The 56,889-nt window shown below is 73.5% G+C and carries 50 protein-coding genes and 2 pseudogenes (1 of these 52 only partly in view); 24 read left to right on the top strand and 28 right to left on the bottom strand.

The features are described 5' to 3' along the window. Positions 1–90, bottom strand: partial view of a leucine--tRNA ligase gene (leuS, locus tag ACFOX0_RS19290; RefSeq protein WP_377547816.1) — the 5' end (the start) only. Its footprint begins 2,820 nt before the window's first position; 90 of the gene's 2,910 nt are visible here — the first part of the coding sequence; its start codon is at positions 88–90; its stop codon lies beyond the left edge, outside the window. Between the two features lie 431 nt (positions 91–521). On the opposite strand from leuS, the gene ACFOX0_RS19285 reads away from it, so the two are divergent. The 3 genes from ACFOX0_RS19285 to ACFOX0_RS19275 are packed head-to-tail and all read left to right on the top strand — an operon-like array spanning position 522 to position 5,360. Continuing rightward, positions 522–1,583, top strand: coding sequence for an AAA family ATPase (locus ACFOX0_RS19285; protein ID WP_377547814.1), 1,062 nt, complete (start codon positions 522–524; stop codon positions 1,581–1,583). A 2-nt stretch (positions 1,584–1,585) separates the two neighbouring features. After that, positions 1,586–2,884 (top strand): DUF58 domain-containing protein, encoded by a 1,299-nt coding sequence (locus ACFOX0_RS19280; protein WP_377547811.1) that lies wholly within the window; start codon positions 1,586–1,588, stop codon positions 2,882–2,884. 13 nt (positions 2,885–2,897) lie between these two features. Continuing rightward, entirely contained in the window at positions 2,898–5,360 is a 2,463-nt protein-coding gene (locus ACFOX0_RS19275; protein ID WP_377547809.1) for a DUF3488 and DUF4129 domain-containing transglutaminase family protein, read from the top strand. Between the two features lie 190 nt (positions 5,361–5,550). Here the strand turns inward: ACFOX0_RS19275 and ACFOX0_RS19270 are convergent, their stop codons facing one another. The 7 genes and pseudogenes from ACFOX0_RS19270 to ACFOX0_RS19240 all read right to left on the bottom strand — a co-directional run bounded on the left by ACFOX0_RS19270 (position 5,551) and on the right by ACFOX0_RS19240 (position 14,434). After that, a complete protein-coding gene (locus tag ACFOX0_RS19270) occupies positions 5,551–5,946 on the bottom strand; it encodes a DUF3040 domain-containing protein (protein WP_377547807.1) in 396 nt (131 codons plus the stop codon). An 80-nt stretch (positions 5,947–6,026) separates the two neighbouring features. Then, on the bottom strand, positions 6,027–7,322 hold the full coding sequence (locus ACFOX0_RS19265) for a DNA polymerase IV (protein WP_377547803.1): 1,296 nt from the start codon (positions 7,320–7,322) through the stop codon (positions 6,027–6,029). Positions 7,323–7,406: 84 nt separating this feature from the next. After that, a complete protein-coding gene (locus ACFOX0_RS19260) occupies positions 7,407–8,594 on the bottom strand; it encodes an alkaline phosphatase family protein (RefSeq protein WP_377547800.1) in 1,188 nt (395 codons plus the stop codon). Then, complete coding sequence (locus ACFOX0_RS19255) at positions 8,591–9,337, bottom strand: methyltransferase domain-containing protein (protein ID WP_377547798.1); 747 nt, start codon at positions 9,335–9,337, stop codon at positions 8,591–8,593. Before ACFOX0_RS19255 ends, ACFOX0_RS19260 begins: the two co-directional genes overlap by 4 nt. A 44-nt stretch (positions 9,338–9,381) precedes the next feature. After that, positions 9,382–12,546: pseudogene (locus ACFOX0_RS19250) on the bottom strand (error-prone DNA polymerase); the annotation flags it as partial. A gap of 158 nt (positions 12,547–12,704) precedes the next feature. Then, positions 12,705–13,487, bottom strand: a complete 783-nt coding sequence (locus ACFOX0_RS19245; RefSeq protein ID WP_377547795.1) for an ABC transporter permease — start codon at positions 13,485–13,487, stop codon at positions 12,705–12,707. After that, positions 13,484–14,434, bottom strand: coding sequence for an ATP-binding cassette domain-containing protein (locus tag ACFOX0_RS19240; protein ID WP_377547792.1), 951 nt, complete (start codon positions 14,432–14,434; stop codon positions 13,484–13,486). The genes ACFOX0_RS19245 and ACFOX0_RS19240 overlap by 4 nt, the downstream gene beginning before the upstream one ends. A 75-nt stretch (positions 14,435–14,509) precedes the next feature. Here ACFOX0_RS19240 and ACFOX0_RS19235 point away from each other — a divergent pair, with 75 nt between their 5' ends. Then, positions 14,510–15,256, top strand: a complete 747-nt coding sequence (locus tag ACFOX0_RS19235; RefSeq protein ID WP_377547790.1) for a TetR/AcrR family transcriptional regulator C-terminal domain-containing protein — start codon at positions 14,510–14,512, stop codon at positions 15,254–15,256. Positions 15,257–15,289: 33 nt separating this feature from the next. On the opposite strand, the gene ACFOX0_RS19230 is transcribed toward ACFOX0_RS19235, so the two are convergent. The 3 genes from ACFOX0_RS19230 to ACFOX0_RS19220 form a co-directional block, all read right to left on the bottom strand. Beyond that, entirely contained in the window at positions 15,290–16,972 is a 1,683-nt protein-coding gene (locus tag ACFOX0_RS19230) for a DNA polymerase Y family protein (RefSeq protein ID WP_377547788.1), read from the bottom strand. Next, a complete protein-coding gene (locus tag ACFOX0_RS19225; RefSeq protein ID WP_377547785.1) occupies positions 16,969–17,745 on the bottom strand; it encodes a hypothetical protein in 777 nt (258 codons plus the stop codon). The genes ACFOX0_RS19230 and ACFOX0_RS19225 overlap by 4 nt, the downstream gene beginning before the upstream one ends. A gap of 196 nt (positions 17,746–17,941) precedes the next feature. After that, a complete protein-coding gene (locus ACFOX0_RS19220; RefSeq protein ID WP_377547783.1) occupies positions 17,942–18,394 on the bottom strand; it encodes an SAV_6107 family HEPN domain-containing protein in 453 nt (150 codons plus the stop codon). A 465-nt stretch (positions 18,395–18,859) separates the two neighbouring features. Between ACFOX0_RS19220 and ACFOX0_RS19215 the strand changes: the two genes are divergently transcribed. From ACFOX0_RS19215 to ACFOX0_RS19170, 10 genes and pseudogenes are all read left to right on the top strand, one after another. After that, positions 18,860–20,266, top strand: a complete 1,407-nt coding sequence (locus tag ACFOX0_RS19215; RefSeq protein ID WP_377547781.1) for a ferredoxin reductase family protein — start codon at positions 18,860–18,862, stop codon at positions 20,264–20,266. Between the two features lie 101 nt (positions 20,267–20,367). Further along, positions 20,368–20,871, top strand: a complete 504-nt coding sequence (locus ACFOX0_RS19210; protein ID WP_377547778.1) for an FMN-binding protein — start codon at positions 20,368–20,370, stop codon at positions 20,869–20,871. Positions 20,872–21,026: 155 nt separating this feature from the next. Next, the gene (locus ACFOX0_RS19205) at positions 21,027–21,623 is read left to right on the top strand and encodes a TetR/AcrR family transcriptional regulator (protein WP_377547775.1); all 597 of its coding nucleotides are present in this window, start codon (positions 21,027–21,029) and stop codon (positions 21,621–21,623) included. 13 nt (positions 21,624–21,636) lie between these two features. Then, entirely contained in the window at positions 21,637–22,488 is an 852-nt protein-coding gene (locus tag ACFOX0_RS19200; RefSeq protein WP_377547772.1) for an MBL fold metallo-hydrolase, read from the top strand. Positions 22,489–22,599: 111 nt separating this feature from the next. Then, entirely contained in the window at positions 22,600–23,088 is a 489-nt protein-coding gene (locus tag ACFOX0_RS19195; RefSeq protein WP_377547770.1) for a YbaK/EbsC family protein, read from the top strand. Between the two features lie 74 nt (positions 23,089–23,162). Then, positions 23,163–23,846: pseudogene (locus tag ACFOX0_RS19190) on the top strand (monooxygenase); the annotation flags it as partial. Between the two features lie 104 nt (positions 23,847–23,950). Then, positions 23,951–24,502 (top strand): GNAT family N-acetyltransferase, encoded by a 552-nt coding sequence (locus tag ACFOX0_RS19185; protein WP_377547767.1) that lies wholly within the window; start codon positions 23,951–23,953, stop codon positions 24,500–24,502. Next, positions 24,499–25,380 (top strand): carotenoid biosynthesis protein, encoded by an 882-nt coding sequence (locus ACFOX0_RS19180; RefSeq protein WP_377547764.1) that lies wholly within the window; start codon positions 24,499–24,501, stop codon positions 25,378–25,380. The genes ACFOX0_RS19185 and ACFOX0_RS19180 overlap by 4 nt, the downstream gene beginning before the upstream one ends. 8 nt (positions 25,381–25,388) lie before the next feature. Further along, positions 25,389–26,516: a glycosyltransferase gene (locus ACFOX0_RS19175; protein ID WP_377548031.1), complete on the top strand. Its 1,128-nt coding sequence runs from the start codon at positions 25,389–25,391 to the stop codon at positions 26,514–26,516. 142 nt (positions 26,517–26,658) lie between these two features. Continuing rightward, positions 26,659–28,158 (top strand): phytoene desaturase family protein, encoded by a 1,500-nt coding sequence (locus ACFOX0_RS19170; protein WP_377547762.1) that lies wholly within the window; start codon positions 26,659–26,661, stop codon positions 28,156–28,158. A 64-nt stretch (positions 28,159–28,222) separates the two neighbouring features. On the opposite strand, the gene ACFOX0_RS19165 is transcribed toward ACFOX0_RS19170, so the two are convergent. From ACFOX0_RS19165 to metF, 3 genes are all read right to left on the bottom strand, one after another. Further along, positions 28,223–29,101 (bottom strand): polysaccharide deacetylase family protein, encoded by an 879-nt coding sequence (locus tag ACFOX0_RS19165; protein WP_377547760.1) that lies wholly within the window; start codon positions 29,099–29,101, stop codon positions 28,223–28,225. 139 nt (positions 29,102–29,240) lie between these two features. After that, on the bottom strand, positions 29,241–29,918 hold the full coding sequence (locus tag ACFOX0_RS19160; RefSeq protein ID WP_377547758.1) for a CDP-alcohol phosphatidyltransferase family protein: 678 nt from the start codon (positions 29,916–29,918) through the stop codon (positions 29,241–29,243). A 34-nt stretch (positions 29,919–29,952) separates the two neighbouring features. Beyond that, positions 29,953–30,870 carry a methylenetetrahydrofolate reductase [NAD(P)H] gene (metF, locus tag ACFOX0_RS19155; protein WP_377547755.1) on the bottom strand — a complete coding sequence of 306 codons (918 nt, stop codon included), beginning with the start codon at positions 30,868–30,870 and terminating at the stop codon, positions 29,953–29,955. 404 nt (positions 30,871–31,274) lie between these two features. On the opposite strand from metF, the gene ACFOX0_RS19150 reads away from it, so the two are divergent. Next, a complete protein-coding gene (locus tag ACFOX0_RS19150) occupies positions 31,275–32,258 on the top strand; it encodes a polyprenyl synthetase family protein (RefSeq protein WP_377548029.1) in 984 nt (327 codons plus the stop codon). A 9-nt stretch (positions 32,259–32,267) separates the two neighbouring features. Further along, entirely contained in the window at positions 32,268–34,088 is a 1,821-nt protein-coding gene (mptB, locus tag ACFOX0_RS19145; protein ID WP_377547753.1) for a polyprenol phosphomannose-dependent alpha 1,6 mannosyltransferase MptB, read from the top strand. Between the two features lie 99 nt (positions 34,089–34,187). Here the strand turns inward: mptB and ACFOX0_RS19140 are convergent, their stop codons facing one another. From ACFOX0_RS19140 to ACFOX0_RS19130, 3 genes are read right to left on the bottom strand one after another with little or no spacing between them, the layout of a single operon-like run. After that, the gene (locus tag ACFOX0_RS19140) at positions 34,188–34,595 is read right to left on the bottom strand and encodes a lycopene cyclase domain-containing protein (RefSeq protein WP_377547750.1); all 408 of its coding nucleotides are present in this window, start codon (positions 34,593–34,595) and stop codon (positions 34,188–34,190) included. Beyond that, positions 34,592–34,993 carry a lycopene cyclase domain-containing protein gene (locus tag ACFOX0_RS19135; protein WP_377547748.1) on the bottom strand — a complete coding sequence of 134 codons (402 nt, stop codon included), beginning with the start codon at positions 34,991–34,993 and terminating at the stop codon, positions 34,592–34,594. Before ACFOX0_RS19135 ends, ACFOX0_RS19140 begins: the two co-directional genes overlap by 4 nt. Before the next feature lie 17 nt (positions 34,994–35,010). Beyond that, positions 35,011–35,391, bottom strand: coding sequence for an Rv2175c family DNA-binding protein (locus ACFOX0_RS19130; RefSeq protein ID WP_377547746.1), 381 nt, complete (start codon positions 35,389–35,391; stop codon positions 35,011–35,013). 200 nt (positions 35,392–35,591) lie between these two features. On the opposite strand from ACFOX0_RS19130, the gene pknB reads away from it, so the two are divergent. Together pknB and ACFOX0_RS19120 are read left to right on the top strand one after the other, a co-directional pair. Then, on the top strand, positions 35,592–37,586 hold the full coding sequence (pknB, locus tag ACFOX0_RS19125) for a Stk1 family PASTA domain-containing Ser/Thr kinase (protein ID WP_377547745.1): 1,995 nt from the start codon (positions 35,592–35,594) through the stop codon (positions 37,584–37,586). After that, on the top strand, positions 37,586–38,437 hold the full coding sequence (locus ACFOX0_RS19120) for a deoxyribonuclease IV (RefSeq protein ID WP_377548027.1): 852 nt from the start codon (positions 37,586–37,588) through the stop codon (positions 38,435–38,437). Before pknB ends, ACFOX0_RS19120 begins: the two co-directional genes overlap by 1 nt. Before the next feature lie 92 nt (positions 38,438–38,529). On the opposite strand, the gene ACFOX0_RS19115 is transcribed toward ACFOX0_RS19120, so the two are convergent. The 3 genes from ACFOX0_RS19115 to ACFOX0_RS19105 all read right to left on the bottom strand — a co-directional run bounded on the left by ACFOX0_RS19115 (position 38,530) and on the right by ACFOX0_RS19105 (position 41,663). After that, complete coding sequence (locus ACFOX0_RS19115) at positions 38,530–39,546, bottom strand: threonine aldolase family protein (protein ID WP_377548024.1); 1,017 nt, start codon at positions 39,544–39,546, stop codon at positions 38,530–38,532. A gap of 85 nt (positions 39,547–39,631) precedes the next feature. Beyond that, positions 39,632–41,038 (bottom strand): class II 3-deoxy-7-phosphoheptulonate synthase, encoded by a 1,407-nt coding sequence (locus tag ACFOX0_RS19110; protein WP_377547743.1) that lies wholly within the window; start codon positions 41,036–41,038, stop codon positions 39,632–39,634. Positions 41,039–41,114: 76 nt separating this feature from the next. Beyond that, positions 41,115–41,663, bottom strand: coding sequence for a substrate-binding domain-containing protein (locus ACFOX0_RS19105; protein ID WP_377547741.1), 549 nt, complete (start codon positions 41,661–41,663; stop codon positions 41,115–41,117). A gap of 296 nt (positions 41,664–41,959) precedes the next feature. Here ACFOX0_RS19105 and ACFOX0_RS19100 point away from each other — a divergent pair, with 296 nt between their 5' ends. From ACFOX0_RS19100 to ACFOX0_RS19085, 4 genes are all read left to right on the top strand, one after another. Then, positions 41,960–43,009: a hypothetical protein gene (locus tag ACFOX0_RS19100; RefSeq protein WP_377547739.1), complete on the top strand. Its 1,050-nt coding sequence runs from the start codon at positions 41,960–41,962 to the stop codon at positions 43,007–43,009. A gap of 40 nt (positions 43,010–43,049) precedes the next feature. Further along, on the top strand, positions 43,050–43,574 hold the full coding sequence (locus ACFOX0_RS19095) for a PadR family transcriptional regulator (RefSeq protein ID WP_377547737.1): 525 nt from the start codon (positions 43,050–43,052) through the stop codon (positions 43,572–43,574). Between the two features lie 122 nt (positions 43,575–43,696). Beyond that, positions 43,697–44,365 (top strand): ABC transporter ATP-binding protein, encoded by a 669-nt coding sequence (locus tag ACFOX0_RS19090; protein WP_377548022.1) that lies wholly within the window; start codon positions 43,697–43,699, stop codon positions 44,363–44,365. Then, positions 44,362–46,698, top strand: coding sequence for an FtsX-like permease family protein (locus ACFOX0_RS19085; RefSeq protein WP_377547735.1), 2,337 nt, complete (start codon positions 44,362–44,364; stop codon positions 46,696–46,698). The genes ACFOX0_RS19090 and ACFOX0_RS19085 overlap by 4 nt, the downstream gene beginning before the upstream one ends. Before the next feature lie 49 nt (positions 46,699–46,747). Here the strand turns inward: ACFOX0_RS19085 and tuf are convergent, their stop codons facing one another. Both tuf and ACFOX0_RS19075 read right to left on the bottom strand, forming a co-directional pair. Beyond that, entirely contained in the window at positions 46,748–47,935 is a 1,188-nt protein-coding gene (gene tuf / locus ACFOX0_RS19080; RefSeq protein WP_377547733.1) for an elongation factor Tu, read from the bottom strand. 500 nt (positions 47,936–48,435) lie between these two features. Further along, a complete protein-coding gene (locus ACFOX0_RS19075) occupies positions 48,436–50,061 on the bottom strand; it encodes a glycosyl hydrolase family 18 protein (RefSeq protein WP_377547730.1) in 1,626 nt (541 codons plus the stop codon). A gap of 56 nt (positions 50,062–50,117) precedes the next feature. Between ACFOX0_RS19075 and ACFOX0_RS19070 the strand changes: the two genes are divergently transcribed. Then, the gene (locus ACFOX0_RS19070) at positions 50,118–51,203 is read left to right on the top strand and encodes a helix-turn-helix domain-containing protein (protein WP_377547727.1); all 1,086 of its coding nucleotides are present in this window, start codon (positions 50,118–50,120) and stop codon (positions 51,201–51,203) included. 30 nt (positions 51,204–51,233) lie between these two features. Here the strand turns inward: ACFOX0_RS19070 and ACFOX0_RS19065 are convergent, their stop codons facing one another. From ACFOX0_RS19065 to ACFOX0_RS19050, 4 genes are all read right to left on the bottom strand, one after another. Beyond that, positions 51,234–51,722 (bottom strand): NUDIX domain-containing protein, encoded by a 489-nt coding sequence (locus tag ACFOX0_RS19065; protein WP_377547725.1) that lies wholly within the window; start codon positions 51,720–51,722, stop codon positions 51,234–51,236. Continuing rightward, positions 51,719–52,849: a hypothetical protein gene (locus ACFOX0_RS19060; protein ID WP_377547723.1), complete on the bottom strand. Its 1,131-nt coding sequence runs from the start codon at positions 52,847–52,849 to the stop codon at positions 51,719–51,721. Before ACFOX0_RS19060 ends, ACFOX0_RS19065 begins: the two co-directional genes overlap by 4 nt. A gap of 44 nt (positions 52,850–52,893) precedes the next feature. Continuing rightward, a complete protein-coding gene (locus ACFOX0_RS19055; protein WP_377547721.1) occupies positions 52,894–53,613 on the bottom strand; it encodes a hypothetical protein in 720 nt (239 codons plus the stop codon). Positions 53,614–53,836: 223 nt separating this feature from the next. After that, positions 53,837–54,205, bottom strand: coding sequence for a globin (locus ACFOX0_RS19050; protein WP_377547719.1), 369 nt, complete (start codon positions 54,203–54,205; stop codon positions 53,837–53,839). A 244-nt stretch (positions 54,206–54,449) separates the two neighbouring features. On the opposite strand from ACFOX0_RS19050, the gene ACFOX0_RS19045 reads away from it, so the two are divergent. Next, on the top strand, positions 54,450–55,823 hold the full coding sequence (locus tag ACFOX0_RS19045) for a helix-turn-helix domain-containing protein (RefSeq protein WP_377547717.1): 1,374 nt from the start codon (positions 54,450–54,452) through the stop codon (positions 55,821–55,823). Between the two features lie 32 nt (positions 55,824–55,855). On the opposite strand, the gene ACFOX0_RS19040 is transcribed toward ACFOX0_RS19045, so the two are convergent. Together ACFOX0_RS19040 and ACFOX0_RS19035 are read right to left on the bottom strand one after the other, a co-directional pair. Continuing rightward, positions 55,856–56,596 carry a hypothetical protein gene (locus ACFOX0_RS19040; protein WP_377547714.1) on the bottom strand — a complete coding sequence of 247 codons (741 nt, stop codon included), beginning with the start codon at positions 56,594–56,596 and terminating at the stop codon, positions 55,856–55,858. 40 nt (positions 56,597–56,636) lie between these two features. Continuing rightward, positions 56,637–56,889 (bottom strand): transposase family protein (locus tag ACFOX0_RS19035; RefSeq protein ID WP_377547712.1); only part of this gene is annotated, 253 nt, incomplete at its 5' end.

Genomic DNA, 56,889 nt, shown 5'->3' with positions numbered 1-56,889 from the left:
GTCCTGCCACCGGGTCTCGATCTCGCCGGCCAGGCCGGCGGTGTAACGGAACGGCGGGGTGTCGGCGGTCGGCTCGGCTGCCTCGGTCATCGGCTCCACCTCAAGGGGTCTTATTCGGCCAGGGCCGCGGATTCGGGCCGGGGCCGCGGATCGCAGCGGTTACGGGGTGCACGGAAACAGTCACTCTAGGGGCACAAAAAAGCCCCTCGCTCAGGAGGGGTCAGCCGTGCTGCGCTTGATGATCGCGTCAGCACGGCTCGCTAAGGAGCAGGCAGATTCCGGGCACGTGCGCATCATAGCGCGTACGCCCTGCCCTGTCCTGCCGGTTTTGTCCTGTCCACCGGGCGGTGGGACCGCCAGATCTTGGCAGAGGTGTGGTCGGCGACACGGGCGAATGGCGCTAGCCTGAGGCGTGCGGGTGATCCAAGGCTGAAACCGGACCCTCGGGTTTCCTGTCAACCTTGCGGCGGGTCCCGACTGTTTCACCTTTACCCACCGCAGTGCCGATGAGGAGGAGGCCCGTGAGACACCAGACCTGGGACGAGTTGGGTGGCGCGCTGCCCAACGACGAGTTCCGCGCCGTCACCGACGCCGTGGTGGCCAACATCGAGCGGGTCATCGAGGGCAAGACCGCGACGGTCCGACTCGCGCTCGCCGTCCTGCTGGCCGAGGGCCATCTCCTGATCGAGGACGTACCCGGGGTCGGCAAGACCAAACTGGCCAAGGCGTTGGCGCGATCGATCGACTGCTCGGTCCGCCGGATCCAGTTCACCCCCGACCTGCTGCCCAGCGACGTCACCGGGGTCAGCGTCTTCAACCAGGAGAACCACGACTTCGAGTTCAAGCCGGGTGCGGTCTTCGCCAACCTGGTGGTCGGCGACGAGATCAACCGGGCCTCCCCGAAGACCCAGTCGGCGCTGCTGGAGTGCATGGAGGAGCGGCAGGTCACCGTCGACGGGGTGACGTACGAACTGCAGACCCCGTTCATGGTGATCGCGACACAGAACCCGATCGAGATGGAGGGCACCTATCCCCTCCCCGAGGCGCAGCGGGACCGGTTCACCGCCCGGATCGCGATGGGCTACCCGGACCCGGGCGCCGAGTTGGCCATGCTCGACGTGCACGGTGGCGCCGACCCGATCAACGACCTGCGCCCGGTCTCCGACGCGGCCGCGGTCCGCCGGCTGATCGCCACCGTCCGCGGCGTCCACGTCGCGGACGCGGTCAAGCAGTACGCCGTCGACCTGGTCACCGCCACCCGGGAGGCACCCGACCTGCGGCTGGGCGCCTCACCCCGGGCCACCCTGCAACTGCTGCGCACCGCCCGGGCGGTGGCCGCGCTGGAGGGCCGCGACTACGTGCTGCCGGACGACCTGCAGGCGCTCGCCGTACCCGTGCTGGCCCACCGGCTGGTCCCCAACGCCGACGCGCAACTGGCCCGGCGGACCACCGACGCGGTGGTCTCCGACCTGGTACACCGGCTGGCGTTGCCGCACGACCGCCGCCGTTCCCCGTACGACACCCGGCCGGCCACCGGCGGCGAGGGCAACGGACGATCGCAGTACGAGCGCCGGGGCCGGTAGCCGTGCGTCAGGCGCTGCGTGGCCTCACCACCCGCGGTCGGTCGTTCCTCGCGGCCGCCGTGGCCGCCGCCCTGTCCGCCACGATCCTCGGCGAGAAGGACCTCCTCCGGGTGGCCATCCTGCTGGCCGTGCTGCCGCTGCTGGCCGCCGCCTACGTCGGGCGCAGCCGGTACAAGCTCGCCTGCACCCGCTCGCTGGAGCCGCAGCGGGTGCCGGTGGGTGCCAGTTCCCGGGTGGTGCTGCGGCTGCAGAACCTGTCCCGGTTGCCGACCGGCACCCTGCTGCTGGAGGACCGCCTGCCGTACGCCCTGGGCAGCCGCCCCCGGGTGGTGCTCGAACGGCTGGGCGCCTACCGGGCCAGCTCCGTGGCGTACACGGTGCGGGCCGACGTGCGGGGCCGCTACGAGGTCGGCCCGCTGGTCGTCCGGCTGACCGACCCGTTCGGACTGTGCGAGCTGAGCCGGTCCTTCCCGAGCACGGACCGGCTCACCGTCATCCCCGAGGTGGCGGCCCTGCCGACGATCCGGCTGGCCGGCGAGTACACCGGCACCGGGGAGAGCCGGGCCCGGTCGGTCGCCGTGCACGGCGAGGACGACGCGGCCACCCGGGAGTACCGGTACGGCGACGACCTGCGCCGGGTGCACTGGAAGTCGACCGCCCGGACCGGCGAGTTGATGGTCCGGCGCGAGGAGCAGCCCTGGGAGAGCCGGGCCACGGTGGTGCTCGACACCCGGGCCGGCGCGCACCGGGGCGAGGGCCCCACGGCGAGCTTCGAGTGGGCCGTCTCGGCCGCCGCCAGCGTCGCCGTCCACCTGCGTCAGGCCGGTTACAAGCTCCGCCTGGTCACCGGCTCGGGGGTGGACGCCGAGGCGCTCGAGGCGGGCGCCGACGGGCTGCTGCTCGACCGGCTGGCCGAGGCCCGACCGGAACAGCGCACCGACCTCGCCCGCCTGGTCGACCAGATCCGGCAGCGCTCCGACGGTGGGCTGGTCATCGCCCTGCTCGGCAACCTGAGCACGGCCGAGGCGGAGTTACTGGCCGGGTTGCGCGGCAGCGGCTCGACCTGCGTGGCGTTCCTGCTGGACAGCACGACCTGGCTCACCCTGCCACCCCAGGCGCGGGCCGAGGCGGACCGGCAGCATTCCGCCGCGGCGCTGGCCCTGATGCGGACCGGCTGGCGGGTGATCGGGGTGGAGCACGGAACCAAGCTGGCCGCGTTGTGGCCGCGGGCGGGACGCGGCTCGCAGGGATTCGCCTGGCGGGCCGCCCTGGCCGAGACCGTGGCCGGAGGGATGCGATGAGCGAGGCGGGCAGATGAGAGGGCAGCGTTACCTGGGACTGGTCGCGGCGGCGGCCACGCTGCTCGCCGCCGCGCCGCTGGGCACCATCTTCGACCGCTGGACCTGGTTGTTCCAGGCGTTCATCGTGGTCGGCCTGATCGCCGGCGCGGCGGCGCTGACCCGCTGGCTGCGGGCCCCGGTCTGGGCCCAGGTGCTCGGCATGCTGGCCGGCCTGCTGCTCGCGCTGACCTGGATGTTCCCCGAGGGTGGCGAGGTGCTGGGGATCATCCCCACCCTGGACACCTTCGGCAATTTCGGGCAGCTGCTGACCGGCTCGCTGGCCGACATGCGCCAGTACGGCGTGCCGGTGCCGGACGTGGTGGAGACGCTGCGGTTCATCACCGTCCTCGGGGTCGGCGTGGTCGCCGTCGGGGTGGACCTGCTCACCGTGGGTCTGCGCCGCCCGGCCCTGGCCGGCCTGCCGATGTTGGCCATCTACTCGGTGCCGGTGGCGGTCTACACCGACAGCGTCCCGGCGCTGCCGTTCGTGATCGGCGCGATCGGTTTCCTCTGGCTGCTGGTGGCCGACAACGTGGACCGGGTCCGCCGGTTCGGTCGCCGGTTCACCGGCGACGGGCGTGACGTGAGCGTCTGGGAACCGTCGCCGCTGGCCGCCGCCGGACGCCGGCTGGCGGTGCTCGGCGTCGCCGTGGCGGTGCTGCTGCCGGTGGCGGTGCCGGGGATGACGGGCGGGCTGCTGAACAGCTTCACCGCCGCGGCCGGCGACGGCACCGGCGACGGCCCGGGCGGCGCGCCCGGCCGGGTCAACCTGTTCGCGGCCCTGCGCGGCCAGCTCAACCAGGGCAAGGTCGCCGACATGGTACGGGTCACCACCAACGAGCGGGAGCCGTTCTACCTGCGGTTCGGTGTCGCCGACGACATCCAGGCCGACGGGTTCCGGGTCCGTTCGCCCAAGGGCAGGTCGGTGAACAACGGCCTGCCCGAACCGCGCGCCTCCGACCGGCCCGGGGTGACCCGGCAGCGCTACCGGGCCAGCGTCGAGACGCTGTCGTTCGACATGCCGCTGCTGCCCACGTACACCGAGGTGGCCAAGACCGAGGGGGTCGACGGGAGCTGGTCGTACGACACCGACATGCAGGTGATCTACTCCAACCGCAGCATCGCGCGGAACAAGAAGTACTCGTTCGAGTACGTGCGCACCACGTACTCCCCCGCGGCGCTGGCCGCGATGCCGTCGCCCGGCAGGAACGACCCGATCCGGCAGTTCACCAAGGTCCCCGAGCAGATCCGCGAGGTCACCGAGTTGGTCGCCGCGCTGACCAGGAACGCGAAGTCCGACTACGCGAAGACCCGGGCGATCTACGACTACTTCTCGGAGAAGAACGGCTTCCGGTACAGCCAGAGCGCGCAGGGTGACACCACCAGCGGCAAGGACATCCTCGACTTCATCACCGGCAAGGTGGGCTTCTGCCAGCAGTACGCCGCCTCGATGGCCTGGCTGGCCCGGGTGGCCGGCATCCCGGCGCGGGTGGCGTTCGGTTTCACCAACGGCAGCGACCGCAGCGGCGACAGTTACGTGCTGACCAACCACAACCTGCACGCCTGGACCGAGGTGTACCTCGGTGACGCCGGCTGGGTCCCGTTCGACGCCACCCCGAAGGCCAGCGTGGCCGGCTCGACCAGCACGGAGTGGGCGCCGGACACCAACGCGACCGCGGCGCCGGTGCCGAGCGCGGGTCCGAACGCCGGCGCGAACCCGGACTCCTCGGCCGGACCGGCGGGCAACGGCGCCGATCCGCGGGAGAAGGACGAGCCGGTGGACCAGGGCGTCGTCGGCCCGGGGGCGGCCGACAGCGGGCCGTGGTGGATGGTCCTCGTGGTGCTCCTCGGACTGGCCGTGCTGGCCGTACCGGCGATCCGGCGGCTGCTGCTGCGCCGCCGCCGGGCCGCCCGGACGATCGCCGCGACCCGGGTCGCCGCCGGTGGTGCCGGCCCGCCGGTGCCGGGGGTGCCCGAGGTGATCGCCACGGACACCGAACTCGACCGGGCCCGGGCCGACGCGCACGCCGCCTGGGACGAACTGATCGACACGCTGATCGACTTCCGGGTCGTGGTGGACCCCACCGAGACGCCCCGGCTGACCGCCGCCCGGCTGGTGGCCGGCGGGCTGCCGGAACCGGCCGCGACCGGGGCGCAACGGCTGGGCCGAGCCGAGGAGCGGGCCCGGTACGCCCGGATCCCGGCGCACGACGGCCCGCTGGACGACGCGCTGCGCGCGGTGCGTCGCGGGCTGGCCCGGTCCGCGGGTCGGAAGGTGCGGCTGACGGCCGCAGTCCTGCCGCCCTCGGTGCTGCTGCACTGGCGCCTGTCGATCATGGACGGCTTCGCGGGGCTGGTGGCCGGCTTCGGCCGGGGCCGGGACAGGTTGCTGCGCTGGAGCCCACGGCGGTTGATCGCCGGCCGGGCTGCCCGGTAGACCCGGGCCCGCTCGGCGATCCGGTCGCACCAGGTCGCCTCCGGCGCGAGACCCGGACGTCACGGCGCTCGGCGGGCGCGATCCAGCCACCTCGGCCCCGAACTGGGCCCGGTCGACTCGACCCGGGCGCGGTCCGGTCGCTCGTCACCGACGTGGAGAAAGGTTCCCCACGTCCGGCGGAGAGATCGGGTCAGCGCTGGCCTTCCGGCCGCTGACGCCACCTCTCCTCAAGCCGGTCGATCATCGATAGCCGACGTCCTCGGCCCCGGCCACGGGTGCGGCGGCTGGTGGTGCCGCCCACCACGTGCAGGTCGGGCGACTGCGCCCGGCGGTGCGACTGCATCGCGAACGCCGCCGCGGCGAGCATGACGACGAAGCCCGCCACCCCGAGCGGTGGCAGCTTGCTCACCGTGCCGTAGACGACCAAGGCAAGGCCAGCGATGATCACTCCGGCAGCGACGAGCAGGCGACGCCGCGCGTGGAAACGCGGGTCGCTGGCACGTACAGCCGAGGCGAATTTGGGGTCCTCGGCAAGCGACCGCTCGATCTGCTCGAACAGCCGCTGCTCGTGCTCCGAGAGCGGCACGGCACTCCTCCCCGGTCACGTTGGTCGGGCCCGCACGGGCCGACAGACCGTAACAGCCACCCGGCTGCTTACCCGCAAGTCTACGAGGGGGCTGGCGGGTCGGAAAGCGGGACGACCTTCCGCCGGGTCGGATTTTCGGTCCGACGTGGGTCCTCACCGCCCATCAGACTAGCCGGACGGACGACTGATCGCCCGAATCGGGCGGCCGCGGCGTCCGCGGCCGCCTCGGCGTCCCGCCAGCCGTGCTCGGGCGCGCCGAGCGTCAACTGCCGCGGCGTCGCGTCGGTGGCGGCGAGACCCTCGACCCGTACCCCGATGAGCCGGATGCGGTCACTCGGTCGCAGAGCGTCGAACAGGGCCCAGGCGGTCTCGAACACCTCACGCGCGACGTCGGTGGCCCCGGGCAGGGTGCGGGACCGGCTGAGGGTGCGGAAGTCGGCCAGTCGCACCTTGATGGACACCGTCCGGCCGACCTGCCCGGCCCGGCGCAGCCGCGTGCCGACCTTGTCGGACAGGGCGAGCAGGGCGCGGCGGATCACCCGCGGATCGGCGATGTCGGTGTCGAAGGTGACCTCCGCGCCGATCGACTTGTCCACCTGCTCCGGGCTGACCCGGCGCGGGTCCCGCCCGTGGGCCAGCTCGTGCAGGTGGCCGGCGGCCGCGTCGCCCACGGCGTTGCGCAGCATCCCGATCGGCGCCTCGGCGACGTCCCGGACGGTGGCCAGGCCGAGCCGGCGCAGGCTCTCCGCCGCCCGGTCACCCACCCCCCACAGGGCCTGGACGGGCAGCGGGTGCAGGAATTCGAGAACCCGGGCCGCGGGCACCACCAGCAGTCCGTCCGGCTTGGCCCGGGTGGAGCCGAGCTTGGCCACGAACTTGGTCGACGCCACGCCGACCGAGCAGGTCAGCCCCTCCTGCTCGACGACCCGGGCGCGGATCAGCGCGGCGATCTCCGCCGGTCGGCCCAGCAGCCGGCGGGCGCCGGCCACGTCGAGGAAGGCCTCGTCCAGGGAGAGCGGTTCGACCAGCGGGGTCACCCCGCGGAAGATCTCCATCACCGCCCGGGAGGCCGCCGAGTACTGCCCGAAGTCCGGCGGCAGGAACACCGCGTGCGGGCAGAGCGCCCGGGCCCGCATGGTCGGCATCGCGCTGCGTACGCCGTACTCCCGGGCCTCGTAGCTGGCCGAGGTCACCACGCCGCGCGGGCCGACCCCGCCGACCACCACCGGCTGGCCGGCCAGCTCCGGCCGGCGACGCACCTCGACCGAGGCGAAGAAGGCATCCATGTCGACGTGCAGCACGGTGCAGCCGGTGTCGTCCGCGCCCGCGCCGAACCGCGGATCGGTGCCCCGCGGAACGGACTGGCTGCGACCCATTCCAGCAGGCTATCCCCCGGGTGCGACGCTTCCGCGCGGGCCGGGGCCGGCCACGGTGGAAGCCCGCGGGGCGACCGGCCGGGGTCAGCCGCGGGCGGTCAGCAGTGGGATGGTCATCTCGGTCGCCGTGCAGGACCCGTGGTAGGCGACCAGGCGGGCCTCCAGCGGGTTCTCCGACGCCGAGGCGACCACCGCGGTCGTTCCGTGGCAGATCACCACGACGTCACCGATCCGGTCCAGGTGTTCCGCCGGCACCGGGCCGAACCAGCCGGCCGCCACCGCCTCGGCCCGGGTGCCCACCCAGGCGGACTCGCCGAGCACCGCCGACCAGGCGGCCACCACGTCGGGCGTCGCGCCGGGCCGGGTGTGCAGGTAGCGCACCCGCGGCTCACCCGCCACCACCCGTACCCCGGCGCGCAGCCGGGGATCGGCGTCCAGGTCGACCTTCCGGTCGGCGGGGACGTTGAGCTGCCCGTGATCGGCCGTGACCAGCAAGGCGGCGTCCGCCGGCAGCCGCTCCACCAGCCGGTCCAGCAGGCCGTCCAGGTCGGCGGCGGCGGCCCGCCAGGAGGCGGAGTCGACGCCGCTGAGGTGGCCGTGCTTGTCCAGGTCCGGGTGGTAGCCGTAGACCAGGGTCGGTCCGTCGCCGGCGGTCAGCGCGGCCAGCATCTCGGCGGCCAGCGCGTCCGGGTCGGCCGCCCCGCGGTAGTCCCCGCCCGCGTTGGCCGCCGCGGTGAGCCCGCTGCGGGCGAACTCCGGCCGGCTCGCCACGGTCACCGCCACGCCGGCCGCCGCCGCCTGCTCGAACCGGGTGGGCAACGGCTGCCAGCGGCGCGGGTCCGGATCGTCGTCGGCCGCGCCCCCGCCGGGCCAGTTGATGTGGGTGAGCACCCGCTCCGTGCCGGGCACGTTGACCCGGAACCCGAGGACGCCGTGCGCGCCGGGCAGGGCCCCGGTGCCCAGGCCGACCAGGCTGGTCGGGGTGGTGGACGGGAAGCCGCAGGTCAGTGGGCGTCCGTCGCGGGCCGCGAGATCGGCCAGCGTCGGGGCGTACGGGGCCGCGGTGGGGATCTGGTACCAGCCGAGCCCGTCCACGAGCAGGACGGCGAGCCGGCGTACTCCGGCGAGCCGGTCGGCCAGCCCGAGCGGGTCGGCGACGCCGGGCACCCCGAGCGCGGCCAACGCGCCGGGCAGCACGTCGGAGAGGCTGGCGTCGTCGTACCGCGGGTGGATCGGCTCGAACGGGTCGGCCGGCACGTCCGGTCCGGTCATGACGCGCGGCGGGCGAAAAGGTGCAGTTGGGCGGCGATGTCCCGGTACGGCGGGCGAGCCGCGACGGCCAACTCCAGGTCCACCAGTGCCTGCGGGTCACCGTCGGCCACCGCGGCGGGCAGCAGGTCGGCCAGCACCCGTACCCCGTGGATCTGCTCCACCCGGAGGTCCGCGGCGCCGAGCAGCGCGGCGGCGCCGTCGGCGTCGAAGCGCCGTCGCAGGTTGTCCCGCGGCCCGGCCCGGCCGTCCGGGTCGGCGAGCAGCGCGCCGGCCTGGTCGAGGTGTCCGTTCATCGCCCGGCCCAGCACGGCGGCGGCCCGCCCGGCGACCAAGACGCTGGCCGCGCCGCCAGGCCGCAGGGCCGTGGCCAGCGCGGCCACCACCCCGGCCGGGTCCTCGACCACCTCCAGCACCGCGTGGCAGAGCACCAGATCGGCCTCGCCCGGCTCGGTGAGCCCGGCGAGCGCGTCCCCATCGCCCTGCACGGCCCGGACCCGCGCGGCGACCCCGGCGTCGGCGGCCCGCCGGGTCAGCGCGGCCAGCGCGTCCGGGCTGGCGTCGATGACGGTGACCTCGTGACCCGCCTCGGCGAGCGGAACCGCGAACCCGCCGGTGCCACCGCCGATGTCCAGCACGGTGAGCGACCGGCCGGCCTGCCGGTCGAGTTCCTGGCGCAGCAGGGTCCAGACCACCGCGGTCCGCGCGCCGGCGGTCGGGCCCGCCCGGTTCCGTGAACGCTCCACCCGGCCGAGCCTAGGCCACCGGGGGAACACCGCACCGGTGGGCGTCAGCGGAAGTCACGGGACGGCGGGCTGACCGGCGGGGTGAGCTGGTCGAGCCGGTCGGCGGTCAGGTTGGTGACCCCCTCGTGCCGCTCCAGCCGACCCCGGACCACCAGCGCCACGCTGGTCCGGGCCACCTTCCGGTAGCGCAGCCACAGCCCCGGCGAGCAGGTCACGTTGAGCATCCCGGTCTCGTCCTCCAGGTTGAGGAAGGTCACCCCGCCCGCGGTGCCCGGCCGCTGCCGGTGGGTCACGATGCCACCGACCCGGACCCGCCGACCCGGCTCGACCCGGCCCAGTTGGGCGATCGGCACCGCGCCGAGGGCGTCCAGCTGCGGCCGGACGAACCGGGCCGGGTGGCTCTCCGGCGACAGGCCGGTGGCCCACACGTCGGCGACCAGCTTGTCCACCTCGGTCATCCCGGGCAGCGCCGGTGCGGTCGCCCCGGCCACGGTGCCGGGTAGCCGGTCCGGCCGGTCCTGCGCGGCTGCGCCGGCCGCCCAGAGCGCCTCCCGCCGGGTCAGCCCGAAGCAGTCGAACGCGTCCGCGGTGGCCAGCGCCTCCAGCTGCGCGGCGGTGAGTCCCACCCGGCGGGCCAGGTCCGGCATGTCCCGGTACGGCCCGGCGGCGATCCGTTCCGCCTCGATCCGCCCGGCCAGTTCCTCACCGACGGTACGGACACCGGACAGCCCCAGCCGCACCGCCGGACCGCCCAGCCCCCACCGGTGCGGCGGTTCACCGGGCAGGCTGCCCCACCGGGTGTCCGGGGTGGACTCCAGGACCGCCTTGGCGCCGCTGGCGTTGATGTCCGGCCGGCGTACCTCGACGCCGTGCCGGCGGGCGTCGTCGACCAGGGTCTGCGGCGAGTAGAAGCCCATCGGCTGGGCGTTGAGCAGCGCGGCCAGGAACGGCCCGGGATGGTAGCGCTTGAGCCAGGAGCTGGCGTAGACCAGGTACGCGAAGCTCATCGCGTGGCTCTCCGGGAAGCCGTAGTTGGCGAACGAGGAGAGCTTCAGGTGCACGTCGTCGGCGAGCGCCCCGGTGATCCCCCGCTCGGCCATCCCGGCGTAGAGCCGGTCGGAGATCCGCGCCATCCGCTCGGCCGACCGTTTCGCGCCCATCGCCCGGCGCAACTGGTCGGCGCCGCCGGCGTCGAACCCGGCCAGGTCGATGGCCAGCTGCATCAGCTGCTCCTGGAACAGCGGGACACCCAGCGTCTTCTCCAGGGCGTTGCGCATCAGCGGGTGGGCGAACTCGACCGGTTCCAGGCCGTTCTTGCGCCGGATGTACGGGTGCACCGAACCGCCCTGGATCGGGCCCGGCCGGATCAGCGCCACCTCGACCACCAGGTCGTAGAACTCCCGTGGCCGGAGCCGGGGCAGGGTGGCCATCTGGGCCCGGCTCTCCACCTGGAACACGCCCACCGAGTCGGCCCGGCACAGCATGTCGTACACCTCGGGGTCGTCCAGCGACATCGCGCTCAGGTCCAGGGTGGACCCGATCATGTCGTACGCGTAGTGCAGCGCGGAGAGCATGCCCAGGCCGAGCAGGTCGAACTTGACCAGCCCGGCGGCCGCGCAGTCGTCCTTGTCCCACTGCAGGACGGTGCGCCCGGGCATCCGCCCCCACTCGACCGGGCACACCTCGATCACCGGCCGGTCGCAGATCACCATGCCGCCGGAGTGGATGCCCAGGTGCCGGGGAAACGTCTGGAGTTCGTTGGCGTACGCGACGACCTGCTCGGGGATCCCCTCCACGTCGACCGCCGCCACCGAGCCCCACCGGTCGATCTGCTTGCTCCAGGCGTCCTGCTGGCCCGGCGAGAAGCCGAACGCCTTGGCCACGTCCCGGACCGCCGACCGGGGCCGGTAGGAGATGACGTTGGCGACCTGCGCGGTGTGCTCCCGGCCGTACCGCCGGTAGACGTACTGGATGACCTCCTCCCGACGGTCGGACTCGATGTCCACGTCGATGTCCGGCGGGCCGTCCCGCTCGGGGGCGAGGAACCGTTCGAAGAGCAGGTTGTGCCGGACCGCGTCGACGTTGGTGACCCGCAGCGCGTAGCAGACCGCGGAGTTGGCCGCCGAACCCCGGCCCTGGCAGTAGATGTCGTTGCGCCGGCAGAACGTCACCAGGTCGTGGACCACCAGGAAGTAGCCGGGGAAACCCAACTCCTCGATCATCCTCAGCTCGTGGTCGAGCTGCCGGTACGCCTGCGGATGGGCCTCGCGGGGGCCGTACCGTTCCAGCGCGCCGCGCATGGTCAGCTCACGCAGCCAGCTCATCTCGGTGTGCCCGGGCGGCACCTCGTGGGCGGGCAGTTCGGGGGCCACCAGCTGCAGGTCGAAGGCGAGGTCGGCGCCGAACTCCGCAGCCCGGGCGACCGCGCCCGGGTGGGCCGCGAACCGGGCCGCCAGCTCCGCGCCGCCGCGCAGGTGGGCGGTGGCCGCGGCGGGCAGCCAGCCGTCGATCTCGTCCAGCCCGCGCCGGGCCCGGACCGCCGCCAGCACGGTGGCCAGCCGGCGCCGGGACGGGGTGGCGTAGTGCGCGTTGGTGGTCGCCACGGTGGGCAGGCCGGCGGCGGCCGCCAGCTCGGCGAGCGCGTCGTTGCGGTCGCCGTCGGCCGGGTCGCCGTGGTCGGTGAGTTCCACCGCCACGGCGTCCGCGCCGAACAGCGCCGTCAGCCGGTCCAGCTCGCGGGCCGCCGCGGCCACCCCGCCGGTACGCAGCGCCGCCGGTACGGCACCCTTGCGGCACCCGGTCAGCACCAGGACGTGGTCGCGCAGCTCGGCGGCCACCTCGTCCAGTTCCCCGTAGACCGGTCGACCCTTCTGCCCGCCGCGCAGGTGGGCCCGGGCGATGGTGCGGGCCAGCCGGGCGTAGCCGGCCCCGCCGCGCGCCAGCACCAACAGGTGGGTGCCGCGCGGATCCGGCTCGCCGTTCTGCGGGCCGGGCAGGCCGAGCGACAGTTCGGCGCCGAACACGGTGGGCAGGTCCACCGCCCGGGCGGCCTCGGCGAACCGCACCACGCCGTAGAACCCGTCGTGGTCGGTGAGGGCGAGCGCGGTCAGCCCGAGCCGGGCCGCCTCCTCGGCCAGTTCCTCCGGGTGGCTGGCGCCGTCGAGGAAGCTGAAGTTGCTGTGCGCGTGCAGCTCCGCGTACGGCACCGCCGGACCGTGCACACCCATCGCCGCGCCCCCGCCAGTCGAACGTGAGTTCTAATCGCGTCCGACCCTACCGGTCCCCGACCCTCGACGGGCCACCCACCCGGCACTGTTTCCGCAGCCCACGGCGCCTGCCGGCGGACCGGACAGGCGCCGCGGACCGGTCACCCGCGCAGTTTCCGGTACGCCCGGGCGGACAGCGGCAGGAACACCGCCACGAGCAGCACCGGCCAGCCGAGGGCCAGCCAGACCGCGCCGTCGGCCAGCGGCCCGTCGGTGATCCCGGTCGGGTTGCCGAAGAGTTGCCGGGCGGCGGTCGCCGTGGCGGACAGCGGGTTCCACGCGGCGATCGCGCCGAGCCAGCCGGGCATCGTCTCGGCCGACACGATCGCGGTGGAGAGGAAGCCGATCGGCCACACCAGCACCTGCACCGCCATGGTCGCCCCGTCGCCCCGGAACGACAGCCCCACGAAGATGCCGATCCACAGCACGGCGAACCGCAGGAACAGCAGCAGGAACACGGCCAGCAGCACGGAGCCGGGGCCGGCCGAGATCCGCCAGCCGATCGCCAGCCCGCCGACCAGCAGGACGAGCAGTTCCACGGCCGAGGTGGCCAGGTCGGCGCCCACCCGGCCCAGGGACACCGACGCGCTGCCGATCGGCAGCGAACGGAACCGGTCGGTGATCCCCCGGCGGGCGTCGTTCGCCATCGCCGTGGCCGTGCTCTCGACGCCGAACATCATGCTCAGCGCCAGCATGCCGGGCAGCAGGAAGGCGATGTAGTCACCGCCGCCCGGCACCGTGATGGCCCCGCCGAAGAGGAAGCCGAAGACCAGCAACAACATGATCGTGAACAGCAGTCCGAAGATCGGGGTCCACGGCTGCCGTACCCAGTGGGCCAACTCCCGCTGGGTGATCACCCAGCCGGCGCGCAGGGTGGTGGTCATCGGACTGGCTCCTTGTCGGTCAGGGTGAGGAACACCTCGTCGAGGGTGGGGCGGCGCAGGACCAGGTCCTCCGGGTCGATCCCCAGGGCGTCCAGGGCCCGGACCACGTCGGCCAGGGCCACCACCCCGGCGCCGACCTCGAAGGTGACGGCGTGCGCCTCGGCGTCCGGGACGGCCGGCGCGCCCACGGCGGCGGCCAGCCGCTCGGCCAGCGGTGCGAGCGGTTCGCGTCGGGGCAGGGTCACGGTCACCCGGTCCCCGCCGACCTGGCGCTTGAGCGCGTCCGGGGTGCCCTCGGCGACGACCCGGCCGTGGTCCAGGACCGAGATCCGCCCCGCCAACTGGTCGGCCTCGTCCAGGTACTGCGTCGTGAGCAGCACCGTGGTGCCGCGCCCGGCGATGTCCCGGACGCTCTCCCAGACCTCGTTACGGGCCCGCGGGTCCAGCCCGGTGGTCGGCTCGTCCAGGAACAGCACCGCCGGGGTCAGGATCAGACCGGCGGCGATGTCGAGCCGGCGGCGCATGCCCCCCGAGTACGTGCCGACGGCCCGCTCGGCCACCGCGGTGAGCCCGAAGGTGTCCAGCAGTTCGGCGGCGCGGCTCCGGGCGTCGGTCTTGTTCAGGCCGTACAGGCGGCCGAACATCACCAGGTTCTGCCGGCCGCCCAGGATCTCGTCGACGGCCGGGTGCTGGCCGACCAGGCCGATCCGCCGGCGCACCTCCCCCGGCCGGGTACGGACGTCGAAGCCGTCGATCCGGGCCACCCCGGCGTCGAGGTCGATCAGGGTGGCGAGCGCCTTGACCGCGGTGCTCTTGCCCGCCCCGTTCGGGCCGAGCAGCCCGTGGATGGTGCCCGCCCCGACCTGGAGGTCGAAGCCGTCGAGGGCCGGTGATCCGGCGTACCTCTTGCGTAGTCCGTCGGCGGTGATGGCGTGGTCGGATCCCACCGGTTCTCCTAACTCCGTAAGGCGTACGGAAATCGAGTCCGATACACCGTACACCCCACGGGGTAATCTGCCCAGATGAGAGATCAGGACGTCGACCGGACCCTCACCCTGCTGTGGCGCCGGACGTTGGGCACCCCGCAGGGCTCCCGTGGACCGCGGCAGCGGGTCTCCGTGGACGAGGTGGTCCGCGCGGCCGTCGCGGTGGCCGACGAGGAGGGCCTACCGGCGTTCTCGATGCGCAAGGTCGCCGACCGGCTCGGGCTGAAGCTGATGTCGATCTACACCTACGTGCCCGGCCGGGACGAGCTGATCGGCCTCATGGTCGACGAGGTCACCGGCGAGCAGGAGCTGCCCCCGCACACCGGCACCATGCGGGAGCGGCTGACCGGCGTGGCGCGGCAACTCTGGGACGAGTACCACCGGCATCCCTGGCTGCTGCAGGTCGAGAGCAGTCGCCCCTGGATCGGTCCGAACTGCTCCGACCGCTACGAGTGGCAACTCGCGGCGATCGAGGGCGCCGGCTTCACCGACGTCGAGATGGACCTGGTGGTCACCCTGATCAGCGGCTTCACGGCCGGCGCGGCGCGGGCCTCGATCACCGCCCGCCGGACGGTCGAGGAGTCCGGGATGTCGGACGCCCAGTGGTGGGAGATCAACGCACCGGTGCTCGAACGCGTCATGCCGGCCGAGGCGTACCCGATCTCGGACCGGGTCGGCACGGCGGCGAGCCTGGAGTACAAGGCCGTCAGCGACCCGGACCGATCCTTCCGGTTCGGCCTGGACCGCATCCTGGACGGCCTGGAACGCCTGCTCGACCGCTGACCCGGCCGGGCGGACCGCCGTCCGTTCCCGGCGTCAGTCGTAGATCGCCTCCACCGACCAGTGGCCGCCGGTCAGGGCGAGCAGCAGCGCCGTACCGTCGGCGAGGCAGACCTGGAAACGGGCCCGGCGGCGGGCCTCGGCCGGCGCCCACCAGCGTTCGTCGACCGGCCACGGGCCGGCCCAGCCGACGATCTCGACCGGGGCGGCGGAGCCCACGGTGAGCCGGGCCGGCGCGCCGCTGACCGCCAACCGGGCCGTCACGCCCACCGGCCGGCCGGTGGCGTCGTGCACCTGCGCCGGCAGCGGGGCGGGCAGCACCACGGCGGGTGCCGGCGGCGGCAGGCGCCCCGGCCAGGGCCCGTCCGGGCGGGCGGGGACCCGCTCGTCGCCCCACGGCACCAGCCGGGCCTGGTCGGCCGGCGACCGGCCACCGCCGAGCACCGCCGTGACCACCGACTCGGGACCGAGGATGCCCTGCACCCGGCTCAGCGCCCGATGTGCCCGGTCGCGTTCCGCGCCGCCGTCCCCCCACAGCCCGGCCTGGAGGCCGGCCCGGGCCAGCACGCCCTCGGGAACCAGCCGCAACCGGATGATGCCGGCGGTCGGCCGGGGCGGGGTGACCGGGCCGGCACCGCCCGGCCGCCGGTTGGTGCCGGACAGCCACCCGTCGAGTTGCCAGCGCACCCGGTCCGCGATCGCCGCGGCGGTCAGCAGGCCGTCGTGCCGCCAGACCCGGTGCAGTTCCTGTCCGTGCCCGGTCACCGCCTCGATGCCCAGCCGGGTGCAGGCCAGGCCGTGCCCGGCGAGGATGTCGCCCAGCCGCTCGGCGAGCGCCCGGGCGGCGAACGCGGCGGCGTCGACCCGGTCCAGCGGGTCGTCGTAGGTCTCGGTCACGGCCAGGTCCGGCGGCGGGCGACGGACCGCCAGCGGCCGGTGGTCGCGGCCGGCGGCCAGCCGGTGCGCCAGCGCCGCGTCGAACCCGAACCGGGCCAACACGTCCCCGGCGGGCAACGCGGCGAAGTCACCGAGGGTACGCACGCCCAGCCGGCGCAGCAGGTCGGTCAGGCTCGGCCGGCCCAGCGCCGCCACCGGCAGGTCGGCCAGGAAGGCCGGTGTGTCACCGGGCGGGACGACCCGACCGGTACGGGCGGCCAGCCCGGCGGCGAACACCCCGTCGGCCAGCCCGATCTGGCTCTCCACCCCACAGCTCTCCGCAATCCGTTCGACGATCAGTTCGGCGACCGCCTCCTCGCCGCCGGACCCGGCACCGCCGGCATCCCCGTCGCCGTGCCCCTCGCCGTCGGACTCCGCGCCGGGCCGTCCGTCGAGCCGTCCGCCGGGCCTCTTGCCGCCGAAGTAGCGGGCCGGCCCCCGGGCGGCCAGCGCGCAGGCGCCCGGGCGGACCACCTCGACCCCGGCGGCCAGTTCCTCCACCGTGGCGACGACCGGCTCGAAGGCCCGCGCGTCCCGGCCGGGATCATGGTCGACCACGGTCAGCTCCGGACAGCGGCTCTGCGCCTCCCGCTTGCGCAGCCCTCGGCGGACACCCTCGGCGCGGGCCGTCTCCGAGCAGGCGATCACCCGGTTGGCGTGCAGCACCGCCACCGGTCCGGCGGCGGACACCCCGTCGACGATGTCGGCGGCGACCACCGGCCAGTCCGGGCACCACACGAACAGCGTCCGGACCGGCCCCGCCTCGTCGGGCCGGGGAGTCATGATGCCGCGTCGACCAAGGTGAGCGCGGGCCGGCCCGGCGCGGTGCCCGGACGCGGGGTGGCCGCCGGCGCGGCGGTGTCGCCGGCCGGCCCGACGGTGGTCCGGAGGCCGGTTGCCCGGCGTGACCCGTCGCCGGGCAACCAGACCCGGATCTCCTTGGGCCGGGCGGCGGCGCCCCGGCCACGGGCGGAGATGGTCACCTCCCGCCGACGCAGCCGGCCCCGCCCCTGACCGAGCCCTTCCCAACTGCCCCGCAGCACCCGCAGGTCGACGTCGGCGCCGTCCCACCGGCCGTACGGGACCAGGACGCTGCCGCGTTGCCGGGCCCGGGCGGTCAACCGACTGGCCAGCGAGCCGCTCACCGGGCCGGGAACGGCGGTGACCACGACGTCCACCCCGTCGATCAGGGCGGCCACCACCGTCGCCCACTCCGGTCCGGGGTGCGGGACCAGGGCGAGCCGGTCCAGCGCGATGCCGAGTTCGGCGGCGGCGACCGCGCCGAAGGTGGGTACGCCGACCACCGCACACCAGGAGCCGGTCCGGGACGCCTCGGCGAGCAGCGCGAACACCAGGGAGGTGGTGCCGCTGCCGCCGGTCGGTCGACCGGTGGCGATCGACACCGTGCTGCCCCGTCGCAGTCCCCGACCGGGCAGCACCCCGGTCAGCTCGGGCAGTACCGGCAGCACCCGATGGGCGCCTTCCGGTGTCGCCTCGCTCGCCGGTCGTACCAGTCCGGCCAGTGCGGCGGAACCGACCACCATTCGGCCCGCCATCGGTCCGCTCCCCGTTGTCGTCGCTGATGTCTCTCCGGCCCGCCGGCACGTGTCGGCGACCCGGTTCTCCGGAACCGGTATTTCCCTTCGCCGCTGCCGTCCGGCGCCGGGCGTCTCCGAAGCGCCGCACTGCCGACCAGTGCCGCTGGTCGGCGTTGGTGTCTCCCGACGCCGCCGGCCGAGGCGCCGCCCGCGCTCAGGCGGCGGCGAGCCCGTCGAGGGCGGGTTGGTGTGCGACGCCAAGGACGCCCTCGACCACCGCCACGAACTGCTCCGCCGCGCGCAGCAGGTCGTCGGCCTCCCGGGCGGTCACCACCCGGGGGATGCCCGCCTCGGCCGCGGCCCGCTTGGACGCGCCGTTGGCGAAGAAGGTCGCCCACTCGCCCAACTCGGGGGCGACCACCACCAGCAGCGCCCACACGCTGGTGACCCGGTGGCGACGGGTCGGCTCGGGGCGGGCCCGGGCGGCGAGCAGGGCCGCGGCGGCGCGCAGGGCGGCCAGGTGCGCGGCCGCGTAGCGCAGGCCGTCGGGGCCGGTCTGGGCCGCCTCGACCAGTCCGCGCCGGGCGATCACGAGCAACTGAGCGGGAGTGCGGTGCGGCAGCATGTGCGCCGGCACCGTGGGAGCCTGAGCCGGACTGGTCGGCATGGGACCTCTCCTCAGTGTCGCCAACGTCACCGGGTGTGTCGGTCGGCCGGATGTGGACGCTTCCCCACAACCACACCCGGCCGACCGGACTCGGCGGGTCCGTCGCCCGCCGCCCGGGGGTCGAGGGCGGCGGGCGACGGTCCTGCCTGGGTGATCCGGACTCGCGACTGTCCGGATCCGGCGCGGTCCGCGAAACCGCGCCACCGGGATCGGCGCCGCGAAACGCCTCGCCCGGAGATCGTTGGAACGAGCGTACGACTCAATCGAACACTCGTTCTAACTACCGAAGACAGTACACCCCGGTTCCGACAAAAACGCAACGCTCGCGCGGATCCCGTCGGTCACGCCGTCCGTACCGTCGGTCGTCGGCTTTCACAGCCGGCACACAGGCGCGGCCAAGATTGCCCCAACCACCGGCGCGCACCGTTGTGCCATGAGTCAGTCGACGCCGCCGGGAGCGCGGTCGTGAGCACCGCGAACGCCGCCCGCACCCGCCCGCCGGTCGCCCGCCGGCTGCCGGTCACCCCCCGCTGGTGGGGCGACCTGGTCGGCAGCGCCGCACTGCTGAGCCTGGTCGTCGTGACGGCCCTGTGGATCGGCAACCGGGGGCTGCAGGAGTTGTCCGCCGGGCCCGGACCCGGGCTCACCTCGATCGGCCGGCTGGCCGGGTTGGTCTCCGCCGACCTGATGCTGATCCAGGTGGTCCTGATGGCCCGGGTGCCCTGGATCGAACGCAGCTACGGCCAGGACCGGATCGCCCGCTGGCACCGGCTGGCCGGGTTCACCTCGTTCAACCTGCTGCTCGGGCACGTGCTGCTGACCACCCTCGGCTACTCCGCCACCGCCGAGGGCGGACCGCTCGGGCAGTTCTGGCTGCTGGTCACCACGTACCCGGGGATGTTGTTGGCCACGGCGGCGCTGGCGCTGCTGGTCATGGTCGTGGTCACGTCCCTGCGGGCGGCCCGGCGCCGGTTGCGCTACGAGTCCTGGCACCTGCTGCACCTGTACGCCTACCTGGGCACCGGCCTGGCCCTGCCGCACCAGCTCTGGACCGGCGCCGACTTCATCTCCTCGCCGGGCGCCCGGGCGTACTGGTGGGGGTTGTACGGGGTCGCCGCCGGCAGCGTGCTGGTGTTCCGGCTCGCCGTGCCCGCCTGGCGCAGCGCCCGGCACCGGCTCGAGGTGACCGCGGTGGTCCCGGAGGCACCCGGGGTGACCTCGGTCCACCTGCGCGGACGGCACCTGCACCGACTGCCGGTACGGGCCGGCCAGTTCTTCCTCTGGCGGTTCCTGGACGGTCCGGGCTGGTCCCGGGCGCACCCGTTCTCACTGTCCGCCCCGCCGTACGGCGACCAGTTGCGGATCACCGTCAAGGACCTCGGCGACGGCAGCGCCCGGGTGGCCCGGCTGCGTCCCGGCACCAAGGCGCTGATCGAGGGCCCGTACGGGCGGCTGACCGGCGAGAGCTTCACCGGTGGCGGGGTCACCATGCTGGCCTGCGGGGTGGGTGTCACGCCGCTGCTGGCCCTGCTCTGGGAACTGCCCTACGCCCCCGGCCGGGCGGTGCTGGTCTACCGGGCCCGCAGCGTGGCGGAACTGGCGTTCCGGCACGAGCTCGACCGGCTCGCCGCCCAGCGCGGGGTGCGGGTGCACTACCTGCTCGGCCCGCGGGCCGGGCGGGCCTCCTCCTGGGTGTCCCGCGACACGGCGCACCTGTCCGACGTCGAGGTGCTGCGCTGGTACGCCCCCGACGTCGCCGGCCACGACGTCTACGTGTGCGGCCCGGACGCCTGGGCCGACGCGGCCCGTACCGCCGTGCTGCGCGCGGGGGTCCCGGCCGAGCGGGTGCACCTCGAACGGTTCGCCTGGTGAACGGCGGCGGGCACCGCCCGGTTCCCGGCCCGGCACCGACCGGCGGTCTCCCCGCCGACCGGAACGCCCCGGCCGGGCCGGACACGACGAAGGAGAACGGGATGCGACGGATCACTCTCTGGCTGGTGTCGACGGTTGCCGCGTTGATCCTGCTGTTCAGCTACCGGACCAGCACGATGGGCGCCGGCGGGTCCGGAACGTCGGCCGCGGTCGAACCGGGCACGAACGGCGGCGCGGTCGCCGGGGCCGCCCCCGACGACGACACCGGTTCCGGGAACTCCGGCTCGGGCACCGACTCCGGCTCGGGCACCGGTTCGAGTGCCGGTTCCGGCACCTTCGACGGGTCGGTGGCGCAGACCCGGTGGGGTCCGGTCCAGGTCCGGATCACGGTGTCCGGCGGGAAGATCACCAAGGTGGACGCCGTCCAGGTGCCGAACGGCAACTTCCGGGATCAGCGGATCAACGACTATGCCGTACCGATCCTGGCGCAGGAGGCGGTCCAGGCGCAGAGCGCGCAGATCGACTCGGTCTCCGGCGCCACCGTGACCAGCGACGGCTACCGCGAGTCGTTGCAGGCCGCGATCGACGCGGCGCACCTGCGATGAGCGCCCGCACGGCCGGTGGGCGCCGACCGGCGGCCGGGACGCCGCGGTACACCACACCGGAGCGGGGCGGCGCCGGACCGGGGCGGAACGCATCGCCGTCGGCCGGCGGCCCGCCGCCGGTAGCTTTTCACTAGACCGGTCTGTATATTCCTGGCATGACCAAAGGCCAGGACACCCGGCAACGGGTGGTGCGCACGGCTGCGGAGCTCTTCCAACGGCAGGGCTACCACGCCACCGGCGTCAACCAGATCCTCAGCACCGGCCGGGCGCCGAAGGGATCGCTCTACTTCCACTTTCCCGGCGGCAAGGAGCAGGTGGCCGTCGAGGCGGTGACCGCCTCCGGTGCCGCCCTGGGCGACCGCCTGCGGGCCGCGCTCGACGCGGCCGACCCGGCGGACGGGCTGACCCGGCTCGTCGACCTGCTGGCCGCCGCGCTGGCCGGATCGGACTACGAACAGGGTTGCCCGGTCGCCGGAATCGCCATCGACACGGCGAGCACCAGCGAACCGATCCGGGCGGCCTGCGCCGACGCGTACGGCCGGTGGCTGGAGATCATCGAGACCGCGCTGACCGACTGGGGCGTACCCGTCGACCAGGCCGCGGCGCTGGCGGTGACGCTGTTCTCCGCGCTGGAGGGCGCGCTGCTGCTGGCCCGGGTGCGCCGCGACACCGGGCCGCTGCGCGCCGTCGTCGCGCCGCTCGCCACGCTCATCACCGCCACCGCCACCGCCACCGCCACCGCCACCGACTGACGGGAGACTTCCGATGCGGGTGCACCACCTCAACTGCGCCACCCTGCGTCCGCCCCTGCGGCGGCTGGTCAACGGCACCGGCAAGCTGTTCGAGGCCGGCACGATGGTCTGCCACTGCCTGCTGGTCGAGACCGACGAAGGGCTTGTCCTGGTCGACTCCGGGCTGGGCACGGCCGACGTCCGGGATCCGGTCGGCTCGCTGGGCGGTCGGTTCGTCCGGCTGACCCGGCCGCGGGCGGACCTGCGGGAAACCGCCCGCCACCAGGTCACCGAGCTGGGCTACCGGCCCGAGGACGTCCGGCACATCGTGCTGACCCACCTCGACCTCGACCACGCCGGTGGGATCGTCGACTTCCCCTGGGCGCGGGTGCACGTACACGCCCGGGAACTCGCCGCGGCGACCCGGCCCAGCACCGGGAAGGAGAAGACGGGCCGCTACCGGCCGAACCACTGGGCGCACGGGCCGGACTGGGTGACCTATCCGGACACCAGCGGCGACACCTGGTTCGACCTGCCGGCCGTCCGCCAGCTCGACGGTCTGCCGCCGGAGATCCTGCTGGTGCCGTTGCCCGGACACACCCGGGGGCACACCGGCGTGGCGGTGGACACCGGGCCGACCTGGCTGCTGCACGCCGGTGACGCGTACTTCTTCCACGGCGAGAGCGACCCGGTGCGGCCGCACTCGACGGCGGCCATGTGGGCCTTCCAGCGGTTGATGCAGGTCGACGGGACGGCCCGGCGGGACAGCGCGGCGATGCTGCGGCGACTGCGCGGGGCGCACGGCGACCGGGTCGAGGTGTTCTCCGCGCACGACGCCGTCGAGCTGGCCCGCTACGACCGGTCCGCGCCGACCGCCGCCCGATAAGGGTTTCCTCCGCTCCCGACCCGGCACCCCGGTTACTCGGTCACCAGGGTGCCGGACCGCACTGAGGCACCCGCTCGCCGCGCCCGGGTCCGACCGGCCAAGATAGGTGGCATGCAGTCACACCCGAACGTGCGGGCGGTGCAGGACGCGCTGGACAAGACGGCGGCCCGGGACGGTTCCGGGGCGCCCAGCCAGGTCCGCCTGCTGCCGGACGCCGTGCACACCGCCCAGGCCGCGGCCGACGCGCTCGGCATCGCGGTCGGTCAGATCGCCAACTCGCTGATCTTCAACGCGGACGGCGGTCCGCTGCTGGTGCTCACCTCCGGCGCGCACCGGGTAAACACCGCCGGGTTGGCCGCCCGGCTGGGCGTCGGCACGCTGAAGCGGGCCACCCCGGAGTTCGTCCGGGAACACACCGGGCAGCCGATCGGCGGGGTCGCCCCGCTCGGACACCCGACGCCGGTCCGCACGGTCGTGGACACCGCGCTCGCCGGCTACCACGAGATCTGGGCGGCCGGCGGCGTACCCCGGGCCGTCTTCCCCACCACGTACGACGAACTGGTCCGGGTCACCGGCGGCGAGCCGGCCGAGGTGGCGTGAGCGGGCGGCCCGGCCCGCCAGCCGGCTCCGGCCACGACGGCGGGCCCGGGACCGGCGCGTCGGGCGTACCGGAGCTGGTCACCCTGCACGTCTGGCGGACCGTCCCCGGTGCGCTGCCCCGCGCGCTGCTGCGGATGGCTCGCGACCCGCGCCGGTTGCGGGCCACCCCGGGCGTACGGTTCGGCAAGCTGCTCGGCACCGGGACCGGCACCGGCTTCGGGCCGACCGACGCCGACCCGACCCGGTGGGCCGCCCTGGTGGCCTGGTCGGATCCGGACCGGGCGGCCGGATTCGACGCCACCCCGGTCGGCCGGGCCTGGGCCCGGATCTCGGCCGGCGCGGCCCGGCTGGACCTGCGCCCGCTGACCAGCCGCGGCCGGTGGTCCGGGGTCGAGCCGTTCGGCGAGCCGGCCGGTGGCCGGGCCGACGGGCCGGTGCTGGCGCTGACCCGGGCCCGGTTGCGACCGGCCCGGGCGGTCACCTTCTGGCGGGCGGTCCCGCCGGTCGCCGCCGCGCTGGCCGACGCCCCCGGCCTGCTCACCCGGTTCGGCGTGGGCGAGGCGCCGCTCGGCTGGCAGGGCACGGTCAGCGTCTGGCGCGACGCGCGGGATCTCGTCGAGTTCGCGTACCGTCACCCGGAGCACCGGGCGGCGATCGCCCGGACGCCCACCGAACGCTGGTACGCCGAGGAGTTGTTCGCCCGGTTCGCGGTGCGGGACGCGCACGGCGACCGGACGGTGCTGGGCTGGCCGGCGGACGAGGCGGGACGGTGGGACGGGATGGCGGACGAACGTGGGCAACGGCCGGTCACCGCGACCGCCGACGACGACGGGCCGGCGACGCCGGCGGGAGGCGGACGACGATGAGGTTGGTCCCGTGGACGCCGGACGACCTGACCCGGCGGCTGGACGACGTGGTCACCGTCTACGGCCAGGCGATGGGCTACCGCTCCGACCTGCTGGAGGCCCGCCGCGGCTACATCGCCACCCACGTCCGGCGGCCCGGTTTCCGGGCGGTCGCCACGCTGGCCACCGACGGTCGGCTGGCCGGCTTCGGGTACGGCTACCTCTCCGCGCCCGGCCAGTGGTGGCACGACCAGGTGCACGGCGCGCTCGGTGACGAGGCCCGCAAGAGCTGGCTGACCGACTGTTTCGAGGTGGTCGAGCTGCACGTCCGCCCGCCGGCCCAGGGGCACGGCCTCGGCGCCCGGCAACTCGGCGCGCTGCTGTCGATGACCGAGGCCGGCACCACCCTGCTGTCCACCCCGGAGGCCGACGAGCAGCGTTCCCGGGCCTGGCGGCTCTACCGGCGGTTCGGGTTCGTCGACGTGCTGCGGGACTTCCGGTTCCCCGGCGACGAACGGGACTTCGCCGTACTCGGCCGCGAACTGCCGCTGACCCGACCCGAGTCGTGAGCCGCGGGCGGCTGCCGTGGGCGCTGCTGGCGGTGCTGGTGCTGGCCCAGATCGGCTACCCGCTCACCGGCGGTGACACCCGGGCCGGGCTCACCGTGGTCACCGTGGTCCTGGGTTACCTGCTGTCGGTGGGCCACGCCGCGCTCACCCGCGGGCCGCGGGTGGCCACCGCGCTGGTGCTGGTCACCACCGGGGGTGGCCTCGCCGTGGAGGCGCTGGGGGTGGCCACCGGCGTCCCCTTCGGCACGTACGCCTACTCCGGCGCGCTGGGTCCGAAGCTGCTCGGCGTGCCGCTGGTGATCCCGCTGGCCTGGACCTGGATGGCCTGGCCGGCCTGGCTGGCCGCGGTCCGGCTCACCCGCGGTCCGGCCGCCGTCCGACCCAGCCGCGGTCCGGCGGCGGGGAGGGCGGACGGCGACGCCGGAGGGCCGGCCCGCCTCGCCGGCCGGGTGGGGCTGGCCGGGCTCGGGCTGGCCGCCTGGGACGTGTTCCTGGACCCGCAGATGGTGTCCGAGGGCTACTGGACCTGGCTCGACCCGGGACCTGCGCTGCCCGGGGTGCCCGGCATCCCGGTCGGCAACTACCTCGGCTGGCTGCTGTTCGCGGTGCCGCTGATGGCCCTGCTGCGCCCGGCGGCCGGGCCGGCGGCGGGCCGGTCCGACCCGGCCGACGCCCCGATGTACGCGCTGTACCTGTGGACCTACGCCTCCAGCGTGCTCGCCCACGCGGTCTTCCTGCGGCTGCCCGCCTCGGCGGCCTGGGGAGCGCTGGCGATGGCCACGGTGGCCGTACCGCTGGCCGTGACGCTCGCCCGGTCCGGGCGGTCCGGGCGGCGGCCGGTCCCCCGGCCCGACGCCCGCGCCGGAGCCACCGGGTGAGTCCGCTGCTGGTCGGGGCGCTGGTGGTGGCCGGGGCGGTGGGCGCGTTGAGCGGGCACACGGTGGTCAACGCCGGGCGGTGGCTGCGTCGGCCGGGGCGGCCGGCGGGACCGGTGGACGAGCCGGTGGCGGTGCTGCTGCCGCTGCGCGACGAGGCGGACCGGGTCACCCCGTGCCTGCGGGCGCTGCTGGCCCAGCGGGAGGTACCCCGGCTGGAGATCGTGGTGCTGGACGACGGGTCCACCGACGGCACCGCCGACGTGGTGCGCGCGGTCGCCGCCGGGGACCCGCGGGTCCGGCTGGTCACCGGGTCACCGCCGCCGCCCGGCTGGCTCGGCAAGCCGTACGCCTGCCAGCAGCTCGCCGGGCAGGTCGGGCCGGACGTCACGGCGCTGGTGTTCGTGGACGCGGACGTGGTGCTGGCCCGGGACGCGGTGGCCGCCGCGGTGACCGGGTTGCGCGCCGCCGGGGCGACGCTGCTGTCCCCGTACCCGCGGATCGTGGCCGGCTCGGCGGGTGAGCGGCTGGTCCAGCCGTTGCTGCAGTGGTTGTGGCTCACCTTCCTGCCGCTGCGGGCGATGGAGCGCTCGGCGCGGCCGTCGCTGGCCGCGGCCGGCGGGCAGTTCCTGGTGCTGGACCGGGCCGGTTACGCGCGGGCCGGCGGGCACGCGGCGGTGGCCGACAAGATCCTGGAGGACATCGAGCTGGCCCGGGCGGTGAAACGGTCCGGCGGCCGGATCGCCCTCGCGGACGGATCGCGGCTGGCGTCCTGCCGGATGTACGACTCGTGGGCCGGCCTGCGCGACGGGTACGGCAAGTCGCTGTGGGCGACGTTCGGGTCGCCGGTGGCCGCGACGGCGGTGGTGGCGCTGCTCCTGCTGCTGTACACGGCACCGCCGGTGCTGGCCGGCGCGGCGCTGGTGGCGGGCGAGCCGGTGGCGGCCGGGGTGGCCCTGTCGACCTACCTGCTGGGGGTGGCCGGCCGGCTGGTCAGCGCCCGGGCCACCGGCGGGCGGGGCTGGCCGGACGCATTCGCGCATCCGCTGTCGGTCGCGCTGCTCGGCTGGCTGACCTGGCGGTCGTACCATCTGCGGAGGCGGCGGCGGCTGTTCTGGCGCGGCCGGCCGGTGCTCTGACGTCGCCCGACGCTCGGCGGTGCCGCGGCATCCCGGGGCCGGGGGCGCGGCCCGGCGGCCGGGTCCCGGTGGCGTCCCGCGCCGCCGGACGTCCGGTGCGGCCGGGGCCGGCAGGAGCGACGGCACAGGAGTGGAGGCGACAATGAGCCGGGTGGTCGTTGTCGGCGCCGGGGTGGGCGGGCTCGCCACCGCGGCGCGGTTGGCCGCCGCCGGCCACGAGGTCACCGTGCACGAGCGCGCCGACGTGGTCGGCGGCAAGCTCGGCCGGTACGTCCGGTCGGCCCCCGAGGGCGACTTCCGGTTCGACACCGGGCCGAGCCTGCTGACCCTGCCGCAGGTGTTCGCCGACCTGTTCGAGGCGACCGGCGCCAAGCTCGACGAGTACCTCGACCTGCGGCCGCTCGACCCGATCGTCCGGCACCGGTTCCCGGACGGCGGTGGGCTCGACTCGTGCGCCGACCCGGACGTGTTCGCCGACCGGATCGGGGCGGCGTTCGGTGACCGGGCCGCCGCCGACTGGCGCCGGCTGTGGCGGCGGGCCGGCCGGGTCTGGGCCGCCTCCTGGCGGGACATCCTGCGCAGGCCCGTCGACTCGCCGACGGCGCTGGCCGGGCTGGCCTGGCGACTGGGTGACCTGGCGGCCATCGGACCGGGGCAGACGCTGCGCGGGCTCGGTCGCCGTACGCTGCGTGACCCGCGGCTGCGGATGCTGCTGGACCGGTACGCCACGTACACCGGTGCCGACCCGCGGCGCGCTCCGGCCGCCCTGGTCGCCGTCCCGTACGCCGAGCTGGCCTTCGGCGGCTGGTACCTGGACGGCGGGCTCGGCACCCTGGCCGACGCGCTGCTGTCCCGCTGCCTCGACCTCGGCGTGGTGGTGCAGACCGGCAGCACGGTGACCCGGATCGAGGCCGCCGGCGGCCGGGTGCACGGGGTACGTCTGGCCGGCGCGACCGCCCCCGTACCGGCCGACGTGGTGGTGGCCAACGTGGACGCGCTCACCGTCTACCGGGACCTGCTGCCCACCCCGGCGCGCCTGTCCCGGCTGGCCGACCGCAGCCTGGCCGGCTTCGTGCTGCTGCTCGGGGTCCGCGGATCGACCGGTCTGGCGCACCACAACGTGTTCTTCCCCGACCACCGCCGATACCCGGCGAGCTACGACGCCGAGTTCGACGCGGTGTTCGGCGACCCGGGTCGGGGCGTACCGGCCCGGCCGGCCCCCGACCCGACGGTGTTCGTCACCGTGGCCGACGACCCGGCCGTCCGGCCGGCCGGGCACGAGGCGTGGTTCGTGCTGGTCAACGCCGCCCGGCACGGGCGGGCGCTGGACGCGGTGGACTGGCGCCGGCCGGGCCTGGCCACCGCGTACGCCGACCGGATCCTGGACGTGCTGGCCGCCCGCGGCGTGGACGTCCGGGACCGGCTGGTGTTCCGGGAGATCCGCACCCCGGCCGACCTGGCCCACGCCACCGCCGCGCCGGGCGGGGCGATCTACGGTACGGCCGGCGGCCTGCTCCGGCCGGCCAACCGCACCCCGGCGCGCGGCGTCTTCCTGGTCGGCGGTTCCACCCATCCCGGTGGCGGGCTGCCCATGGTCACCCTGTCGGCCCAGATCGTCGCCGACGCGGTGGGCACGGCCTGAGGGCGGTGCGGCCGGTTGCCGTCGGTGCCCTCGGCCGGTGGGCCGCGCAGCCGGACGGGTCCGGTCAGTTGACGTAGTCGCCGAGGACGGCCGGGGTCAGGCCGGCCTTGTGGATGGCGGTCAGCGCGGCCAGGAAGTCGTCGGCGAACGCCGGCCGGAAGTGCATCAGGATGATGTCGCCAGGCTGCACGGTGTGCCCCTTCTGGTAGCGCACCTTGCCCTTGTCCACCGTCTCGGTCCAGAAGAACGCGGCCTTCATGCCGCAGTCCCGCACCGCCCGCAGGGTGGTGGCGTCCTTGTTGCCGAACGGCGGGCGGAACAGCACCGGCCGGCGGCCGTACCGCTGGGCGAGCCAGTCGGCCGAGCCGCAGATCTCCTTGCGCTGGAACGCGTACGACCGGCCGGTCAGGGACGGGTGGCTGACCGTGTGCGCCTCGATCGTCGCCCCGGCGTCCCGCAGCTTCGTGAAGTAGTCCGGGTTGTCCTTGATCGCGTTGACGGTCAGGAACAGCGTCACCGGCACCTTGGCCCGGGTCAGCAACTCGATCGCCTCGGGCTTCTTGACCCATCCGTCGTCGATGGTCAGGAACGCCACCCGGTCGGTGGTCTGGATGCGGGAGTACCAGCCGGCGGCCGGACCGGGTGGCACGGTCACCGGCGTCGGTGCGGGCGCGGGCGGGAACGCCGGCAGCTTGGCGACGTACCGACCGAGCGGGCCGGGTGGCAGGGGCTGCGCGGCGGCCGGCCGGTCCCCCTCGGCGGCCGGTCCCGACGGGACTGCTCTCGGCAGGCTGATCACGGCGCGGTGCCCGCCGCCCGCACCCGCACAGCCGGCGACCAGCCCGGTCACGGCGAGCAGGACGGCTACGGCGGCGGACCGCCGGCGCGGAACGCGCCCGCGGAGTCCGAACCCGGCGGTGGATGCGAAATTTTCTCCGCGCACCGGCCAAACCTAGCGCCGGTGCGCAAACCGCACTGTCCCGAAAAATGTCGGCCCGGTCACTGCCGGCTTGCCGCCGGATGCCGTCCGAACCTCGCCGGCCCTGACCGGCGGCGGACGGCCGGACGGGTCGGCGGCCGGGTCAGGCCAGGGTGCGGCGGACGGCGGAGAGGAGTTGGCCGAGCCCGAACAGGGCCAGCAGGATCCAGACCGCGACCACCACGGTCGCCGCGCCGGCCGCCAGTTCCGTCCGGATCAGTCCGGCGGCTCCGGCCACCACCAGCCCGACCACGGTGATCGACACCCGGGTCGGCCGCTCGCCCAAGGTCACCGCCCCGATCTCCTTCATCCCGGCCGAGACCGCCCGGGCCCGCACGTACTCGTGCAGCCAGGACAGCGCGCCGGCGGTCACCACCACCACACCGGAGACGCCCACCAGCCAGAACGCGGCCAGCCAGAACGCCTCGCCGACCCGGTCGGCGGTCGAGTCGTACACGTAGCCGAGCCGGCTGGTGCGGCCGGTGACCACGGCCACCGCGCCGTCCACGCTGTCGGCCACCGAGGCCAGCAGGACCAGCAGGGCGCCGACGAACGCGCCGGTCGACGACCGGCCGGCGACGACCGGCACGACGGCGCAGAGCACCAGCCCGACCACGGTCACCGCCGCCGGCGACACCCGCAGCCGACCGAGCAACGCCCCCACCAGGTACGCCATCCGCAGCCAACCCCGTACCACCGGCGCGGCCGTCCGGGGATCGAACCCGCCGTGCAGGCCCGCCCAGGCGGTCGCGTACTCGTCCCAGGTCAGCCGGTTACCCATGGCGGCTCGGCCGTACGACAGCGGGCGGGGCGGTTCACACCCGGGCCTCGGCCCGCAGGTTCTGCCACACCTCACGGGTCGCGGTCGAGCGGTTGAGGGTGATGAAGTGGATGCCGGGCACCCCCTCGTCGAGCAGTCGCCGGCACAGCTCGCCGGCGTGCTCGATGCCCAGCCGGCGGACCGCCTCCGGGTCGTCGGCCACCTCGGCGAACCGGGCCGCCAACCGGGGCGGGAAGGGTGCGCCGGAGAGCTGCTGGGAGCGCTCGATCGTGCCGATCTGGGTGACCGGCATGACACCGGCCACGATCGGGGTGTCGCAGCCGACGGCCGCCACCCGGTCCCGCAGCCGCAGGTAGTCGTCGGCCTCGAAGAACATCTGGGTGATGGCGAACTCCGCCCCGGCCCGGCACTTGCGGACGAAGTAGGCGGTGTCGCTGTCGATGTCGGGCGAGCGCGGGTGCTTGAACGGGAACGCCGCCACCCCGACGTTGAAGTCACCCGCCTCGCGGACCAGCCGGACCAGGTCCTCCGCGTACCGCACACCCTCCGGGTGCGCGACCCACTCCCCCGTCGGGTCGCCCGGCGGGTCACCGCGCAGGGCGAGCACGTTGTGCACCCCGGCCCCGGCGAGCCGGCCGATCACGTTACGCAGCTCGGCGACCGAGTGGTTGACGGCGGTCAGGTGCGCCATCGGCAGCAGCGTCGTCTCGGTCGCGATCCGCTCGGTCACCGCGACCGTGGTGTCCCGGGTCGACCCGCCCGCGCCGTAGGTGATCGAGACGAAGGACGGCCGCAGCGGCTCCAACTCCCGGATCGCCTGCCACAGCAGTTGCTCGCCCTTGTCGGTCTTGGGGGGAAAGAACTCGAACGAGAAGGTCGGCCGGGACCCACGGATCAGGTCCCCGATCGCCGGCTGCGAGTTGGGAAGGACAGAGGGAAGACCGAGCGCCACCCGCCAACCCTACCGGCCCGGGGCCCCTGTGACGCGTACCTTCCCGCCCACCGGGCACCACGAGTCGCGCCGCCCTCCGCACCCGGGAACGCGGCGGCGTCGCGGGTACGCCAGGGACGTCAAACCGCCCGATGAGGTCGCTGACGTACCCGCGACCGGCCGCACCACGTCGAGCGGACCCGGCGGACGGGGCATGGGGTGGGATGGGCGGCCCGACGACCGGATAGCGTCAGGGCGTGACCGAAGCTGCCTCCGTACCGTCGGCTGGACAGACCGCCGCACCGTCCGCCGACCACGCCCCCGGGCCGCCGGCCGACCACGCCGGGCCGGTGGTCGACCGGGCCGGTCTGCGTCAGCGGGTGGACAAGGCGCTGACCGGGTTCCTCGCCGACCAGCGCCGGCGGATGGCCGACATCGACGACTCGCTGCTGCCGGTCGCCGAGGCGCTGGAGGCGTTCGTGCTGCGCGGCGGCAAGCGGCTGCGGCCGGCGTTCGCCTACTGGGGGTACCGCGGCGCGGGCGGCGGGGACTCGGACCAGCTGGTCGCCACCCTGGCCGCGCTGGAGTTCGTACAGGCCAGCGCGCTGATCCACGACGACCTGATCGACCGGTCGGACACCCGCCGGGGCGAGCCGGCGATCCACCGCCGGTTCGCCGGCCGGCACCGGGCCGCCGGATGGGTGGGCGACCCGGACGCCTTCGGGGACGCGGCGGCGATCCTGCTCGGCGACCTGTGCCTGGTCTGGTCGGACGAACTGCTGCACACCGGCGGCCTGGACCCGGCCACGGTGGCGCGGGCCCGGCCGGTGTTCGACCGGATGCGCGGCGAGGTGACCATCGGCCAGTACCTGGACGTGGTCACCCAGGCCAGCGCGGACACCTCGGTCGAGCGGGCGAGCATGGTGGCCCGCTACAAGTCGGCCAAGTACACCGTCGAGCGCCCGCTGCTGCTGGGCGCGGCGCTGGCGGACGCCCCGGAACCGGTCACCGTCGCCTACTCCGGCTACGGGCTGCCGCTCGGTGAGGCGTTCCAGTTGCGGGACGACATCCTCGGGGTCTTCGGCGACCCGGGGCAGACCGGCAAGCCGGCCGGCGACGACCTGCGCGAGGGCAAGCGGACGTTCCTGGTCGCCGCGGCGCTGTCGGCCGCCGGGCCGACGGGCCGCGAGTTGTTCGACCGCTGGCTCGGCCGGCCCGACCTGGACCAGGACACGGTCCGCCGACTGCGCGAGGTGATCACCGACAGCGGCGCGCTGCGCCGTACGGAACAGCGGATCGCCGAGCTGACCGAGGCGGCGCTCGCCGCGTTGGAGCAGGCGGAACTGGAACCGGAGGGCCGCCGGGTGCTGGTCGACCTGGCCTTCGTGGCCACCCGCCGCACGGACTGACCGCCCGCGGTGACCGAGCGGCGACGGTCCCGGCCACGGGTGGCCGGACCCCGACGGCTGCGCGTGGCGGGGCTGGTCGGCAGCGTGCTGATGGCCGCCGGGGCGTACCGGGCCGGGGCGTTGCCGGGCGGCGACCCGACCGGTACGGCGTACCGGTGGGGTCTGGTCGTGTGGTTGATCGGGCTGGTGACGCTGTCGGCGGCGTGGTGGCGGCTCGGCGTCCCGCTCCGGACCGGCGGACCGGTACCGGACGGCGGCCCGGCGCGGGCCGGCGGCATGGTGCCGGCGTCGCGGTGGCTGTTGGTGACCGGCGCGTGCTGGGCGCTGCCGCTGCTGGTGGCGCCGCCGACCGCCAGCCGCGACCTCTACTCGTACGCCTGTCAGGGCGCGTTGTGGCTGGACGGGGTCGACCCGTACAGCGTCGGGGTGGCCGACGGCGGCTGCCGGTGGACCGACGCGGTGCCGGTGCTGTGGCAGCACACCCCGACGCCGTACGGGCCGCTCGCGGTCGCCCTGTCCGGCGCGGCGGTGGCCGTCGCCCGGACCGTGGCCGGCGCCGCGGACCCGCAGTTGCTCGTCACGGTGGGCCTGCTGCGGGTGGTCGCGCTGGCCGGCGCGGCGCTGGTGGCCGGGTTCCTCCCCCGGTTGGCCCGGGCCTGCGGCGTCGACCCCCGGACGGCGCTCTGGTTGGGCCTGCTCTCCCCGCTGGTCGCCGTGCACCTGGTGTCCGGCGCGCACAACGACGGGTTGGTGATCGGCCTGGTGGTCGCCGCGCTGGCCCTGGTGGCCGACCCCGGCCGCACCCCCGACGAGGACCGGCCGCCGACCGCCGACGGCCCACGGCCGGTCACCTCGGACGGCACCGCTACGGGCAGCCCGGTCGGCGGGCCGGGTGCCGGTGGGCGGCCGGCGGTCGGCACGGATCGGACCGGCGTCGGCTGGTCGGCCGTGGCCGGGGTGCTGCTCGGGCTGGCCGTGGCGGTGAAGGTGACGGCGCTGGTGGCGGTGCCGTTCGCGATCATGCTGGCGGTGCTCGGCCGGCGGCCCCGCGCCGTGCGGCGGGCGGCGGCCGCGGTCGGCGGTGGCGTGCTGCTCACGTTCGCGGTCCTGAGCCTGGCCACCGACCTCGGGCTCGGCTGGGTGGGCGCGCTGTCCGGCACCGGCTCGCTGGTGCAGTGGACGTCGCTGCCGACCGGGGTGGGGATGGCGGTGGGTTACCTGTTCCGGCTGCTCGGGCAGCCGGCGGCGGTGGACCCGGCGGTGGCGGTGGCCCGGCTGGCCGGCCTGGTGGCGCTGGCCGGCATCTGCGCGCTCCTGCTGTTCCGGGCCGGCCGGGCGACGCTCCGCGCGGTCCGGATGCCTGGCCCGGTGGAACCGGCTGGCTCGGCCGGTGTCGACCCGGGCTTGGCCGGTGTCGGTCCGGGCTCGGCCGGTGTCGACCCGGGCTCGGCCGGGCCGACCGGCGTGGCAGAGGTCACCGTTGACGGTCCGGCGTCCCGCACCGCCGCGCGGCGGGTCGTGGTGACGGCCTGCGGGGTGACGTTCGCGGCGTTGGCGGTGCTGTCGCCGGTCTTCTACCCCTGGTACGCGCTGGTGCCGTTCGCCGTGCTCGCCGCCGGGGTGGCCGATCCGCGGTGGGTCCGCCGACTGGCGGCGGCGACGCTGGGGCTGGCCCTCCTGGTGCTGCCGGACGGGCTGGGTCTCGCGGTCCGCACCAAGCTGCCGGGTGCCCTGCTGGACGTCGTGCTGCTGGTGCTGCTGGTGGTGGCCGCCGCGCGGGCGGTGCGCTCCGGCGCCGCCCGTCGGCTGTGCGACGGTCCGCCCCACTGACCGACCGGACCCGTCAACCCTCCGGCCACCGAACCGCCCGGACCACGTCCCACGAGCATCAGTCGGAAAACTGTCCGACACGCCGAGGGCTGGGCAGTTTCACGACTGATGCTCGTGGTCGGGCTCCGGACGACCACCGGCCGGCGGCCCGCCGGGCCGACGGGCCAACAGGCGCAGCAGCGGGCTGTTCTCCCCGGCGACCGGGCCACGCTGCACGCCGCGCCGCCCGAGCCAGACCCACACCGACAGGGTGAGCAGGACCAGGGCGAACCCGAAGAACAGATCCTCCACCGGCGCGTACACGATGCGCAGGCCGATGATCGCGGCCGGGTCGTACCGGACGATGTCCCGACCGGTCAGGATGCCGTTGGAGATCAACTGGAAGAAGATGATGATCGGGTAGGTGGCCCAGAAGACCGGCCGGCGGACCAGCCGGGTGCGCAGCACCAGCAGGTCCACGGCCACCGCACCGAGCACGCCCAGCAGCGCCGCGACGGTGTACGTCACGAGCGTCCCCGATCCGCTCCGCCGGTGGCCGACCCGTTCGCGGCCGGCGGCGGCTCACCCCCCGACGGCGGTGGCTCGTCCCCGGCGGGCCAGCCGCGGACCGCGCGGACCGCCTCGAAGCCGAGGATCGCGCAGACCGGTACGGCCACGAAGAACAGCACCTCGTCCAGCGGCAACCCGCCGGGCAGCAGCACCCCGGTGGTCTGCTCCGGGTCGAAGGTCCAGTGCCCGGCGGCGATGGCGGCCAGGTCCCAGAGCGCGAAGACCAGCACCACCGGCAGCAGGGTGAGCAGCAGCCGGCGCCAGCGGCGCAGCACGTTGACCCGGAGCACCGGTTCCAGCCACAGCGCGGCGACCAGACAACCGGCCAGGACCGCCAGATAGGCGAAATGCCGCATCGCTTCCGATTTTCCGGTCAGAAGCCCAGCGCCTGCGCCCGGCGCTTCACCTCGCGGGCGCGATCCCCGCCGAGCGCCTCGGCCGGCGTGCCGGGCAGGGTGTCGTCCGGCTCGTAGAGCCAGTGCAGCATCTCGTCGTCGTCGTACCCGGCGTCGCGCAGCAGGGTGAGGACGCCGGGCAGGTGCTTGCGTACGGTGGCGTTCGCCACCAGTTCGACCGGTACCCGGCGGATGCCGTCCCGGCGGACCGCGATGAGCTCCCGTTCGCGGATCATCTGGTGGACCTTGCTGATCGTCACGTCGAGTCGCTCGGCGACGTCGGGCAGGGTCAGCCAGTCGGCGGGGCCGGTCTGGGCGGGGCCGGAACCGGTTGCCCCGGCGGGTCGTGAATCGTTCACCTGGCAACCCTGCCATGCCGACCGGGCCGGACACCAACGACACCCGATCCACGGGCCGGCGACACCGCCACCCGGAGGCCGGCGACGGCGTACCGCCGGTGCCGACCCGGCACCCCTGCTGACCGGCCCGGATTTTCCCGGGGTGTCGGCTGTGGCATCCTGTTCTGCCGCCACCCTCTGGAGACATAGACTGCCTGCCGATGGACATTCAGGTCGCCGACACGTTACTGGGATCGCTGATCGACGGGCGCTACCGCATCCGCGGTCGGGTCGCCCGTGGAGGCATGGCGACCGTGTACACGGCCACGGACGAGCGCCTGGAGCGCACCGTGGCCCTCAAGATCCTTCACCCGAGTCAGGCGCGGGACGCGCAGACCCGGCTGCCCGGCTTCCTGGAGCGGTTCACCGACGAGGCCAAGACCATCGCCCGGCTGACCCACCCCAACGTGGTGGCGGTCTACGACCAGGGCACCCACGCCGGCCTGCCCTACCTGGTGATGGAGTACGTCCGCGGGCGTACCCTGCGTGACCTGCTGGGCGAGCGGCGCCGGCTGCAGCCCGCCGAGGCGCTGGCGATCCTGGAGCAGATGCTCGCCGCGATCGCCGCCGCGCACCGGGCCGGCCTGGTGCACCGGGACGTGAAGCCGGAGAACGTGCTGGTCGCCGAGGCACCCAGCGGTGGGTCCGGCAACCTGATCGACAGCGTGGTCAAGGTGGCCGACTTCGGGCTGGCCCGGGCGGTCGAGGCGAGCGCCGAGGACGAGAACGGCGGCAAGCTGATGGCCACCGTGGCGTACGTCGCGCCGGAGTTGGTCACCGACGGGCACGCCGACCCGCGGACCGACGTCTACGCGGCCGGCATCGTGCTGTTCGAGATGCTCACCGGCCGGGTGCCGTACGACGGTGACCGGGCCGTCGACGTGGCCTGGCAGCACGTCGACCGGGACGTACCGCGGCCCTCGACGCTGGTGCCGGGCCTGCCGCCGGCGCTGGACGAGCTGGTCGCCCGGGCCACCCGGCGCGATCCCGGCGCCCGCCCGACGGACGCCGGCGCGCTGCTGGCCGAGGTGCAGGTGGCCCGGGACGACCTGGGCAGTGTGTCCAGCGCCGAGACCGCGGTGCTGCGCAAGGTGGACCAGCCCACGATGATCGTGTCCGCGCTGGCCGGTCCCGGCACCGGGGCCGGCGGCGGCGAGCGGCCGAGCTGGGCCCGGCTGCCCGGACCGGCCGAGCGGACCCAGCCGGGCCGGCGCCGCGCCGAACCGCAGCGTGCGGAGAGCCTGACCGACCGGGTACGCACCGTCTGGGCCCAGTTGATGGCCGACCGGCGCGGCCGGCGGGCCGTGCTGGCCGGCCTGGTGGTGCTCGGCCTGGTCGTCGCCCTGGGCGGCTGGTGGTTCGGCATCGGCCGCTACACGGTGGCGCCGCAACTGGTCAGCATGACGAAGGCGCAGGCCGAGGCCCAGGCCGAGAAGGCGGGCTTCACCATCGCTCTCGGCACCCCCCGCTACGACGAGAAGGCCGCCAAGGACGTCGTGCTCGCCCAGACCCCGGCCACCGGGGACCGGATCGTGAAGGGCAGCACCATCACCCTGGTGCTGTCGCTCGGCCCGGAGCGCTACGAGGTGCCGGACGTCACCGGGAAGACCTTCGACCTGGCCGAGGCCGATCTGCAGCAGCTGCGGCTCACCGTGGTCCGCGGACCGGACCAGTACAACGACAACCTGCCGGCCGGCGTGGTGACCGCCGTCGACCCCAAGGTCGGCAGCCAGGTCAAGCCGGGCGACAAGATCACCGTGACGGTGAGCAAGGGCCGGGCGCCACTGTCCGTCCCGCCGCTGGCCGGCAAGAACATCAACGATGCGCGGAACGCCCTGGCCCAGCTCGGCCTGACGCCGGTCGAGGAGTACGTCGACTCGGACAAGCCCAAGGACGAGGTGATCAGCCAGAGCCCGGCGGACGGCACCGGGGTGGAGAAGGGCGCCGAGGTCAAGCTCAAGGTCAGCAAGGGCCCGCCGGCCGTCGCGGTGCCGCGGGTGGTGGACCTGCCCTGCCCGCAGGCCCAGCAGACGCTCCAGGGCCAGGGGCTCGCTCCGGTCCCGCAGGGCAACCCGAACGGCGTGGTCCGGTTCCAGAACCCGGCGGAGAACACCCCCGTGCCGCCGGGCTCCCAAGTCACCATCGTGTGCCTGTGATCACCCCGATCGGCTCGCACACGCCCACCTCGGGCGGCCTGGCCCGGGCGGCCCTGCCGTACGCCGACGCGGCCGGCTCCGGCGTGATACAGGTCTACGTGAGCAACTCCCGGGGCTGGGCGCTGCCGGCCGGTGACCCGGTGCAGGACGCGCAGTTCCGGGCCGGCTGTTCCGCCCGGGGCATTCCCGTCTACATCCACGCCTCGTTGCTGGTCAACCTGGGCTCACCGACACCGGAGACGGTCCGGCGGTCGACCGAGACGCTGGCTCACGCGCTGCGCCGGGGCGCCGCGATCGGCGCCGCCGGGGTGGTGTTCCACGCCGGCAGCGCGGTGGACGCCGGGTACGCCGAGGCGGCCATGCGACAGGTACGCGAGGCGCTGCTGCCGCTGCTGGACGGGATCGACGCCACCGGCGGGCCGCGGCTGCTGGTCGAGCCCAGCGCCGGTGGCGGCCGGTCGTTGGCCTCCCGGGTGGAGCACCTGGGGCCGTACCTGGACGCCGTGGACCGGCACCCGGCGCTGGGGGTCTGCTTCGACACCTGCCACGCCTGGGCCGCCGGTCACGACCTGGCCGTCGCGGGTGGGATGACCGCGACCCTGGACGCGCTGGTCGAGACGGTCGGCGCCGGACGGCTGCGGCTGGTGCACGCCAACGACTCGAAGGATCCGTGCGGCTCGACCCGGGACCGGCACGAGAACATCGGCCGGGGCGCCATCGGCGAGGCCCCGTTCGCCGAGCTGATGCGCCATCCCGCCGTGGCCGGGGTGCCGGTCGTGGTGGAGACGCCCACCGAGAAGCACGCCGGCCACGCCGCCGACATCGCCACCCTCAAGCGGCTGCATCCCTGACCGGCCGAGCGGCGCCCGGACCACCGCTCCGGCGGCGGCCGCCGGGTCCGAATGCCGCCGATCCGGTCCGGTCCGCCGTGGCCGGCGTCGCGTCAGCCGCGCAGGACGGTGGTGAGCACCTCGATCGCCCGGTCCACCCCGGCGTCGTCCAGGTCGAGGTGGGTGACCAGCCGCGCGGTACGCGGGCCCAGCACCGAGATCAGCACGCCCTCGGCCCGGGCGGCGGCGGCCAGGGCCGGCGCGTCGAGCGGGTGCTTGGTCAGGTCGAGCGGGACGAGGTTGGTCCGCACCGGCGTGGCCAGCACCCCGTACGGGGCGACGGCCTCGGCCAGCCGGGCTGCGCGGGCGTGGTCTGTGCCGAGCCGGTCCACGTGGTGTGCCAGGGCGTACCGGCCGGCGGCGGCGAGGATGCCGACCTGCCGCATCCCGCCGCCCAGCCGCTTGCGGACCAGCCGGGCCCGGGCGATCTTCTCGGCGCTGCCGACCACGAGCGAGCCGACCGGGGCGCCGAGTCCCTTGGACAGGCAGACCGACAGGGTGTCGAAGAGCGCGCCGTACTCGGCCAGCGGCACGCCGTCGGCGACGTGCGCGTGCCAGATCCGGGCGCCGTCGCAGTGCACGGCCAGGTCGTGCTCGTCGGCGATCCGGCGCAGCTCACGCAGGGTGGCCAGCGGGATCACCCCACCGCCGCCCCGGTTGTGGGTCTGCTCGACGGCGATCGCCCGGGTTGGCACCGCGAAGTAGCCGTCCGGCCGGACCATCCGGGCCACCACGTCGGGGTCCAGCTCCGCGCCGAGAGCGGGCCAGGTCCGCGCGGAGATCCCGCCGTACGCGGCTGCGGCGCCCAGCTCGTACGTCACCACGTGCGCGTCGGCGTCGCAGAGCAGCTCCTCGCCGCGCGGTACGACCAGTTGCAGGGCGATCTGGTTGGCCATCGACCCGGTCGGGGCGAACAGCGCCGCCTCGTGCCCGAACAGCGCGGCGACCTCGGCCTCCAGCGCGGCCACGGTCGGGTCCTCGCCGAACACGTCGTCGCCGACCTCGGCGTCGGCCATCGCCGCCCGCATCGCGGCCGTGGGCCGGGTCACCGTGTCGGACCGCAGGTCCACCGGCCCGGCTCCCCCGCCGGCGGCACCGGCCGGTCCCGTCGCGGCAGCGGTGTCGGAGCCGCCGCCGGCGAGCTGCGGCGCCGGCTCAGCCACGGAGCATCTCCGCCACCAGGAAGGCCAGTTCCAGCGACTGCTGGGTGTTCAGCCGCGGGTCGCAGGCGGTCTCGTAGCGGTCGGGCAGGTCGAGGTCCTCGATGCCCTGGGCGCCGCCGAGGCACTCGGTGACGTTCTCCCCGGTCAGCTCGACGTGCAGGCCGCCCGGGTGGGTCTGCAGGCCGCGGTGCACCTCGAAGTAGCCGAGCACCTCGTCGACGATCCGGTCGAAGTGCCGGGTCTTGTAGCCGTTTGACGACTCGTGGGTGTTGCCGTGCATCGGGTCGCACTGCCAGACCACCTTGGCGCCGGCCGCGGCGACCTTGGCCACGATCGGTGGCAGCGCGTCGCGCACCTTGTGGTTGCCCATCCGGCTGATCAACGTGAGCCGGCCCGGGATGTTGTCCGGGTTGAGCTTCTCGCACAGCTCGATCGCCTCGTCCGGCGAGGTGGTCGGGCCGAGCTTCACGCCGATCGGGTTGGCCACCCGGGAGATGAAGTCGATGTGCGCCCCGTCGAGCTGCCGGGTCCGCTCGCCCACCCAGAGGAAGTGCCCGGACAGCCCGTACGCCCGGCCGTCGGAGACCCGGGTGAGCGCCCGGTCGTACTCCAGGGCGAGCGCCTCGTGCGAGCAGAACAGGGTGACCGTGCGCAGCGCCTCGTTGTCGGTCATGCCGCAGGCCCGCATGAAGGCCAGGGCGCGGTCGATCTCCCGGGCGATCGCCTCGTAGCGCTCGCCGGCCGGGGAGTCCTTCACGAAGCCCTTGTTCCAGTCGTGCACGGCGTGCAGGTCGGCCAGCCCGCCGCCGATGTAGGCGCGCAGCATGTTCATCGCGGCGGCCGAGTTGGCGTACGCCCGGATCATCCGCTGCGGGTCGGCGACCCGGGCCTCCGGCGTCGCCTCCAGCGAGTTGATCATATCGCCGCGGTACGCCGGCAGGCCGCGGGCGTCGGTCGGCAGCGACCGGGGCTTGGTGTACTGCCCGGCCACCCGGGCCACCTTGACCACCGGCAGCGACGCGCCGTAGGTCAACACGACCGCCATCTGCAGCAGTGTCCGGGCGTTGGCCAGCAGGTGGCTCTCGGTGTTGTCGGTGAAGGTCTCGGCACAGTCGCCGCCCTGCAGCAGGAACGCCTTGCCCTCGCAGACCAGGGCCAGCCGGACCCGCAGCAGGTCGACCTCGTAGGGCGCGACCACGGACGGCACCGTGTCGAGCACCTTGCACACCTGGTCGACGGCGGCCTGGTCGGGCCATGGCGGGGTCTGCGCCCGGGGCAGCTCGCGCCATCGGTCCAGGCCCAACGCCTCGTCCTCGGCCGTGTTGTCGGTCGGGCGGCTGGTCTGGAGTCCGGGGTTCCCCACCGAGGGGTAGCTCAACTGATGCCACTCATGGCGCATGTCTGAAAGCGTACGGCGACCGCCCCGGCGGGGTTCCGGCGAGGGGGATCGTTTCCGGGTGCTGGGAGTCGGCTGATCACGGCGGGTCGACGGAAGATCCCGACGCGTTCCGCCCGGTGCTCTCCCGGACGACCAGTTCCCACCGGTCGGCGAGGGTCGGGGGCGGATCGGTCGCGGACAGGTCGAGGACCGCCCGGGCGCAGGCGTACCCCTGGTCGCGCAGCGACTGCCGGACGGTGGTCAGTGCCGGTCGGGCCTCGGTCGCCGCCCGCGAGTCGTCCCAGCCGGTCACCGCCAGTTGCCCGGGCACCGCGAGGCCCCGCTCGGCGGCGGCCCGCAGCACCCCGCGGGCCAACTGGTCGCCCATGGTGACGATCGCCCGCGGCGGACCGGCCGGCACCGTCGTGCCGGCGGCCGGCGGAGCACCGGGGGCCAGCAGCGCCGCCGCGGCGGCCTCGCCCTGCCGGTGGTCGTTCACGTCGACCTCGGTGGCCTCGTCGGCGTACCTGGGCTTCCTGGTCGGTCCGGCGCTGGTCGGCGCGATCGCCGGGGCCGCCGGGCTGCGCACCGCCCTGGTGACGATGGCCGGCCTGGCGCTGGTGCTGGCGGCGGCCAGCCCGCTCACCACCCGGATCCGCCCGCACACCGAAACCGCCCGACCGCTCGGGCCGACGGGTCCGGACATTGACGAGGATGCGCGCCAGGCATTACCGTCGATAAACAATTAACAAACTTAACTGTTCGGCGCGAGCGCCGATGCGACGACGCCGGACCGCCCTCGCCCTCGGTACGCTCGGTGACGGTTAGCGCCGGGATGCCTGTCGCCAACCCCGCGCCATGGCCACGCTCCCCCGCGCGGGGGATCGGCACCCCCACCGACAAGGGAGGACGGGCACCGACCGGCGCGCCAGGCTGGACGCCATGACAAACGGACAGCCGCGGCTGCATCGCCTCATCGGGTACGCCAGCGTGGCGGCCATGATGCCGTACCTGGCCATCAAGATCGCCTGGCTGGCCGGCAGCGACATCGGCCTCGACCGCCCGGGCATCATGCGTGGCGGCGCGTACCTGACGGCCAACGCGGTGACCGCGGCGATGGAGTTGGCCGGTGCCGTCCTCGCGCTGGCCCTGGTGCACCGTTGGGGTCGGCGGCTCCCGGTCTGGGTGCTGCTGTTCCCGTTCTGGGTGGCCAGCGGCCTGCTCGCCCCCGTGATGGTCGCCGCGCCGGCGGCCGGGCTCGTCGAGGCGCTCACCGGCTCCGCGACGGGAGGTGGCGGCGACCGGTTCGCCGGCCTGCGGCCCTGGGTGTACGCCGTGGTCTACACCGGGTTCGTCCTGCAGGGCACCGGCCTGGCGCTGGCCTTCACGCTGCACGTCCGGCGTCGGTGGGGTGGCTATCTCAGTCGTCCGGTGCGCGCCGTACGGTCCGGCGCCACCGACTCCGTACGGGTGTTGGCGACCGTCGCGGCCGCCGTCCTCGCCGCGCCGGCCATGGCCATGCACCTGTACTGGGCGTTCGGCGGCACCGCCGGGCAACCGGCCACGATGCGGGCCGGGCGGGAGGCGATCCAGCAGGTGACCGAGGCCTCCTGGGTACTGTTCGGGCTGCTCGGCGTGCTCGGGTCGATGAGTCTGGCGGCCCGCCGGCCCGGGACCGCCCGCGTCTGGGTACCGCTCGCGGCGGCCTGGGTGGGTGCCGGTGCGATGTTCTGGTGGGGCGCGTACCAGCTCATCGTGCTGCTGGCACCGGGCAGCCCGTTCGAGGGCGGCCCGGCGGTGGGCGGGTACGCCCTGGTCCTGACGGTCCAGGCGATGGCCGGCCTGCTGCTCGCGGTCACGGTGGTCTTCGGTCTGGTCGAGTCGTACCCGGACCCGGGCGACGCCGTCACGGGCCGGCGGACCACCGGACCGACGCGGTGGCCCGCCATGGATGTTCCGGCAGAGGTTGGGACCAGCAACCGGTCCGATTAACTAAACACACCATGTACACACCATGTGTATAGTGCTCCGCATGTCACTTGGACAGACCGTCCTCGGCCTGCTGGAAACCGGGCCGAGCCACGGCTACACCCTGAAGCGCGCGTACGACGAACAGTTCGGTCGGGACCGTCCGCTGCACGTCGGCCAGGTCTACGCCACCCTGTCCCGGCTGCTGCGCAACGGCCTGGTCGAGGTGGACGGGACCGAGCCGGGCGGCGGGCCGGACCGCAAGCGGTACGCGATCACCGAGGCCGGCGTCACCGACGTGCGACGCTGGCTGGCCACCCCGGAGAAGCCCGACGCCTACCTGCAGTCAACGCTCTACACGAAGGTGGTGCTGGCCCTGCTGACCGGCCGGCCCGCCGCCGACCTGCTGGACACCCAGCGCGGCGAGCACCTGCGGCTGATGCGCGAGCTGACCCGGCGCAAGACCGACGGCGACCTGGCCGACCAGCTCATCTGCGACCACGCCCTGTTCCACCTGGAGGCCGACCTGCGCTGGCTGGAGCTGACCGCCGCCCGGCTGGACGAGCTGGCGAAGAAGGTCCGGTCGTGAGCCCCGCCGACACCCCGGGCCACCGGGACGCGACGGGTCGTCACGCGGGCCGCGCCGACGCGGCGATCGCGGCGACGACCGACGCACCGCCGGCCGACCGCCGGGACGCCGACGAGGAACCGCTGCTGGTCGCCGCCGGGCTGCACAAGACGTACGGCGCGACCCCGGCCCTCGCCGGCGCGTCGGTGACCGTGGCGGCCGGCGAGATGCTCGCCGTCATGGGCCCGTCCGGGTCCGGCAAGTCCACCCTGCTGCACTGCCTGGCCGGCATCGTCCGGCCGGACTCGGGCGAGGTCCGCTACCGGGGCCGGTCACTGTCGGAGCTTTCGGACGCCGAACGCAGCGCGCTGCGCCGCGGCGCGTTCGGCTTCGTGTTCCAGTTCGGACAGCTCGTACCGGAGCTGACCTGTCGGGAGAACGTCGCCCTGCCGTTGCGGCTGGACCGGACCGGCCGGCGCGAGGCCGAACGCCGGGCCGACGAGTGGCTGGCCCGGCTGGAGGTCGCCGAGCTGGCCGACAAGCGGCCCGGGGAGATCTCCGGCGGGCAGGGCCAGCGGGTGGCGGTGGCCCGCGCCCTGGTCACCGAACCCCGGGTGGTCTTCGCCGACGAGCCGACCGGGGCACTGGACTCGCTCAACGGCGAACGGGTGATGCGCCTGCTGTCCCGGGCGGCCCGGGACAGCGGCGCGGCGGTGGTGCTGGTCACCCACGAGGCCCGGGTCGCGGCGTACGCGGACCGGGAGGTGGTGGTGCGCGACGGGCGTACCCGGGATCTGGAGCCGGTCCGGTGACCGAGCTGTTGATGGGCGCGCGGCTGGCGGTCACCGGCGGTCGGGAGGGCTGGACGCGGACCCTGCTCACCGCGTTCGGGGTCGGCGTGGGGGTGGCGCTGCTGCTGCTCGCGGCCGCCGTGCCGGCGGCGTTGTCGGCCCGGCAGGCGCGCGGCGACGCGCGGGACGACCTGCGGCTGGGCGAGCCGATCCCGGCCGCCGCGAACACCCTGCTGGTCGCTCCGGTCGAGACCGAGTTCCACGGCCGACCGGTACGCGGCCGGCTGCTGCGCGCCGAGGGCCCGGCGGCACCGGTGCCGCCCGGCATCCCCGCGCTGCCCACCGCCGACCAGGTGTACGTCTCCCCCGCCCTGCGCGACCTGCTGGGCTCCCCCGACGCCGCGCTGTTCGCCCCCCGGCTGGGCGGCGCCCGGGTCGCCGGCGTGATCGGCGCGCAGGGCCTCGCCGGCCCGAACGAGCTGGCCTTCTACCGCGGCAGCGACACGCTGACCGTCGACCGGGCGATGCGGCTGGACCGCTTCGGTGGCGGCCTGCCCGGCGAGGCGTTCAGCCCGGTCCTGGCCCTGCTCGTGGCGATCATCTTCGTCGTGCTGCTGCTGCCGATCGCGGTCTTCCTGACCGCGGCCGTCCGGTTCGGCGGCGAGCGCCGCGACCGCCGGCTGGCCGCCGTCCGGCTGGTCGGCGCCGACACCCGCATGATCGGCCGCCTCGCCGCCGGGGAGGCGGCGGCCGGCGCGCTGCTCGGGCTCCTGGTCGGCGGGGCGCTCTTCGCGCTCGGCCGCCAGTTGGTGCCGCTGGTCACCCTCTGGGACCTCAGCGCGTACGCCGACGACCTGCGGCCGGCGCCGGCCCTGGTGGCCGCGATCGCGGTGGCGGTGCCGGTGGTCGCCGTGCTGGTGGCGCTCGGGTCGCTGCGCCGGGTGGTGGTGGAGCCGCTCGGGGTGACCCGGCGGTCGGTCGGCGGCCGGCGCCGGCTGTGGTGGCGACTGGTCCTGCCGGCGCTGGGGCTGCTACTGCTCTACCCGCTGGTCGGCGGCGTCCGGGCCGGCTCCTCCCGGTTGGTCGACCTGCAGGTCGCGACCGGCGCCACCCTGCTGCTGATCGGCACGGTCGCGCTGCTGCCCTGGCTGGTGGACCTGCTGGTACGCCGGCTGCGCGGTGGCCCGGTCCCGTGGCAGCTCGCCGTCCGGCGGCTGCAACTGGACAGCGCCACCTCGGCCCGGCTGGTCAACGGGATCGCGGTGGCGGTGGCCGGCACCATCGGCCTGCAGATGCTGTTCGCCGGCATCCAGCACGAGTTCACCGAGCACGTCGGCAACGACCGGGCCCGGACGGACGTACTGGTCTCCACCGTTGCCGCCGCCGGGCGCGGCGACCTGCCCGGCTCGACCCTCACGGCCGCCACCCTGTTGGCCTTCGCGACCCCGGCCGGCTCGACCGACCAGGATGCCCCGATGCTCTGGTTGCGGGTCGGCGACTGTGCCGCGCTGGCGGAGTTCGCGCGGCTGGACCGGTGCCGCGACGGCGACGTCTTCGTGGCCGACGCTTGCGCACCTGGCCGCCAGGAGGACGTGGCCGCGCGGTGTGCCGACGCGGAGAACACCGACGGTGTCGACCCGTCCCGCGCCGGTTTCGTACCGGGGGCGAGGCTGACCGTCGGCAGCGGCCGGGCCGACGATCCGGGCCGGACCTGGACGCTGCCGCCGAGCACCCGCGTGGTGCCCGCCCGGGTCGACCCGGCCGGGTGGAGCCGCGACGTGCTGCTGGCCACCCCCGGCGCGATCGACGTCGCCGGCCTGTCCAGGCTGCGGGTCGAGCGGTACGTCGACCTGGACCGGTCCGACCCGGACGCGCTCGAACGGCTGCGCAGCGCCGCCCTGTCGGTCGACCCGCTCGCGACCGTCTCGACGCAGACGGCGGTCGTTCAGGAGCAGCCGAAGTTCGCCAACATCCGGCGCGGCCTCTACCTCGGCGCGGTGGTAACCCTGCTGCTGATCGGCGTCAGCATGCTGGTGGGCACCCTGGAACAGTTGCGGGAACGCCGCCGGCTGCTGTCCATGCTGGTCGCCGTCGGCACCCGGCGGGGCACCCTGAGCTGGTCGGTGTGGTGGCAGACCGCCGTACCGGTGGCGGCCGGTCTGGCCCTGGCGGTCGTCTTCGGGCTGGGCCTCGGTGCCGTCCTGCTGCGGCTGGTCGAGGTGCCGCTCTCGGTGGACTGGTCGGTGGTCGGCCTCACCGCCGGGCTCGGCGCGGCCGTGGTGTTCCTGGTGACCGGGCTGAGCATGCCGGTGCTGTGGCGGCTCACCCGGGCCGACGGCCTGCGCACCGAGTAGCCGGGGGGACCGGGGTCCCTCCCCGTGGGAGAGACCCCGGTCCCCGGCCTCAGTCGAGCAGTTCGGTGACCGTGCCGGCGGCCACCGTACGGCCGCCCTCGCGGACCGCGAAGCCGAGGCCGGCGTGCATCGCCACCGGCTGGCCCAGCTCGACCCGCAGGTCGACGGTGTCGCCCGGCGCGACCTGCTCCCGTCCGTCGAGGTCGACCGCGCCGACCACGTCGGTGGTACGGAAGTAGAACTGCGGCCGGTAGTGGGCGTGGAACGGGGTACGCCGGCCACCCTCGGCGGTGGTCAGCGCGTACAGCCGGGCGGTGAACCGGCGGTGCGGCGTGACGCTGCCCGGCAGCGCGACCACCTGACCCCGGCGCACCTGGTCCCGCTTGATTCCGCGCAGCAGCACCGCGGCGTTGTCCCCGGCCTGGGCGGTGTCCAGCGTCCGGCCGAACGACTCCAGCCCGATGGCCACGGTGCTCAGCGTCGGACCGAGCCCGACCACCTCGACCGGGTCACCGGCCCGCAGCGTGCCGCGCTCGATCGCCCCGGTCACCACGGTGCCGCGGCCGGAGATGGTGAGCACGTTCTCGATCGGCATCAGGAACGGCTCGGCCAGCTCACGCGGCGGCACCGGGACGTACCGGTCCACCGCGTCGAGCAGCTCGACGATGGAACCGGTCCACTCCGGGTCGCCCTCCAGCGCGCGCAGGGCCGAGACCCGGACCACCGGGACCTCGTCGCCGGGGAAGCCGTACTCGCTGACCAGCTCGCGGATCTCCAGCTCGACCAGGTCGAGCAGCTCCGGGTCGGCCACCGCGTCCGCCTTGTTCATCGCCACCACCAGGTACGGCACGCCGACCCGCTGGGCGAGCAGCACGTGCTCGCGGGTCTGCGGCATCGCGCCGTCCAGCGCCGAGACAACCAGGATCGCCCCGTCCACCTGCGCCGCCCCCGTGATCATGTTCTTCACGTAGTCGGCGTGACCCGGCATGTCCACGTGCGCGTAGTGCCGGTTCGCGGTCTCGTACTCGACGTGCGCGATGGTGATGGTGATGCCCCGGGCGACCTCCTCCGGCGCGCGGTCGATGCCGTCGAACGCGACGTACCGGTTGACGGCCGGGTCGCGGTCGGCGAGCACCTTGGTGATGGCGGCGGTCAGGGTCGTCTTGCCGTGGTCGACGTGCCCCATCGTGCCGATGTTGAGATGCGGCTTGGTCCTGGTGAACTGGCTCTTGGCCATGACTGATCGCGTCCTTTGTGGATGGACGGTCGGCGGAACGGTGTCACGCGGGCGGGGCGCCACCCCGCTGGGAGAGATCCGCGTCAGAACCACGCGTCCGGGCGCCACGATCCGACGGGTGGCGTCCGGGGAAACCGGGCCACCCTCCTCCGTGGGTTCTGCTGGAGCGGGAGGAGGGTCAGCCTCGCGCGCCGCTATCCAGTGAACCTTTTTCAACCTGAACCGCGCGGCGCGCAAGCGCGCTCTTTGACCTCAACCAACGACGCCCCGTAAGGGGAGGTTGAAAAAGGTTCAGTCGGCCGGGCCGGACCGGCCCCGGGCACACGACGGCGGCGGCACCCGGCAGGGGGAACCCCACGGGCCGCACGAAACCGTCGATGCCGAACATGCCGCTCACGCTAGCCCGCAACGCCAGTCCGCTCCACCGATATTCCCCGCCGGATACGCGGAAGGGCCCCCCGTCATCACCTCCGGATGTACGAGGGACCCCTCCCGACAACTCAGCCGAGGCCGGAGCGCATGGCGGTGATGAGTTCGCCGTTGCCGGTGTCGCCGGACAGCTCCCAGAAGAACGAGCCGCCGAGGCCCTGGCCCTTGGCGTAGGACATCTTGCCGCCGATGGTGGCCGGGGTGTCGTAGCTCCACCAGTTGTTACCGCACAGCGCGTAGGCGGTACCGCCGACCGTGCTCGTGGCCGGGCAGCTGTTCTTCAGCACCTTGTAGTCCTCGATGCCGGTCTCGTACGTGCCGGGCGCCCCGCCGGTGGCCGAGCCGCCCGGTGCCGCCTGGGTCACCCCGGTCCAGCCCCGGCCGTAGAAGCCGATCCCGAGCAGCAGCTTGCCGGCCGGTACGCCCTTGCTCTTCAGCTTCTGGATCGCCGCGTCCGCGTAGAAGCCGGCCTGCGGGATGCCCGCGTACGAGGTCAGCGGCGAGTGCGGGGCCGTCGGGCCCTGCGGGTTGAACGCGCCGAAGTAGTCGTACGTCATGGGCATCAGCCAGTCGAGGTTGCCGGCGGCGCCGGCGTAGTCGGTGGCGTCGATCTTGCCGCCGTTGCTGCCGTCCGCGGTGATCGCGGCGGTGACGAGGGAGCCCGCGCCGAACCTGTTGCGCAGCGCGGAGACCACGTTCTTGAAGGCGTTCGGGCCGCTGGCGTCGCACTGCAGGCCGCAGGCGTTGGGGTACTCCCAGTCGATGTCGATGCCGTCGAAGACGTCCGCCCAGCGCGGGTCCTTGACCAGGTTGTAGCAGGAGTCGGCGAACGCGGCCGGGTTCTGCGCCGCCTGGGTGAAGCCGGCCGACCACGTCCAGCCGCCGAACGACCAGAGCACCTTGAGCTGCGGGTGCAGCCGCTTGAGCTTGCGCAGTTGGTTGAAGCTGCCGCGCAGCGGCTGGTCCCAGGTGTCCGCGACGCCGTCGACGCTGTCCGCCGCGGTGTACGCCTTGTCGTAGTCGGCGTAGCTGTCGCCGATGGCGCACCGGCCGCCGGCGGTGTTGCCGAAGGCGTACAGAATGTGGGTGAGCTTGTCCGCGGACCCGCTGGTGTGGATGTTCTTGACGTGGTAGTTCCGGGCGTAGACGCCCCACTCGGCGAAGTAGCCGACCAGCTTCTTCCCGCCCGTCGGCGGTGGGGCGGTGGTGGGTGGCGCGGTGGTCGGCGGCGCGGTCGTGGGTGGCGCGGTGGTGGGTGCGGCCGTGGTGGGTGCCGCGGTGGTCGGCGGCGGGGTGCCGCCGCCGCAGGGCGCGCCGTTGACGGTGCAGTTCAGCGGCGCCCGGTAGCCGCCGGTGCCGTTGTAGCCCCAGCTGAACGACGTGCCCGGGGCGAGCGGGCCGGCCCAGCTCTTCTTCACGGCCACGTAGTGGTCGCCGGTCCGGGTCACGTCGGCGTCCCAGAAGCTGCTGATCGCGGTGCCGGCGGGCAGGTCGAACTCCACCCGCCAGGTGGTCACCGACGCGTCGGTGCCGTTGCTGACGGTCACCCGGCCCTCGTGCCCGGTCCCCCAGTCCTGGACCTTGGCGAAGGTGGTGGTGACGCTGCCGGCGGCGAGAGCGGCCGTGACCGGTACGGCGGTCACCGCCAGCAGGAACGCGGCGCCGGCCCACCCGGCCCGACGCAGGGGTGTTCTCATGGGGCGCCTCCCTAACAGTTAGGAACCTTTACTAAAAGGTTGCTGAGACGCTACTCATGAGTCACCTGCCACGTCAAGATGTCAATATGTCGATCCGTGGCGCGCTGGGCGTCGGCTTGTCTCAGGTCGATCTGGCCCAACGCATCGGATTGGACCGGACCATGGTCGCCAAGATCGAGGCGGGTACCCGACGGGTGGACGCCTTGGAACTGGTCCGCTTGGCCGCCACGCTCGGGGTACCCATCGATCATCTCCTCGTGCGACGACCGGCGGTGATCTCGCACCGTACCGAGCTCTTGACCGAGGACAGCGACACCGACGCGGCACGCACCTCCCAACGGCTGGAGGTGGCCCTGTCCGCGTGGCTGCGCGACGTTCGGCAGCTGGCCGACCTGGGCATGATACGGATCCGGCCGCCCGCGCGGTACGACGCGCGTGTCGAATCGGAAGCCGATGCCCGGGACGCGGCTCGGTGGCTGCGCAAGCTTCGAAACGCCGGCACGCGCCCCATCGAGACGCTGATGGAATTCGCCGAACGCTGCGGGCAGTACGTCCTCGTGACCGGCCTGCCCGGGGACGGCGCTTCCCTGCTCGACGCGGACCTGGCCGTGGCCGTTGTCAGCACCACCGGCGACCCGGGCAGACGTCGGGCCACCGCAGCGCATGAACTCGGCCACCTGGTGCTCGGCGACGAGTACTCCAGCGATCTCGCGGTCCACCGGTCCCGAGCCGACCGGGAAGGCCTCATCAACGCCTTCGCCGCCGAGCTCCTGTTACCCGGGGAGGCGTTCGCCGCGAGCGACCATGCCCCCACACGCGAGAATCTCATCCGACTCGCCGCCGAGTACCGAACATCGTGGTCGCTGGCACTCCGGCAGGCGGAGCAGGCCGGCTGGGTCGATCCGGCGACTCGACGGGCCTGGAATCAGGCGACCCCGACTCGGGCCGAGTTCATGGATGCCGTCGGCTGGGCACCGCAGCCCGATCTGGACGCGGTACGGGTACCGCCCGGCTATTCGCACGCGGTCATGCAGGCATGGCGACGTGACCTGTTGACGGGTCGCCGGGCGGTCGAACTCATGCACGGCCAGATCGGCCCGGACGACCTACCCGCCCGCGACGAGGTGGACCTGACTCCGTGAGTTCCGGAAAGACCGGGCAGGCTGGGGTGGTCAGTACGTGTCACCCCAGTACGTCTCGGCGTCATCCGCGTTCAGGGTGTTGCCAAGCTGGCGCAGACCGGTGGGGAAGATGTTCAGATCATGCAAATTCGCCAGGCTGCACCAGCACAGCCCCTGCTGCCCCTCGTCGGAGACGGACTCGTCTGCCACGTAGTCGGCTGAAATCTCCGTGCCGAGTTCGGCGAGGAAGTAGAACTCGACCTTGTGCTGATCCCGCCCCGTCCCAGCGAGTTCGTGCCGGGAATGGATGTACTCCCGGACGAAAAGCAGACGCCCCGGCGTGACCTCCGCGCCGATCTCCTCCCGGCACTCCCGGACGAGCGCCTCCTCCAGGGTCTCGCCGAACCGCTGCCGCCCACCTGGGAGCGAGTACCAGACCCCGAGGCCCATCTTCCGGTCCAGGTACCGGAGCAGGAGCACCTTGTCACGGTCGAGGATGACAGCCTTGGCGGAGTTTTCGAGCCGCACCTCGGATGTCATAGCGCCTCTCCCAGCCCTGCCGCCTCAACCATCTCCAAGAATGTATGGGGAGGCCGATCGTCCCGCCAGTCAGTGGACGCCACCCGGTCGAGCAGCGCCCGCTTCAAGTCGATGATCGCGGTCAACGGTACGCCGAAACAGGCGTCCATTTCCGCCAGGTTGGACGCGATCCGCTCCCACAGTACGTCTGCCTCCCGGTGACACTCCCGCATGATGCCACCCGCGAGCAGAACGTCCAACACAGACTCGTAGGTCTCGATCAGCTCCGGGTCCCGGGTCAGCTCCAGATTCAGTCTGCCGGCGTCGCGCTCGCCACTGCCGATGATCTGCTGAGAGCGGCCCCACAACCGGTCGATCAGTTTTCGGAGGTCGGCCGCTATCCCCGGCCGACCGAGGCCCATGGCAATCGGGTAGCTCACCAGCCCGGTCACGGTGTCCTCGAACAGGTCGGTCAACTCGTCCACCCGCTGGCGCAGTCGACGCATGTCCCGCAGCACCTCAACCAAGCCATCCGGGACGCGTGCGCCGATGAAGGCGAGTAGGCCGAGAACCCCGGAGGAGTAGAACCCCGACCCCAGGTGCCGTGACTGGTCCGACTCGCGATACCAGGTGACCAGCCGTTCCGGATTACGGAGAACGTCTTGGTCGAAGCGTCCGGCATAGTTGTCGTACATCGACTGGACGATTTCAGCGGTGACGCTCGCCATGACGGGCAGCGCTCGGACCCCGGCAGGTGTCACGGCGGCCTCTCGTACCATCGTCAGGACACTGGTGACCGCCAAACACATCGTCGAGTTGACGTCGGCGAGTAGTAGCGCGGGGTCCCGTATGGAGTGGGCCGAGGACAGGTCGAGGTGCCGATCCATGTTGTTGAGGATGAGCGTCTGGCCCAACGCATAGATTCTGACGTACTCCGCTACTTCGGCCGGGTCGGCGCCGAGCCGGAGACCCAAGGCAGCGGCCGGCAGGTTCTGGCGGAACAGCAGTTCCACGTCGAGCGCGTCACGGTGCAGCAGGGACATTCGGGGAAACAGATGCTCCACTGCCCGAAGTCTGCGGAGGGCAGCGAAGATCGGCTCACCGTAGTCGGCGATCAGCGCGACCGTGGTATGGAAGTCGAAGGCCACCGGGTCCTGGCCCCGGGAGAATCGCGGCATGGATCCCGGCTGATCTACTTCGACTGAGCACGCCGGATCCGGCGTAGGAAATCCCATGTGACCTCCATCTGAATCGCGAAGTAGAGCGCCCCTGTCACCACCGAGAGCCACAGTGGCCAGGCAACATGAGCCCCGTAGGCGATCAGCCGATCGACGCCGACGGCGACGTACGCGGCGTTGAGGATGCCGATGACGACCGAGGTGAGTGCCGCGGCCTTGAGCTTGCGACGGCTCTCCAGGTAAGGGTTGGTCGACCCCCAGACCGGTTCCCAGCCTTCGGGGAACTCTGCGGCAAGCGCGTGCAGATAGAGGCTTCGCAGCCGGTTGACCTGGTGCTTTGCCTCGGTCTGCACCCGGTCGGTGACCACGTATGCGCGTAACACGATCGTGTTGAGGACGCCCGCCACCAGCGCGGCGACGTAGATGATCGGCAACCGCAGCACGGTGCCGACCTGACCGACCGACGAGATCAGTTTCGCGGAAACCAGCGCGCCGGCCACCAGGACCGGAAAAGCAAGGATGCGCAGACTCAGCTTGTAGAGATCCCGCTCCGCGTCCTTGTAGTCGTTGTGCAGGACGAACGCCTGCTCGAAATCGGTCAACAACATCTTGCGGGCGGTTTCCACGTCGATGCCGGCGTCCGTCTTCTCGACCGGCGGCGCCGATGCACTCGCGGCCGTCAACGCCTGCTTCAACCGCAGCAGCAGTGGATCGCGACGCTCACGGACCGACATGATGCGCCGCCACCTCCCCAGGGCCGACTGCTGCGCATTATCGCTTTGGCAGCGGCGCCTGAGGAACGTTTCCGTAGGAACGACAAAATGCGAGTGGACGCGTCACCACTCCAGAGCAGTCAGGAGAGCAATGCTCCCGGGAGGTTATCGCCCGGCAGGTCGAACCGGTCCGACAGCCGAACGGTCTCGGCCCAGGTGGCGCGCAGCCCGGCGGCGGCGGCGGTCACGAGCCTGCCTCGTCGGCGAACGCCCGCCGCGCGGCCTCGACCACCTCGACGGGCACGTTGAACGCCCACAGCACCCCGCCCAGGTAGTCGACCACCCGCCGGTGCTGCGCCTCGGTCAGCCCCAGACCGCGCCACCCGCCGGCCGCGTCAGGCCGGGCCACGGCCCCGACCGGACCGCCGAGCGCCGCCGTCAGCAGCAGCGCCAGATGCCCGCCGAGCCGGACCAGGTCCACCCCGATCAGGTACGGCGCCAACTCGCTGTCCGCCGCCACCAGCCGCAGCCATCGGTCCACCGCCATCCGCACCCCCGCCGGCCCGAGCCAGTCAAAACCATTCCCCGGGTACGCCCCACAGTCCACTCCCATGCGCCGCCTCTCCTTCGACAGTGGATTGACGCCGAGGCGGGCGGGAGCGGCGGAGAAGTCTTCGGGTCACTTCCCCGCCGGAGCCGGCACCCGCCCCGGGCCATGCGTCCACCCTCGCGAGCAGGGCAGTTCGACCACAGGGCGGCAGACCGGCAGAACCGGTGCAGGGGTGTTGCGTTCCGATCCCGAGCGGAGTAACTGTGTAGATCCGTTCGATCACATTCCGCTATGAAGGGCGACGGGGATGCCCCTGAAGCGACACCGCCTCGCGCAACGCCGCCGGACGGTCGGCCACAGCCAGGAAAGCCTCGCCGAAAAGCTCGGCGTCGACCGCACCACCGTCGTCCGCTGGGAACGCGCCGAATCCTCACCCCAACCATGGATTCGTCCAGGGCTCGCCGACGCACTCGCCGTGTCGCCCGAGCAACTTGCTGACCTGCTAGACGACGTTAGGGACGGAGCGACGCGGAAGGGTCAAGGTACCCACCTTGTCGAGGTGCCTCAGTGCCCAGCAGGGTCGTTTGTTGAATGCCGCGACCGCGCCGCCAAGGTAAGCATCTCCGCGCAAACCTGGGATGCGGATCGAACGGAGGAATTGGCGGCCTTCCTCACCGCAGACGACCAGCTCGCTCCCGACTCAGCCCTGCGGCTGTCACAGGAGTGGCGCACCGTCCCGCCACCCCAGCTCGCTCAGCTCGACAGGGGTCGCCGAGTCGGGGGGCTCATGGCTCAACTGATCCGCGATCGAACCGAGGCACTGCGCCGAATGGACGACCATCTCGGCGGAGGTGATCTCTACGATCTCGTGTACCGGGAACTTCGAGCCACGCTCGATCTGGTCCGCGAGGCGACCTACACGGAAAAGACCGGTCGCCACCTGCTCGCGGCCCTCGGCGAGCTGTGCCAACTCACAGGCTGGGTGGCGAGTGACGCCGGGCTGACCGAGCATGCGGAACGGTTCTACCTCGGCGGAGCCGCAGCCGCACATGCCGCCGGAGACGAGCCGCTGGCAGCCAACCTGCTGTCATCGCTCGCGTACCAGGTCGCCAACATCGGCGATCCGCGGGAAGCGGTGGTGCTCGCATCCACCGCTTATCAGGGCGCCCGCTCTCAGGGCACGGCGCGAGTACGAGCCATGCTGCTCGATCGCCTCGCTTGGGCCAACGCCCGGCTCGGTGACAGTCGGGAAACTGCTCGCGCCCTTGAAGCGGTGGAGGACGCGGCCATCGACGAGCCTTCGGCGGAGGATCCTCAATGGGTCTATTGGCTCGACCGCGCGGAAGCTGAAGTCATGGCTGGACGATGCCAGGTCGAGCTACAAAAACCGAAAAAGGCGATCCAGCTTTTGGGTGGTGTGGTGCCGGGTTACGACGACGACCATGGACGCGAGAAAGCGCTGTACCTGTCCTGGCTGGCCGAGGCACATCTCCAGGATGGCGACCCAGAGCAGGCAGCCTCGGTCGCACTTCTTGCACTAAAGTTGTCGACAGGTGTCGCGAGCGCCCGAGGAAATGCACGCATGAAGCACCTCGACAACCTGCTCGCCCCACATCGCGCCAATCTCGTCGTGCGTACATTCAACGAAAAGATCACTACCCTCTGCACCGAAGCAAGTTGAATCGACACCTATGATGTGGGAAACCTGACCCGTCACCACCCCCGGAGGGCGAGTGATTCAATGACTCTCCCGGCGAAGGTGTCCGGACGCATGACAGGGATACCACGGGAAACGGCTTCTCGAACCAGCAGTCGCCTCGACCTCTGAACGCTGCTCCTACTCACAAGAACAGAGGGCATACCAGCAAGATCAGTCGAAACCTTGATACCGCCGAACCGGAAGATTTGCTTCATTTGACGCATTTCGTCATCGCCACCTTGCTCATAAAGCACCGAAAAATTTTCTGAAAGCATCAGCGGTTCGAGCGCCACAAGCCCGGGCCCAAGCGCCAGCAGAGCAAATTTCCGTACAAGCTGAAACCAGCTCGAACTGACACCATGACGAAGTAGATGCAGAGCAAGAATTTTGGATCTATTCAGCCTCCATGGCGCAAGTTCAACACCCAGGTCCCCGATAGCCCAGTCGAAGAAACTGAAGCAGGAGGTGTCTGGCAGGACCATTTCCAACTCGCTACCGTTGGCGACGAGGGGGACTGCCAAGTATTCGTAATGCGGACCAAGGCTGCCAACTAGATCGTGCAGCCCTCCACTAGAAACGTACGGATAGACGCAACCAACGTGGCCGGCGCGGGTAACAATACCAACCTGCTTCTCAAGGTAATGATCTGAAATCCCCTGATAGAGGATTCCGACGTACCAAGGGGTGCCCTGATCGTCGAAGCCGTCCGGCCTCCTTCGCAACAGCGCCGAAATCCGGTCGCGGTTGTGCCCCAATCCAAGGATCCTCACATGCCGCACAACACCGGAGCCTTTTTCAAAAGGGTCGGGTGGACCATCGATAGATCTCCAGCTTCGTAACAGTGCGTAGCACTCGTGGGAAGTCGTGGAGAGACCGGCGGTAGCCGGTCTTGAGGATCTTCCAGTTCTTGAGGTGAGCGACTGCGCGTTCGACGGCGGCCCGTATGCGGTTGATCGCGGTGTTGCAGGCCCGTCGGACGTCGGTGAGGTCCCGGCCGGGTGGCTTCCTGTACGGCGTGGTCAGGCCGGTTCCCTGGTAGCCCTTGTCG

Source organism: Micromonospora zhanjiangensis, from assembly GCF_042650605.1.
Classification (GTDB): Bacteria; Actinomycetota; Actinomycetes; order Mycobacteriales; family Micromonosporaceae; genus Micromonospora_J; species Micromonospora_J zhanjiangensis.
The sequence above is the reverse complement of the archived record's forward strand: the minus strand, read 5'-3'. Positions and strand labels throughout refer to the sequence as shown.

Excerpts from the sequence above, each read along its gene's own strand:
- ACFOX0_RS19275 (WP_377547809.1), top strand. The coding sequence starts at position 2,898 with ATGAGAGGGCAGCGTTACCTGGGACTGGTCGCGGCGGCGGCCACGCTG.
- ACFOX0_RS19265 (WP_377547803.1), bottom strand. The coding sequence starts at position 7,322 with ATGGGTCGCAGCCAGTCCGTTCCGCGGGGCACCGATCCGCGGTTCGGC.
- ACFOX0_RS19260 (WP_377547800.1), bottom strand. The coding sequence starts at position 8,594 with ATGACCGGACCGGACGTGCCGGCCGACCCGTTCGAGCCGATCCACCCG.
- ACFOX0_RS19245 (WP_377547795.1), bottom strand. The coding sequence starts at position 13,487 with ATGACCACCACCCTGCGCGCCGGCTGGGTGATCACCCAGCGGGAGTTG.
- ACFOX0_RS19235 (WP_377547790.1), top strand. The coding sequence starts at position 14,510 with ATGAGAGATCAGGACGTCGACCGGACCCTCACCCTGCTGTGGCGCCGG.
- ACFOX0_RS19230 (WP_377547788.1), bottom strand. The coding sequence starts at position 16,972 with ATGACTCCCCGGCCCGACGAGGCGGGGCCGGTCCGGACGCTGTTCGTG.
- ACFOX0_RS19225 (WP_377547785.1), bottom strand. The coding sequence starts at position 17,745 with ATGGCGGGCCGAATGGTGGTCGGTTCCGCCGCACTGGCCGGACTGGTA.
- ACFOX0_RS19220 (WP_377547783.1), bottom strand. The coding sequence starts at position 18,394 with ATGCCGACCAGTCCGGCTCAGGCTCCCACGGTGCCGGCGCACATGCTG.
- ACFOX0_RS19210 (WP_377547778.1), top strand. The coding sequence starts at position 20,368 with ATGCGACGGATCACTCTCTGGCTGGTGTCGACGGTTGCCGCGTTGATC.
- ACFOX0_RS19205 (WP_377547775.1), top strand. The coding sequence starts at position 21,027 with ATGACCAAAGGCCAGGACACCCGGCAACGGGTGGTGCGCACGGCTGCG.
- ACFOX0_RS19200 (WP_377547772.1), top strand. The coding sequence starts at position 21,637 with ATGCGGGTGCACCACCTCAACTGCGCCACCCTGCGTCCGCCCCTGCGG.
- ACFOX0_RS19195 (WP_377547770.1), top strand. The coding sequence starts at position 22,600 with ATGCAGTCACACCCGAACGTGCGGGCGGTGCAGGACGCGCTGGACAAG.
- ACFOX0_RS19185 (WP_377547767.1), top strand. The coding sequence starts at position 23,951 with ATGAGGTTGGTCCCGTGGACGCCGGACGACCTGACCCGGCGGCTGGAC.
- ACFOX0_RS19170 (WP_377547762.1), top strand. The coding sequence starts at position 26,659 with ATGAGCCGGGTGGTCGTTGTCGGCGCCGGGGTGGGCGGGCTCGCCACC.
- ACFOX0_RS19160 (WP_377547758.1), bottom strand. The coding sequence starts at position 29,918 with ATGGGTAACCGGCTGACCTGGGACGAGTACGCGACCGCCTGGGCGGGC.
- ACFOX0_RS19150 (WP_377548029.1), top strand. The coding sequence starts at position 31,275 with ATGGCCGACATCGACGACTCGCTGCTGCCGGTCGCCGAGGCGCTGGAG.
- ACFOX0_RS19135 (WP_377547748.1), bottom strand. The coding sequence starts at position 34,993 with ATGCGGCATTTCGCCTATCTGGCGGTCCTGGCCGGTTGTCTGGTCGCC.
- pknB (WP_377547745.1), top strand. The coding sequence starts at position 35,592 with ATGGACATTCAGGTCGCCGACACGTTACTGGGATCGCTGATCGACGGG.
- ACFOX0_RS19110 (WP_377547743.1), bottom strand. The coding sequence starts at position 41,038 with ATGCGCCATGAGTGGCATCAGTTGAGCTACCCCTCGGTGGGGAACCCC.
- ACFOX0_RS19100 (WP_377547739.1), top strand. The coding sequence starts at position 41,960 with ATGACAAACGGACAGCCGCGGCTGCATCGCCTCATCGGGTACGCCAGC.
- ACFOX0_RS19095 (WP_377547737.1), top strand. The coding sequence starts at position 43,050 with ATGTCACTTGGACAGACCGTCCTCGGCCTGCTGGAAACCGGGCCGAGC.
- tuf (WP_377547733.1), bottom strand. The coding sequence starts at position 47,935 with ATGGCCAAGAGCCAGTTCACCAGGACCAAGCCGCATCTCAACATCGGC.
- ACFOX0_RS19075 (WP_377547730.1), bottom strand. The coding sequence starts at position 50,061 with ATGAGAACACCCCTGCGTCGGGCCGGGTGGGCCGGCGCCGCGTTCCTG.
- ACFOX0_RS19070 (WP_377547727.1), top strand. The coding sequence starts at position 50,118 with ATGAGTCACCTGCCACGTCAAGATGTCAATATGTCGATCCGTGGCGCG.
- ACFOX0_RS19065 (WP_377547725.1), bottom strand. The coding sequence starts at position 51,722 with ATGACATCCGAGGTGCGGCTCGAAAACTCCGCCAAGGCTGTCATCCTC.
- ACFOX0_RS19055 (WP_377547721.1), bottom strand. The coding sequence starts at position 53,613 with ATGTCGGTCCGTGAGCGTCGCGATCCACTGCTGCTGCGGTTGAAGCAG.
- ACFOX0_RS19050 (WP_377547719.1), bottom strand. The coding sequence starts at position 54,205 with ATGGGAGTGGACTGTGGGGCGTACCCGGGGAATGGTTTTGACTGGCTC.
- ACFOX0_RS19045 (WP_377547717.1), top strand. The coding sequence starts at position 54,450 with ATGCCCCTGAAGCGACACCGCCTCGCGCAACGCCGCCGGACGGTCGGC.